At 72.3% G+C, this 57,671-nt stretch carries 47 protein-coding genes and 1 pseudogene (2 of these 48 only partly in view); 28 read left to right on the top strand and 20 right to left on the bottom strand.

Annotated features, from left to right (window positions below):
• Window positions 1-1,379, top strand: the 3' end of a protein-coding gene (locus ACGF5U_RS11195; protein WP_392716107.1) for an FG-GAP-like repeat-containing protein. It extends 1,825 nt beyond the left edge of the window; the window shows 1,379 of its 3,204 coding nt (coding positions 1,826-3,204); the start codon falls outside the window, past its left edge; the stop codon is at window positions 1,377-1,379.
• A 496-nt stretch (window positions 1,380-1,875) separates the two neighbouring features.
• Entirely contained in the window at window positions 1,876-3,018 is a 1,143-nt protein-coding gene (locus ACGF5U_RS11190; RefSeq protein WP_392716104.1) for an isopenicillin N synthase family dioxygenase, read from the top strand.
• 53 nt (window positions 3,019-3,071) lie between these two features.
• On the opposite strand, the gene ACGF5U_RS11185 is transcribed toward ACGF5U_RS11190, so the two are convergent.
• The 5 genes from ACGF5U_RS11185 to ACGF5U_RS11165 form a co-directional block, all read right to left on the bottom strand.
• On the bottom strand, window positions 3,072-3,473 hold the full coding sequence (locus ACGF5U_RS11185) for a DUF1992 domain-containing protein (RefSeq protein WP_392716102.1): 402 nt from the start codon (window positions 3,471-3,473) through the stop codon (window positions 3,072-3,074).
• A 16-nt stretch (window positions 3,474-3,489) separates the two neighbouring features.
• Entirely contained in the window at window positions 3,490-4,632 is a 1,143-nt protein-coding gene (locus ACGF5U_RS11180) for a lipase family protein (RefSeq protein ID WP_392716100.1), read from the bottom strand.
• Between the two features lie 82 nt (window positions 4,633-4,714).
• Window positions 4,715-5,743, bottom strand: coding sequence for an AraC family transcriptional regulator (locus tag ACGF5U_RS11175; RefSeq protein ID WP_392716098.1), 1,029 nt, complete (start codon window positions 5,741-5,743; stop codon window positions 4,715-4,717).
• 218 nt (window positions 5,744-5,961) lie between these two features.
• Window positions 5,962-6,858, bottom strand: coding sequence for a LysR family transcriptional regulator (locus tag ACGF5U_RS11170; protein WP_392716096.1), 897 nt, complete (start codon window positions 6,856-6,858; stop codon window positions 5,962-5,964).
• Between the two features lie 353 nt (window positions 6,859-7,211).
• Window positions 7,212-7,415, bottom strand: a complete 204-nt coding sequence (locus tag ACGF5U_RS11165; RefSeq protein ID WP_003967102.1) for a cold-shock protein — start codon at window positions 7,413-7,415, stop codon at window positions 7,212-7,214.
• Between the two features lie 296 nt (window positions 7,416-7,711).
• Between ACGF5U_RS11165 and ACGF5U_RS11160 the strand changes: the two genes are divergently transcribed.
• Entirely contained in the window at window positions 7,712-8,572 is an 861-nt protein-coding gene (locus ACGF5U_RS11160; RefSeq protein ID WP_392716094.1) for a menaquinone biosynthetic enzyme MqnA/MqnD family protein, read from the top strand.
• 33 nt (window positions 8,573-8,605) lie between these two features.
• Here the strand turns inward: ACGF5U_RS11160 and ACGF5U_RS11155 are convergent, their stop codons facing one another.
• A complete protein-coding gene (locus tag ACGF5U_RS11155; protein WP_392716092.1) occupies window positions 8,606-9,664 on the bottom strand; it encodes an alpha/beta hydrolase in 1,059 nt (352 codons plus the stop codon).
• Window positions 9,665-9,978: 314 nt separating this feature from the next.
• Between ACGF5U_RS11155 and ACGF5U_RS11150 the strand changes: the two genes are divergently transcribed.
• The 5 genes from ACGF5U_RS11150 to ACGF5U_RS11130 all read left to right on the top strand — a co-directional run bounded on the left by ACGF5U_RS11150 (window position 9,979) and on the right by ACGF5U_RS11130 (window position 17,031).
• Complete coding sequence (locus ACGF5U_RS11150) at window positions 9,979-11,844, top strand: serine/threonine-protein kinase (protein WP_392716090.1); 1,866 nt, start codon at window positions 9,979-9,981, stop codon at window positions 11,842-11,844.
• 61 nt (window positions 11,845-11,905) lie between these two features.
• Window positions 11,906-13,120 carry a cyclic dehypoxanthinyl futalosine synthase gene (mqnC, locus tag ACGF5U_RS11145; RefSeq protein WP_392716088.1) on the top strand — a complete coding sequence of 405 codons (1,215 nt, stop codon included), beginning with the start codon at window positions 11,906-11,908 and terminating at the stop codon, window positions 13,118-13,120.
• A 7-nt stretch (window positions 13,121-13,127) separates the two neighbouring features.
• A complete protein-coding gene (locus tag ACGF5U_RS11140; protein ID WP_392716086.1) occupies window positions 13,128-13,730 on the top strand; it encodes a hypothetical protein in 603 nt (200 codons plus the stop codon).
• 120 nt (window positions 13,731-13,850) lie between these two features.
• Entirely contained in the window at window positions 13,851-14,564 is a 714-nt protein-coding gene (locus ACGF5U_RS11135; protein WP_392716084.1) for a demethylmenaquinone methyltransferase, read from the top strand.
• A gap of 106 nt (window positions 14,565-14,670) precedes the next feature.
• Window positions 14,671-17,031 carry a zinc-ribbon domain-containing protein gene (locus ACGF5U_RS11130; protein WP_392716082.1) on the top strand — a complete coding sequence of 787 codons (2,361 nt, stop codon included), beginning with the start codon at window positions 14,671-14,673 and terminating at the stop codon, window positions 17,029-17,031.
• A gap of 81 nt (window positions 17,032-17,112) precedes the next feature.
• Here the strand turns inward: ACGF5U_RS11130 and ACGF5U_RS11125 are convergent, their stop codons facing one another.
• The gene (locus tag ACGF5U_RS11125) at window positions 17,113-17,658 is read right to left on the bottom strand and encodes a GNAT family N-acetyltransferase (protein ID WP_392716080.1); all 546 of its coding nucleotides are present in this window, start codon (window positions 17,656-17,658) and stop codon (window positions 17,113-17,115) included.
• A 97-nt stretch (window positions 17,659-17,755) separates the two neighbouring features.
• Between ACGF5U_RS11125 and ACGF5U_RS11120 the strand changes: the two genes are divergently transcribed.
• A complete protein-coding gene (locus ACGF5U_RS11120; protein ID WP_392716078.1) occupies window positions 17,756-19,039 on the top strand; it encodes a geranylgeranyl reductase family protein in 1,284 nt (427 codons plus the stop codon).
• Between the two features lie 148 nt (window positions 19,040-19,187).
• Here ACGF5U_RS11120 and ACGF5U_RS11115 read toward each other — a convergent pair whose 3' ends face one another.
• Window positions 19,188-20,012, bottom strand: a complete 825-nt coding sequence (locus tag ACGF5U_RS11115; RefSeq protein WP_392716077.1) for a C40 family peptidase — start codon at window positions 20,010-20,012, stop codon at window positions 19,188-19,190.
• A gap of 1,206 nt (window positions 20,013-21,218) precedes the next feature.
• On the opposite strand from ACGF5U_RS11115, the gene ACGF5U_RS11110 reads away from it, so the two are divergent.
• From ACGF5U_RS11110 to nuoN, 14 genes are read left to right on the top strand one after another with little or no spacing between them, the layout of a single operon-like run.
• Window positions 21,219-21,578: an NADH-quinone oxidoreductase subunit A gene (locus ACGF5U_RS11110; protein ID WP_392716075.1), complete on the top strand. Its 360-nt coding sequence runs from the start codon at window positions 21,219-21,221 to the stop codon at window positions 21,576-21,578.
• A gap of 18 nt (window positions 21,579-21,596) precedes the next feature.
• On the top strand, window positions 21,597-22,151 hold the full coding sequence (locus ACGF5U_RS11105; protein ID WP_007490930.1) for an NADH-quinone oxidoreductase subunit B family protein: 555 nt from the start codon (window positions 21,597-21,599) through the stop codon (window positions 22,149-22,151).
• Window positions 22,148-22,903 carry an NADH-quinone oxidoreductase subunit C gene (locus ACGF5U_RS11100; protein ID WP_392716072.1) on the top strand — a complete coding sequence of 252 codons (756 nt, stop codon included), beginning with the start codon at window positions 22,148-22,150 and terminating at the stop codon, window positions 22,901-22,903. The genes ACGF5U_RS11105 and ACGF5U_RS11100 overlap by 4 nt, the downstream gene beginning before the upstream one ends.
• Window positions 22,900-24,261 (top strand): NADH-quinone oxidoreductase subunit D, encoded by a 1,362-nt coding sequence (locus ACGF5U_RS11095; RefSeq protein WP_392716070.1) that lies wholly within the window; start codon window positions 22,900-22,902, stop codon window positions 24,259-24,261. Before ACGF5U_RS11100 ends, ACGF5U_RS11095 begins: the two co-directional genes overlap by 4 nt.
• Before the next feature lie 35 nt (window positions 24,262-24,296).
• The gene (gene nuoE / locus ACGF5U_RS11090) at window positions 24,297-25,136 is read left to right on the top strand and encodes an NADH-quinone oxidoreductase subunit NuoE (RefSeq protein WP_392716068.1); all 840 of its coding nucleotides are present in this window, start codon (window positions 24,297-24,299) and stop codon (window positions 25,134-25,136) included.
• The gene (gene nuoF, locus ACGF5U_RS11085) at window positions 25,136-26,485 is read left to right on the top strand and encodes an NADH-quinone oxidoreductase subunit NuoF (protein ID WP_392716066.1); all 1,350 of its coding nucleotides are present in this window, start codon (window positions 25,136-25,138) and stop codon (window positions 26,483-26,485) included. Before nuoE ends, nuoF begins: the two co-directional genes overlap by 1 nt.
• Window positions 26,482-29,031, top strand: a complete 2,550-nt coding sequence (locus ACGF5U_RS11080) for an NADH-quinone oxidoreductase subunit G (protein WP_392716064.1) — start codon at window positions 26,482-26,484, stop codon at window positions 29,029-29,031. Before nuoF ends, ACGF5U_RS11080 begins: the two co-directional genes overlap by 4 nt.
• 32 nt (window positions 29,032-29,063) lie before the next feature.
• Entirely contained in the window at window positions 29,064-30,392 is a 1,329-nt protein-coding gene (gene nuoH / locus ACGF5U_RS11075; RefSeq protein WP_392716259.1) for an NADH-quinone oxidoreductase subunit NuoH, read from the top strand.
• On the top strand, window positions 30,382-31,032 hold the full coding sequence (nuoI, locus tag ACGF5U_RS11070; protein ID WP_392716062.1) for an NADH-quinone oxidoreductase subunit NuoI: 651 nt from the start codon (window positions 30,382-30,384) through the stop codon (window positions 31,030-31,032). Before nuoH ends, nuoI begins: the two co-directional genes overlap by 11 nt.
• Window positions 31,029-31,850 (top strand): NADH-quinone oxidoreductase subunit J, encoded by an 822-nt coding sequence (locus ACGF5U_RS11065; RefSeq protein WP_392716060.1) that lies wholly within the window; start codon window positions 31,029-31,031, stop codon window positions 31,848-31,850. The genes nuoI and ACGF5U_RS11065 overlap by 4 nt, the downstream gene beginning before the upstream one ends.
• Entirely contained in the window at window positions 31,847-32,146 is a 300-nt protein-coding gene (nuoK, locus tag ACGF5U_RS11060; protein WP_392716058.1) for an NADH-quinone oxidoreductase subunit NuoK, read from the top strand. The genes ACGF5U_RS11065 and nuoK overlap by 4 nt, the downstream gene beginning before the upstream one ends.
• A 14-nt stretch (window positions 32,147-32,160) precedes the next feature.
• Window positions 32,161-34,101, top strand: a complete 1,941-nt coding sequence (gene nuoL / locus ACGF5U_RS11055; RefSeq protein ID WP_392716056.1) for an NADH-quinone oxidoreductase subunit L — start codon at window positions 32,161-32,163, stop codon at window positions 34,099-34,101.
• A gap of 5 nt (window positions 34,102-34,106) precedes the next feature.
• Window positions 34,107-35,678: an NADH-quinone oxidoreductase subunit M gene (locus ACGF5U_RS11050; protein WP_392716054.1), complete on the top strand. Its 1,572-nt coding sequence runs from the start codon at window positions 34,107-34,109 to the stop codon at window positions 35,676-35,678.
• Window positions 35,675-37,351, top strand: a complete 1,677-nt coding sequence (nuoN, locus tag ACGF5U_RS11045) for an NADH-quinone oxidoreductase subunit NuoN (protein WP_392716052.1) — start codon at window positions 35,675-35,677, stop codon at window positions 37,349-37,351. Before ACGF5U_RS11050 ends, nuoN begins: the two co-directional genes overlap by 4 nt.
• Before the next feature lie 114 nt (window positions 37,352-37,465).
• Here nuoN and ACGF5U_RS11040 read toward each other — a convergent pair whose 3' ends face one another.
• Both ACGF5U_RS11040 and ACGF5U_RS11035 read right to left on the bottom strand, forming a co-directional pair.
• A complete protein-coding gene (locus tag ACGF5U_RS11040; protein ID WP_392716050.1) occupies window positions 37,466-37,993 on the bottom strand; it encodes a hypothetical protein in 528 nt (175 codons plus the stop codon).
• 96 nt (window positions 37,994-38,089) lie between these two features.
• Window positions 38,090-38,632 carry a hypothetical protein gene (locus tag ACGF5U_RS11035; protein ID WP_392716048.1) on the bottom strand — a complete coding sequence of 181 codons (543 nt, stop codon included), beginning with the start codon at window positions 38,630-38,632 and terminating at the stop codon, window positions 38,090-38,092.
• A gap of 232 nt (window positions 38,633-38,864) precedes the next feature.
• Here ACGF5U_RS11035 and ACGF5U_RS11030 point away from each other — a divergent pair, with 232 nt between their 5' ends.
• Window positions 38,865-39,893: an AraC family transcriptional regulator gene (locus tag ACGF5U_RS11030; protein ID WP_392716046.1), complete on the top strand. Its 1,029-nt coding sequence runs from the start codon at window positions 38,865-38,867 to the stop codon at window positions 39,891-39,893.
• A 46-nt stretch (window positions 39,894-39,939) separates the two neighbouring features.
• Window positions 39,940-40,770, top strand: coding sequence for a carbohydrate-binding protein (locus ACGF5U_RS11025; protein ID WP_392716044.1), 831 nt, complete (start codon window positions 39,940-39,942; stop codon window positions 40,768-40,770).
• Between the two features lie 203 nt (window positions 40,771-40,973).
• Here the strand turns inward: ACGF5U_RS11025 and fahA are convergent, their stop codons facing one another.
• On the bottom strand, window positions 40,974-42,209 hold the full coding sequence (gene fahA, locus ACGF5U_RS11020; protein ID WP_392716042.1) for a fumarylacetoacetase: 1,236 nt from the start codon (window positions 42,207-42,209) through the stop codon (window positions 40,974-40,976).
• 38 nt (window positions 42,210-42,247) lie between these two features.
• A complete protein-coding gene (locus tag ACGF5U_RS11015) occupies window positions 42,248-44,599 on the bottom strand; it encodes a CocE/NonD family hydrolase (RefSeq protein WP_392716040.1) in 2,352 nt (783 codons plus the stop codon).
• 229 nt (window positions 44,600-44,828) lie between these two features.
• On the opposite strand from ACGF5U_RS11015, the gene ACGF5U_RS11010 reads away from it, so the two are divergent.
• Window positions 44,829-45,839 carry a polyprenyl synthetase family protein gene (locus tag ACGF5U_RS11010; protein WP_392716038.1) on the top strand — a complete coding sequence of 337 codons (1,011 nt, stop codon included), beginning with the start codon at window positions 44,829-44,831 and terminating at the stop codon, window positions 45,837-45,839.
• Window positions 45,840-45,992: 153 nt separating this feature from the next.
• On the top strand, window positions 45,993-47,312 hold the full coding sequence (locus ACGF5U_RS11005; RefSeq protein ID WP_392716036.1) for an outer membrane lipoprotein carrier protein LolA: 1,320 nt from the start codon (window positions 45,993-45,995) through the stop codon (window positions 47,310-47,312).
• Between the two features lie 151 nt (window positions 47,313-47,463).
• Here the strand turns inward: ACGF5U_RS11005 and ACGF5U_RS11000 are convergent, their stop codons facing one another.
• The 3 genes and pseudogenes from ACGF5U_RS11000 to ACGF5U_RS10990 all read right to left on the bottom strand — a co-directional run.
• Window positions 47,464-48,804 carry a M28 family metallopeptidase gene (locus tag ACGF5U_RS11000; RefSeq protein ID WP_392716034.1) on the bottom strand — a complete coding sequence of 447 codons (1,341 nt, stop codon included), beginning with the start codon at window positions 48,802-48,804 and terminating at the stop codon, window positions 47,464-47,466.
• A gap of 264 nt (window positions 48,805-49,068) precedes the next feature.
• Window positions 49,069-50,019: an EamA family transporter RarD gene (rarD, locus tag ACGF5U_RS10995; protein ID WP_392716031.1), complete on the bottom strand. Its 951-nt coding sequence runs from the start codon at window positions 50,017-50,019 to the stop codon at window positions 49,069-49,071.
• 293 nt (window positions 50,020-50,312) lie between these two features.
• Window positions 50,313-50,564 (bottom strand): annotated as a pseudogene (locus tag ACGF5U_RS10990) (KR domain-containing protein); the annotation flags it as partial.
• On the opposite strand from ACGF5U_RS10990, the gene ACGF5U_RS10985 reads away from it, so the two are divergent.
• Entirely contained in the window at window positions 50,490-50,729 is a 240-nt protein-coding gene (locus ACGF5U_RS10985) for a hypothetical protein (RefSeq protein WP_392716029.1), read from the top strand. The pseudogene ACGF5U_RS10990 and the gene ACGF5U_RS10985 sit on opposite strands and share 75 nt — an antisense overlap.
• A gap of 43 nt (window positions 50,730-50,772) precedes the next feature.
• Here ACGF5U_RS10985 and ACGF5U_RS10980 read toward each other — a convergent pair whose 3' ends face one another.
• From ACGF5U_RS10980 to ACGF5U_RS10960, 5 genes are all read right to left on the bottom strand, one after another.
• Complete coding sequence (locus ACGF5U_RS10980) at window positions 50,773-51,846, bottom strand: 2-oxoacid:ferredoxin oxidoreductase subunit beta (protein ID WP_392716257.1); 1,074 nt, start codon at window positions 51,844-51,846, stop codon at window positions 50,773-50,775.
• A gap of 31 nt (window positions 51,847-51,877) precedes the next feature.
• Complete coding sequence (locus ACGF5U_RS10975) at window positions 51,878-53,842, bottom strand: 2-oxoacid:acceptor oxidoreductase subunit alpha (RefSeq protein WP_392716027.1); 1,965 nt, start codon at window positions 53,840-53,842, stop codon at window positions 51,878-51,880.
• A 362-nt stretch (window positions 53,843-54,204) separates the two neighbouring features.
• On the bottom strand, window positions 54,205-54,876 hold the full coding sequence (locus ACGF5U_RS10970) for a LuxR C-terminal-related transcriptional regulator (protein ID WP_392716025.1): 672 nt from the start codon (window positions 54,874-54,876) through the stop codon (window positions 54,205-54,207).
• A gap of 168 nt (window positions 54,877-55,044) precedes the next feature.
• Complete coding sequence (locus ACGF5U_RS10965; RefSeq protein ID WP_392716023.1) at window positions 55,045-56,367, bottom strand: sensor histidine kinase; 1,323 nt, start codon at window positions 56,365-56,367, stop codon at window positions 55,045-55,047.
• A 364-nt stretch (window positions 56,368-56,731) separates the two neighbouring features.
• On the bottom strand, window positions 56,732-57,671 hold the 3' portion of the coding sequence (locus tag ACGF5U_RS10960) for a sensor histidine kinase (protein WP_392716021.1). It continues 275 nt past the right edge of the window; 940 of the gene's 1,215 nt are visible here — the last part of the coding sequence; its start codon lies off the right edge, out of view; it ends in the stop codon at window positions 56,732-56,734.

Genomic DNA, 57,671 nt, shown 5'->3' with positions numbered 1-57,671 from the left:
CCGGCCGTACGGTGACCGCTCCCACCGGCGGCAACACGCTGCTGGGCGACGGCTACCTCGTCCAGGGCGGCGAGCAGAGCGGCCTGACCCTGTACGACCTGCACGCCGGTCTCCCGGCCAGCGGCGCGCACACCGACCTGCCGCGCGCGGACCTCGTCAGCGCGGCGCAGCTCGGCCGGCACACGCGGGCGCGGACGGCCTGGACCGTCGACCGCTTCGGCGGGCACGTCGCCTACGTCGGCGACGACAACCTGGTCCGTGTCGTGCCCACCGGGGTACCCGCGTCCGACCTGTCGGTGATCGACAGCAGGCCCGCCGCGGCCACGCTCGACCTCGGCACCGAAGGGGCCTCCTGGCACGGCACCTGGTGGCTGTCCAAGCCGGCCGCGTCCTGGCGTATCGCGGTCCAGCGCGCCGACTCGGGTGTCACGGTCCGCACACTCCAGGGCGGCGAGGCACGCGGTGTCCTCACGGCGTCGTGGGACGGGAAGGACGCGCACGGCGACCCGGTCCTTGACGGCTCGTACCGCCTCGTCCTGACGGCCAAGGCCGCCGACGGCCGGGGCCCGGACCTCGTCGTGCCGTCGCCGGTGCGGGTGACCGGCGGTTCCGTGGCCCGCCGCGACCACAACGCGGACGGGCGCTCCGACCTGCTGACGCTGAACCCGTCCGGTGTGCTGGCGATCCGGTACGGCACCGGCGCGGGCGGGTTCTCCGGTTTCGTGACCGGCTCCGGCTGGTCCACCTCCACCGTGTTCGTCCCGTTCGGGGACACGGACGGCGACCGGTGCAACGACGTCCTGGTGCGGATGCCCTCCGGCGAACTCCGCTCGTACCGCCCCGGCTGCGGCGGGCCGCTGACGCCGACGTCGCCGTACCGGTCGCTGGGCACGGTGTACGGGCAGTTCGACGTGCTCACCTCGCCCGGTGACCTGACCGGTGACGGCCGCGCCGACCTGCTGGCCCGCCAGGCGTCCACCGGCGACATGTACCTGTACGCGGACAACGGCGCGGGCGCGCTGAAGACCGTCGGCCGCGTCGCCGCCAACTGGAAGTCGTACCGTGCCGTCTTCGGCGCCGGCGACCTCGACGGCGACGGCCACGGTGATGTCCTCGCCGTGGACGGCGCCAACTCCCTGTGGCGGTACGACGGCACGGCGACGGGCACGCTGAAGCCGCGCGTCCTCGTCTTCGGCAACAACTGGGGCAACGGCCGCAACACCTTCGTCGGCGTCGGCGACGTCACCGGCGACGGCAGGGCGGACCTGATCTCCCGCCACACGGCCGGCTACCTCTACCGCAACGACGGCCGCGGCAACGGATCCTTCGGACCCACGGCCCAGATCGGCACGGGCTGGCAGAACTACCGGCTCTTCTGACGGGAGGGGCGGGGCGCGGGGCGCGGGGGCGGTACGCCGCGCTCGTCTGACGCGGAGGCGAGACCGCGGTTCCGGCGGCCGGGCACCAGGTGCCCGGCCGCCGTCGCGTCGTCCCGCCCGTCGTCCCGCGTCGTCCCGCCCGTCGTCCCGCGCGTCAGCGCGGCGCCCGGTCGCGGCGGGCCGGGGCGCCGGCTTTCGGACGCCGTACGGGAGGCGTACCGCTGTGGCGAGGATCTCCGCGCGTCCGGCGCGTCGGCGCGTTACGCTCAACGGGTGACTCTTCTCGTGATGCGCCGACACGTGGACTACGTGCGCGTCACGACCATGAGCTGTCTGTGCCAGGGCTGAACCTCCTTTCCCCGCTCCTCCCTCGGTCCTGTCGCGGACGCTCGCCCTCCGGCACACTCCCGCCGGCGGCTTTCCGTACGCCGCGATCCCGCCACCTCCGGGAAACAGGGCCTCGTCACACACGAAACGGAAGGCCACCATGCCGGCCATGTCTGCCATGCCTGTCCTGCCCGACGGACCTGTCGCCACCGCCCGCTCGCTGCCCGTCATCGACCTGTCCGCGGCGGACGACCCGGACCCCGGGACCCGGGACGCGTTCCACCGCGACCTGCACGCGGCGGCCCGCGACGTCGGGTTCCTCCATCTCACCGGCCATGGCGTCAGCCCTGCGGAGATCGCCCGCATCATGGAGCTGACCAGGGCGTTCTTCGCCCTGCCCGAGGCCGACAGGGTGGCCTTGAGCAACCTGAACTCGCCGCACTTCCGCGGCTACACCCGCGTCGGCCACGAGCTCACCGCCGGCCGGTCCGACTGGCGGGACCAGCTGGACGTCGGCGCCGAACGGCCGGCCGTCGCCGTGGGCCCAAACGACCCGGCGTACCTCTGGCTGGAGGGGCCCAACCAGTGGCCCGACGCGCTGCCGGAGCTCCGTACCGCCGTGCTGGCCTGGCAGGACCGGCTGGCGGCGGTGGCCCACCGGCTGCTGCGCGAGCTGCTCACCGCGCTGGGCGCGCCGGCCGACTTCTTCGACGGGGCCTTCGCCGACCGCCCCCACCTGCACACCAAGCTGATCCGCTACCCCGGCTCGGCCCCGTCGGGCGCGGACCAGGGCGTCGGCGCGCACAAGGACTACGGCTTCCTCACGCTGCTCCTCCAGGACGAGGTGGGCGGCCTGCAGGTCCGGTACGGCGACGGCTATCTGGATGTGCCGCCGCTGCCCGGCGCCTTCGTCGTCAACCTGGGCGAGCTGCTGGAGATCGCCACCGCCGGGTACCTGTCGGCGACGGACCACCGGGTCGTCAGCCCGCCCGGGGCGGTGGAGCGGTTCTCCGTGCCGTTCTTCTACAACCCCCGGCTGGACGCGGTCATCGAGACGGTTCCGGGCGCCTACCTGGAGCACGCCCCCGGTATCGCCGAGGACCGCGCCAACCCGCTGCACGCGGAGTACGGGCGCAACGAACTCAAGGGCTGGGTGCGCGCCCATCCCGAGGTTGCCCGGCGCCACCACCCGCGCCTCGTCGCCCCGGCGGGTCCCACGACCCGTCACACGACCGGTCCCCACCCCCGTCACACGACCGGTCCCCACCCCGGTCACACGACCGGTCACACGACGCCGCCCGACCGGGCCTGACCCGACCGGGCCTGACCCGACCGGGCGGCGGATTCGGCGGCCCGTACCCGGCGTCAGCCGGAACGCGCCGCCCGCCAGTCGCGGACCAGCTCCTCCACGTCGAACAGGGAGAGGTTGAGCGGCGGGCCCGGCGGCGGCCGGCGGATCGCTTCGGCGATCTTCTCGTTGATGTCGGCGACGAGACGGCGGACCCGCGCCTCGGTCGCCGCCTCGCCGATCGCCTTCAGCGCGTCCTCGGCCTCCTTGCGGAGGGCGAGGGCGGGCGGCAGGGCGGACAGGCCCTCGCGGTGCATCTTGCCCTTGACCCACCACAGTTCGTCGTACGGGGCGGTGTCGTCGGGCAGCGGCTTGCCGAGACCCGACAGACGGTCGAAGTCACCGCGCTCCGTCGCCTCGCGGATCTGCCTGTCCACCCATGACTCGAAGTCGACTCCCGGCGGTTTCCGTTCGGTCATGCCTCCGATCGTACGGTCAGCAGCCGCTGTTCGTCGGTGCGCCGGCGAAGCGGTCCGCCAGCCAGTCGGCCGCCCTCGGGGCCTCGCTGATCACCCCGGACACATGCTCGCCGACCGTGATCGTCCGCCAGGTGACGTCGCCGCCCCGCGCGCACCACCGCGACCGGAGCCCGGTCCCCTGGGCGTACGGGATCAGCTCGTCGGCGAGCGCGTGGTACAGGTACACCGGCCGGGCGGGCGCCGCGGCGCCGAGGTCGGACTCGTGGAGGCGGCGCTGCCACTCGGCCGTGTCCAGCGGGTTCCGTACGGTCATGTCGGAGATCCGCTTGAACGACCCGACCGTCGAGTCGAGGGCCACGCAGTTCTCGCGGAGGAAGGAGACGAGCGCCCTGCCCGACGTGTTGAGGTACGAGTCGAGCCTCAGCTCCGGGTACGCCGCGTCCTGCCCGGCCGCCGCCATGAAGAGCAGCCCCGAGCCGTACGAGCCGTCGTGGACCGGGGCCAGCTTCGCGAGTTCGGCCGGGACCCCGCCGGTCGCCGTGCCCTTCACCGCCAGCTCCGGGGCGTACGAGGAGTGCAGTTCGGCCGCCCAGCCCGCCGCCTGGCCGCCCTGCGAGTAGCCCATGACCCCGATCGGGCTCCGTTCGGAGAGCCCCGTGTCCGGCAGGCGCAGCGCCGCGCGGGCGGCGTCGAGCATGGCGTGACCGGCGGACCGCCCGGCCGTGTAGGTGTGCTCGCCGGCGGTGCCGAGGCCCTCGTAGTCGGTGACGACGACGGCCCAGCCGCGCCGGAGGAGCTGCAGGATCAGGTTGGCCTCCATGGTGGTGCCGTCCGGGAACCCGGCGCTGGGGGCGCAGCGATCGCCCAGGCCGACCGTGCCGACGGCGTACGTGATCAACGGGCGTGGCCTGGTGGCGCCGTCGCGCGGGACGACGACGGTGCCGGAGACGACGTTCGGCTCGCCGGTCGCCGATGTCGACCGGTAGTGGATCTTCCAGGCACGGGTGTCCGTCGGCACTCCGGGGAGGGTGCGGAAGGAGGAGGGTTCCGTGGTCAGCAGGTCGCCCGGCCGGCCGGTACCGGCCCCGGCCGACGGCGGGGCGATCGCCGTCAGGGCGAGTGCGGCGAGGCAGGCGAGCAGTCGGGTCCGTACGCGCATGGCGGCTCCTGTGGTCGCGGGGGTGAGCGGGGTGTGGGGCGACCGTAGTGACGGGCGGGTACGGGAGAGCTGACCGGAACGCTCAACTTTCCTGGCCCCGGTACGCACCCGGGGTCGTCCCCGTCCACCGCCGGAACGCCCGGTGGAACGAGGCGTCCTCCGCGAAGCCCAGCCGCGCCGCCAGCACCGCGATCGGCTCACGTCCCGCCACGAGACCCGCGATGGCGGCGTCCCGCAGGACCGCGTCCCGCAGCCGACGGTACGAGGTGCCCTCCCGCTGGAGCCGGCGGCGCAGCGTCGCCGGGCTGACCGCCAGCCGCGCGGCCACCTCGTCCGGCGCGGGCAGCCGGGGGGAGTACCGCAGCGCCCGCGCGAGCGCGCCGTGCACCTGCTCGGCCACGGTCGTGCCGTACGCCCGCCGGCTCAGCAGCTCGAACGGTGAACGGCGCAGCATGCGGGCCAGGTCGTCCTCGTCCCGGACGAGCGGGGCCGTCAGCCAGTGGGCGGCGAACACGGCCTCTGTCGCGGGGGCGGCGAACCGCACCGGGCAGCCGAAGAGGGGCCCGTACTCGTCGCGGTGCGGGGGCGGCGGATAGGTGAAGGCGGCGGCGAGCAGCGGGATGCGGCGCCCGACGAGCCAGCTGCACAGCCGGTGCCAGATGGTGAGGACGCACTCGGTGAGGAACCGGTCGTCGTCGACCCGGTCCAGCGGGCCGCGCACGGTGAACACCGCGTCGCCGGAGCCCGCCGTGCCGGAGGCGCCGTGCTCCAGCGCCAGGTCGGGGCCGCCGGGGAACAGCCGGTAGAACGCGGTGCCGCGTTCGATGGCGGCGCCCAGGTCACGGCAGCCGAGTGCCGCGTGGCACATCATCGCGAACGTGCCCGGCCTGCTGGGTGCCGGGGCGAGACCGAGGAACTCGTCGCCCGTCGCCCGGTACAGCGCCCGGAACAGCGACGCGAACTGCGCCTCGGTGACCCGGGCCCGGTCGTCGCCGAGCAGCAGCGGCGGGATGCCCGCCGTCTGGAGCAGCGGCACGGGATCGAGGCCGTGCCGCCGCGCGCCCCGCAGCAGGGCGCGCGCGTGGTGCACGGTGATGGTCCGCTCGGCCATGGCCGGGACCGTAGCGGCCGGGGCGGGCGGACGCAGCGGGCGCGACGTCCTGCCCGAGGCGCGGCTTGGGGGAGGGGCGGGGAACCCCAGGAGGACCTGGGGCCGCTCCCCGGCGAGCGGCCGGGACGGTCCGGCGGGACGCGTCGCCGGTGCTCGTGGCGGGTCCGCCGGCGGGACGCTTGCGGTGCTCGTGGCGGGGCGGCGCCTGCTGATCGACGTCAGGCGGCGGGCGGCACGCAGTGCTGGGCGACGGTGTCCGCGAACGCCCTGGCCAGCGGCGGCAGCGCGGCCCAGCGGCGGACCGCCCAGCCCACCGCCAGCGGCGGCAGCGCCGGTATCGGGACGAGCCGGAGATCGGGGTGGCCGGGGCCGCTCCAGCCGGGCAGGGCGGGGACGATCGCGTGGCCGAGGCCCAGCTCGGCGAGCAGGACCGCCGTGTCCCAGCAGCCGACACCGGCCTCCGGGCCGACGGGGACGCCGAGCTCCGCGAGCGCGGCGTCCAGCCGGGCGCGGGACGCGGACCGCTCGGGCAGCCGGATGTGCCGTATGGCGGCCAGGTCCTCCGGCTCCAGCCGCTCCCGCCGTGCGAGCGGGTCGTCGGCGTGGACGGCGAGGACCCAGGGCAGCTCGATCACCGGCCGCTGCTCGATGCCCCGTACGGGGGTGCCGATGGTGACCCAGGCCAGGTCGAGGTCGCTCGCGGACAGCGCGTCGAAGCAGGCGCGGCTGGACGTCAGCGTGCGGAACTCCAGGTTCGCCCCGGGGTGCCGGCGGCGGAACGCGACCACTGCTCCGGCCATGAGGTTCCGTACGGCCGTCGCGCCGGTCGTGACCCGGACGGTGCCGTTCTCGCCGCGCGCCATCTCGCCGAGGTGGCGCAGGGCGAGGTCGAGGCCGCCGATGCCCTCGGCCGCCGCGGCCTGGAGCAGCCGGCCGGCCCGGGTGGGTACGACGCCGCGTGGATGGCGTTCCAGCAGGAGGACGCCGGTCTCCCGTTCCAGCCGTTTCACGTGCTGGCTCACCGCCGACTGGGTGCACGACAGGTCCCGGGCGACGGCGCTGAGGCTGCCCGCCCGGCACACGGCCACGAAGACACGCAGATCATCGAGGGTCACGGGGCCAAACTAAACGATCAAGCTGAAAAAAGGCCCTCGAACGGGTGAATCCTTGAAAGGGCGGGCCTGCGGCCGGTGTTCCGGCCGTGTTCCGCGAGCGGGTTCGGGCCGTGTTCCGGCGGTGTTCCGGCCGCCTTCCGGCCGGGGGAGAAGTCCCGTACCGGAATAACGCTGCGGCGCCTTCGAAGAATCGGTGGAAGCCGCGTCGCAGGATCATCCGAAAGGCCGGAAGCGGGTAACGCCACCGAAAGAAAAGGGCGGGGCGGCAAAGGCAGGGGCCCTGTTCCGTACGGGCGTACGGGACAGGGCCCCTTGGTACTGCTAAGTCGTGCGCGATCGCCGACCCAGGCTCATCAGGCCGGGGTGACGTTCTCCGCCTGCGGGCCCTTCGGACCCTGGGTGACGTCGAAGTTCACGACCTGGTTCTCCTCGAGGGAGCGGAACCCGGACGCGTTGATCGCGGAGTAGTGGACGAAGACATCCGGGCCGCCGCCGTCCTGGGCGATGAAGCCGAAGCCCTTTTCAGCGTTGAACCACTTGACGGTTCCGGTAGCCATAAGCCCTCCTTGGGCCAAAGGGTTGCCCTGCTCCAGAACCTGCAAACAAGTCTGAAAACTACAAAAGCCTGCGGGGTTACATGCTCCGCAGGCTCTGTACTGCAAGGGAAACCAAACTGCAACTTGCGTCGAGCCTAGCACGCAGGATGTGCGCAGCGGTAGAGGGAAAGATCACGTCACCCAGACGTCACCCGGATGTTTGACAAGAGGCGCCCGGGGCCAAGGCCGGACCCGAAAGGCCCCGGTCGCGGACCCCGGCGGCGTCCAGTCGGTGAGACGGGGTCTAGCCTCACGATGTGGACACATCTCGGCAGACCCGGCCGCGCGTCGGACACATCCAGTTCCTGAACTGTCTCCCGCTCTACTGGGGGCTGGCCCGCACCGGGACGCTCCTCGACCTCGAGCTCACCAAGGACACCCCGGAGAAGCTCAGCGAGCGGCTGGTGCGCGGCGACCTCGACATGGGCCCCATCACCCTCGTCGAGTACCTGCGCCACGCCGACCGGCTCGTCGCCTTCCCGGATCTCGCGGTCGGCTGCGACGGGCCCGTCATGTCCTGCGTGATCGTGTCGCAGCGCCCGCTGGAGCGGCTGGACGGCGCCCGGGTCGCGCTCGGCTCCACCTCCCGCACCTCCGTACGGCTCGCCCAGCTGCTGCTGGCCGAGCGGTACGGGGTGACGCCCGACTACTACACCTGCCCGCCCGACCTGGGCGTGATGATGCAGGAGGCGGACGCCGCCGTACTGATCGGGGACGCCGCGCTGCGCGCCTCGCTGCACGACGCGCCGCGCCTCGGCCTTGAGGTCCACGACCTGGGGCTGATGTGGAAGGAGTGGACGGGCCTGCCGTTCGTCTTCGCCGTCTGGGCCGTGCGCGAGGAGTACCTGGCGCGGGAGCCGGAGATGGTGCGCCAGGTGCACGAGGCGTTCCTCGCCTCCCGCGACCTGTCGCTGGAGGAGGTCACCAAGGTGGCCGAACAGGCCGCCCGCTGGGAGTCGTTCGACGCGGCCCTGCTGGAACGGTACTTCACGACCCTGGACTTCCGGTTCGGCGCCGAGCAGCTCGCGGGCGTGCGGGAGTTCGCCCGCCGCACCGGGCCGACGACCGGCTTTCCGGCCGACGTACGGGTCGAACTGCTCGGCGCCGCCGCCTCGTAGCGGGCCGTACCGCGGCGTACGGCCCGCGGGACCCTAGGAGGAGGGTATGGGGGCCTGCATGTGCCGGCTGATCCACTGGATCGAGCCGTCCCCCATGCCCTTCACATACGTCTTGGCGTTGTGCTCGCCGTCCTGGATGACCTCCAGCCGTGTCTTGACCGGGCCCTTGCCGTAGTTCTTGATGAACGACCTGAGGTTCTGCAGACCGGACTCCCTGGTGCCGATCTGGAACGCCAGGTAGACGTCCTTGTCCGGGCCGCCGGGCTGTGCGGACAGCGCCTGCGCCAGCTTCTCCGGGTTGTTGGCGGCCTTCTCCGCCTCGTGTCCCGCCCACAGCGGCGAGTCCGGCACGGTGTCGGGACCGGACGCGATGACCGCCTTGAACTTGTCCGGGTGCTTCAGTACGGACTTCAGCCCGACGAACGCGCCGGACGACGAACCCATGAACGCCCAGCCGTCGCGGGATGCGAACGTGCGGAAGTTCGCCCGGACGAAGTCGGGGACGTCCTCCGTCATCCAGGTGCCCATCTTCTGCCGTCCGGGGATGTCACTGCCGTCGTAGTAGTACTTGTCATCGGGGTTGAGGACCGGCATGACGACGATGAACGGAAGGCTCTTGCCCTCCTTGGACCACTTGCTGATGCTGCTCTGCAGCTTCAGGTCGGTGCCCATCCAGTAGTTCTTCGGGTAGCCGTTGCCGCCGGGCAGCGCGATGAGCACGGGGAAGCCGCTGTCGGCGTACTTCGGTTCGAAGTACTGCGGCGGGGCCCACACCCACACGTCGCCGGTGAAGCCCGACTTCTTGCCCGCCAGCGTCGTCACGCCGATCTTCGTGCCGTCGTCGACGGTGTTCTGGGTGGTGAACTCGGCCTTCGGGCCGGTCGGCATGAGCGTCTTCGCCGCCGCCTCGCCCGCCTGGCCGCCCTTGCCGTCGCCCTTGCCCGCGTCCGGCGTCCCGCCGCCACCCGACGCGGCGGTGGCGGCCGAGCCGCGCGGGGTGTCGAAGGAGACCGGCTCTCCCGCACAGCCCGTGGCCAGAGCCACGGAACCGAGGGCGAGGGCGGCGACGAGTGCCTTGAGCGGATGTTTCATGGGAGCACTCCGGAATGTTCGGGGACTGTGTGCGAGGCGGGCGGGGGTGTGGTGAATTACGGCCTGATAGATGGCGTAATGCGCCGCCGGGTTGGCCCCTTCGCGCCGCGGATTCCCGGTGATCCGTTCCACGCCGCCCTCTACGCTGCTGTCCGGGACGGCTACGACGGGCACGACGGCTACGACGGGCACGACGGGCACGACGGCACGACGGGCGCGACAGCTACGACGGGGACGGCGACGGCCGGTACGGGGAGGACCCGGACGGGTACGCCCGGCACGGGGACGAACGCGGAAATCGGGGGCACGAGCGCATGCAGCCGCTGGAAGAGGGCGAACCGAGGGCCATCGGCCCGTACCGGCTGATCGGCAGGCTCGGCGCGGGCGGCATGGGCCGCGTCTACCTCGCCCGCAGCGAGGGCGGCCGCACCGTCGCCGTCAAGGTCGTCCACCCGCACTTCGCGCTGGACGAGGAGTTCCGGGCGCGGTTCCGCCGCGAGGTGGCGTCGGCGCGGCGGGTCGGCGGCCAGTGGACCGCGCCCGTACTCGACGCCGACCCGGAGGCGGCCGTGCCGTGGGTGGCCACCGGATACGTGGCCGGGCCCCCGCTCGCCCGCGCGGTCGCCGAGCACGGACCGCTGCCCGAGCACGCGGTACGGGCGCTCGGCGCCGGACTCGCGGAGGCGCTGGCCGCCGTGCACGCCCTCGGGCTCGTCCACCGGGACGTGAAGCCGTCGAACGTGCTGCTCACGCTCGACGGGCCCCGGCTCATCGACTTCGGCATCGCCCGTGCCACGGACGGCACCGCGTCGCTCACCTCCACCGGCGTCTCGGTCGGCTCGCCCGGCTACATGGCGCCCGAGCAGGTACTCGGCAGGGCCGGACAGGCCGTGACGGGCGCGGCGGACGTCTTCTCGCTCGGCGCGGTCCTGGCGTACGCGGCGACCCGCGAGGCCCCGTTCTCGGGCGACTCGTCGGCCTCGCTCCTCTACAAGGTCGTGCACGAGGAGCCGGAACTGGGCGGCACGCTCGCCGGTGAGCTGCGCGACCTCGTCGCCGCGTGCCTGGCCAAGGACCCCGGCGCCCGCCCCGAGCCGGGCGAACTGGCCCGCGCGCTGGCCCCCGGCGGCGCGGCGGCGCTCATGGCGGGCGGCTGGCTGCCGGGCGCCCTGGTGGCGGAGGTGAGCCGGGACGCGGTACGGCTCCTGGACCTGGAGCCGGCCCAGGACCCGCCGGGGGGCCCGGCGGCCTCGGGCCCGGTGCCGTTCAGCAGCCCGGCGGTCACCGTCGGCCAGGCCCCGGCGCCCCGGGGGTTCGGCCCGCCGGCCCCGCCGCCACCGCCGACCGCCACGCCGGCCCCGGCCCCGCCGCCCGGCCCGCCCCCCGCCGGGACCCAGGACCAGCCGCCGTCACACGAGTCACACCCCTCACATGCGCCGCACACGCCGTACCCGGCCCACCCGTCCGGCGCCGCCCACCTGCCGACCATGGACGCGGTCCCCCCGCCGCGTACGCCGCCCGCCACGGTCTCGGTGAGCGCGACCAGCGAACCGGCGGGGCCCGGCGGAGGCCGCAAGGTGAGCTGCACCGTCGTCCTCGCCGTCGCGGGCGCTCTCGCGGCGGTCACCGTGGGCGGTGCCCTGCTGTTCAAGCTGATGCCCCGCTCGGGGGACGAGGGCGACGCCGGCGAGAACGTGGCGAAGCCGCCGACGGCCAGTGCGAGTGCGAGTGCCAGCGCGAGTGCGAGCGCCGGGGCCACCGGCGGCCCGCAGCCCGGCACCGGTGCGTCCTCCCCGGCCGACGCCGCCCCCGTCTCCTCCGTGCCGGAGGAGTTCACCGGCACCTGGAAGGGCCCGTACAAACTGAACTTCGCGGGCAGCGAGATCGCCGCGGGCACCTTCACCGTCGTCATCAAGGGCGGCGGAACGGGCGAACGGATCGGCACGGTCAACCAGTTCGACGCCTTCGGCAACTTCACCTGCGAGGACGACCTCACCCTCACCAGGGCGACCGGGGACACCCTGGTCGTCGAGGGCGAGTCGAGCGGCAAGCCCGGCAGCCGGTGCACCAGCGGCGTCCACACCGTCACGCTGCGCCTCAAGGGCGGCGACCGGCTCGAGTACACCTCCGACGAGCCCAGGGCGGGCGACCCGCACGCCGTCCTGGACCGCCGGCGGTAGCCGCCGGGGCCCTGGCGTAGGCTGGTCCGGTCCGTCCACAACCTGCCGAAAGGTGCACCCGGTGAGCGAGAAGGCCGACCTCAAGTCGATTGATGTCACAGCCGTACTCGACCGTGCCGCCGAGGGTGGGCGGATCACCCCGGAGGAAGCGCTCCACCTCTACAGGTCCGCGCCGCTGCACGCCCTCGGGGCGGCCGCGGACGCCGTGCGGCGGCGCCGCTACGCCGGTACGGAGCACATCGCGACGTACATCATCGAGCGCAACATCAACTACACGAACGTGTGCGTCACCGCGTGCAAGTTCTGCGCCTTCTACGCCCCGCCCAAGGACACCGCCAAGGGCTGGACCCGCGACCTCGACGACATCCTCCGCCGCTGCGCCGAGACCGTGGAGCTCGGCGGCACGCAGATCATGTTCCAGGGCGGCCACCACCCGGACTACGGCGTCGAGTACTACGAGAAGCACTTCGCCGCCATCAAGAAGGACTTCCCGCAGCTCGTCATCCACTCCCTCGGCGCGTCCGAGGTCGAGCACATGGCGCGGATCTCCGGCGTCTCCGTGGAGGAGGCCGTCACCCGCATCCACGCCGCCGGCCTCGACTCGTTCGCGGGCGCGGGGGCCGAGCTGCTGCCCGCGCGGCCGCGCAAGGCGATCGCCCCGCTGAAGGAGTCCGGCGAGCGGTGGCTGGAGATCATGGAGATCGCGCACGGCCTGGGCGTCGAGTCGACGTCCACCATGCTGATGGGCACCGGCGAGACCAACGCCGAGCGGATCGAGCACCTGCGCATGATCCGTGACGTACAGGACCGGACGGGCGGCTTCCGCGCGTTCATCCCGTACACGTACCAGCCCGAGAACAACCATCTGAAGGGCCGCACGCAGGCGACGATCTTCGAGTACCTGCGGATGATCGCCATCGCCCGGCTGTTCCTCGACAACGTCCCCCACATCCAGGGCTCCTGGCTCACCACGGGCAAGGAGATCGGCCAGCTGTCGCTGCACTACGGCGCCGACGACCTCGGCTCGATCATGCTGGAGGAGAACGTCGTCTCATCGGCCGGCGCCAAGCACCGCTCCAACCGGCTGGAGATCATCGACCTGATCCGCAAGGCGGGCCGGGTCCCCGCGCAGCGCACGACGACGTACGAGCACATCGTCGTCCACGACGACCCGGCGAACGACCCGGTCGACGAGCGCGTCGCCTCCCACATCTCGTCCACGGCGATCGCGGGGGGCACGGCGCACCCCGAGCTGAAGCTGCTCGCCGCCAACTGACGCCGCCGTGCCGACGATCCACGCCGACGGCGGTGGCCGGGCCGTCGCCGTCGACGGCGCGCTGATCGTCGCCGTCGGCGCGGACGAGGAACTGATCGCCGCGCACCCGGCGGCGCGGGTACGCCGGTGGCCCGGTCTCCTCACCCGGGCGCTGCTCAACCCCTACGGCCCCGAACTCCTGGAGCGGGCCTACCACCCGGACCCCCGCGAGGCCGACCAGCTCGGCACGGAACCGGTCGTCGGCCCGGCGCTGGAGGCCCTGGCCCCGGACGAGGCCCGCTGGGGCGCGAGTGCCCGGCGCGGGCTCCAGCGGATGCTGGCGCACGGCACGGTCGCGGTGGCCGGTGAGCTGACCCGGGCGTCCGTCCTCGACGCGGTGCGCCGCTCGGGGCTGATCCTGGCGGGGCGTGCCGCGCCCCCCGGGGGCACGCCGTCCCTGGACCCGTACGAGAGCGGCGGCCCCGTGGTGCGGACCCACGAGCTACGGGTCGGTGGACATGCCCGGTTCGCCGTCTTCGACGTACGGGACGAGGCCGAGCTCGCCGAGAAGGGCGCCGGCACGTGCGTGGCGACCGTCATCGACGGCCGGCTGCTGTACCGGGCCCGCTGACCCGCTGGTGTACCGGGCCCGCTGACCGGCGTGCGGGGGTGTGCCACCGCCCGGCCCGCGGGCCGCGCCTGCGAGAATGGCCGGGTACGCCCGTACCCGATCTTGCGAGGCAGGACGCCAGTGAACCGCGCAGCGCCGACGACCCGCGCACACCTGGACAAGCAGCCGCATGAAGTCGCCTCGATGTTCGACGGTGTCGCGGCGAACTACGACCTCACCAACGACGTCCTGTCGCTCTTCCAGGACCGGCGCTGGCGCAAGGAGGTCGCCAAGGCCGTCGACGCGCGGCCGGGACAGAAGGTCCTGGACCTGGCGGCGGGCACCGGCACCTCCTCGCTGCCGTTCGCGAACGCCGGCGCGTACGTCGTGCCGTGCGACTTCTCGCTCGGCATGCTGCGCGAGGGCAAGAAGCGCAACCCGTGGCTGCCGCTGACGGCGGGCGACGCGATGAGGCTGCCGTTCCGCGACGACTCCTTCGACGCGGTCACCATCTCCTTCGGCCTGCGCAACGTCCAGGACACGGAGGCGGCGCTGCGCGAGCTGTACCGGGTGACCAGGCCGGGCGGGCGCGTCGTCATCTGCGAGTTCTCGCACCCGACCTGGGCGCCGTTCCGGACCGTGTACGAGGAGTACCTGATGCGGGCGCTGCCACCGGTCGCGCGGGCCGTGTCGTCCAACCCCGACGCGTACGTCTACCTCGCCGAGTCCATCCAGAGCTGGCCCGACCAGCCGGCCCTGGCCGCCAAGCTCCAGCGGGCAGGCTGGTCGGCGGTGGCGTGGCGGAACCTCACCGGCGGCATCGTGGCACTGCACCGCGGCACCAAGAAGCCCTGAACGCGCCCTGAGGCCACGGCGGTTGGCGCGACCCGGGTGCCGAACGGCAGGATGAGGGGCTGATCTCCCCGGCCCGTACCGTCATCCACCGGCATCCGGAGCGCCCATGACGCCGTCGTCCTGCCCGCACTGCGGAACCCCGTCGCCCGACGAGGCACGCTTCTGCATGAGCTGCGGACGGGAGCGGGCCGCCCCGTCAGGGCCGCCGCCGGTGCCCGCCGTACCACCGGCTCCCGGGTACGCGCCCGGACCCTTACGGCCCTCACCCGTAGGGGCGTTCGCCGGGCGCGCGTTCCGCGGCGACTGGGCGGCGGCCGCGCGGGCGGCAGCCTGGCCCGTCGTGCTGCTGCTCGGCCTCGCGGTCGCGCTCGCGGTCCCCTCGTACGGGCAGGAGCAGGACGGCGGGGGCGGCGAAGGGACCGTCGTCGGCTGGAGCGACCGGCTCCGTATCGCCCTGGCCCTGCTGCTCCAGGCGTTCGGTGGCGGCTTCGAGCTGACGGCGACGGCGACCGGCTCACCGTTCGGCGGGAAGTACGGCAGCGGCTACGAAGACGGTTCCGGGTCCGGGTTCGGGCCCGGGTACGGCTCAGGAACCGGCTCGGGGTTCGGCGACGGCGGGCGGGAGGTGCTCGCCCGGGGCGCCGCCGAACTGGGCCTCGTCCCGCTGACGGTGACCGTCCTGTGGATCGGCGCTCTCTGCCTGGGTGCGCGGATCCTGCGCGCCCGGGGCGCGGGCGTGGACGCGGCGGTACGGGTGTCGCTGGTGGCAGCCGCCGCGGTGCTGGTGCTCGGCCTGTTCGCCCGGCCCGAGGTGGCGGGCGTCGAGGTGACGTCGTCGGCCGTGCTCGCCGCGCTGGTGGCGCTGGCCCTGTCGCTCGCGGTCACCGCCCCGATCCTCCTGCGCGACGACCTCGCGCGGTGGCCGGCCGCGCACCCGGCGGCGTGGACCGCCGTCCGCGCACTGGGCACGGCCGTGCGGGCGCTGGGCGTCCTGGTCGCGGTGGGCGCGCTCGTCGGGTTCGGCGCGTACGCGGCCACCGACGGCGTGGACCGGGACTCCCTGCTCCTGGCCCTGCCGATCCTGCCGAACATCGGGATCGCGGTCCTCGGGCTGAGCTGGGGCGTACCGGTGACGTACGACATCCAGGGCCGGTTCGGGCTGTTCGGCTCGGGCGCGGAACACGGCGGTGTCGGCCTCCCCGAGATCGGCGATGAGCTGGGCGCCTGGCCGGTGGCCGGGCTCGTGGCACTCGGGGTGGCGGGTGCCCTGACGCTGGGCCTGTGGGCGGCGCGCCGGTCGCCGGGCGACCGGTGGGCGCAGGCGCTGACGGGTGGGTTCTTCCTGGCGCTGTACCTGACGCTGACCGGGGCGAGCGGGGTCTCGGCCCGGGTCGCCGGATCCGTCGAGGGCCTCGGGGGTGACGGCGGCTTCGAAGTCGCGCCCAGGGCCGCGGACGCGCTGCTGTTCGGGCTGCTGTGGGTGACGGCGGCGATCTGCGCGGGCTGGTGGCTGCTGGGGCGGCGGGCGGCCCGCGCGCCGAAGCCGTCGCCCGACGGCCCGGTGCCGCCGCGTGCGATGGCGCCGCCGTGGGATGCGGTGCCGACGGGTGCCATGGTGCCGTCGGATGCGGTGCTTCCGGATGCGGTGCCGTCGGGTGCCATGTCCCGGCCGGGCGCGGTGCCGCCGACGGCGCCCGGACGACGGCGGGCGCTGCTCTGGGTCGTGGCCGCCCTCGTGGCGTTCGTGGTCGGGGGCGGGACGACAGCCGGAGTGCTGGTGCTGACCGAGCGCCGGTCCTCCGAGCCCGGCATCGCCCTCCTGCCGGACCCGGACGGGAACCAGAGCCCGAACCCCGATGCGGACCCGACCGCTTCCCCGTTCGCCCCGGACACCGCCGCGCCGCCGACCACCGCCCCGAGCCGCGCCGGTGATCCGGCCCCCGGCCCGGCCACGAGCGCCGGCACCACGCCCGCGCCCACCGCAGGCCCCGGCGGGGGCCAGGGGGCCGATCCGGCCGTCCCCCCGGGGTTCCGGCTGGTCGCCGACACGGCGGGATTCGCGTTCGCCGTGCCGACCCTCTGGGACCGGGTATCGGAGCGGCAGGGCCAGATCACCTACGCCGGGTCCACGGGCATGGCCCACCTGCTCGTCGGTGTCGTCCACGACGCCCCGTACACGTCCCTGGACAACCTGCGCTCGCTGGAGGCGAACTCCCGCAGGAACAACGCGGACTACCGGCGGCTGCGCCTGGAGGCCAACACGTTCCAGGGCCGCCCGGGGGCGATCTGGGAGTACACGTACAAGGACAAGGCGGGGGAGACGGTCCACGCCGTCGACCAGGCGTACATCGCGGAGGACGGCACCGAGTACGCCGTCTACTACACCGACCGGGAGCGGAACTGGTCCGTCACGTCGGAGACGTTCGACGTCGCCCTCGCCACCTGGACGCTCCACGACGTGGACTGACCGGACGGACCGGACGGACCGGACGGACGTGGACTGACCGGGCTGACGTGGACCGACGTGGACCGACGTGGACCGACGTGGTCAGAGCTCCAGACCGAAGCGGTACCCGCGCTCCTCCTCCCGGCCCGGCAGGGACAGGGTCTCCTGGAGCTCCATGCCGAGCCGCCGGGTCACCGCCACCGACCGCTCGTTGCGCGTGTTGACCATGGCGACGACCCGCGAGACGCCCGCCGCCCGAACCCGCTCCAGCGTGACGCGGGCGGCGGCCGTCGCGTACCCCCTGCCCCAGGCCCGGCGCGCCAGCCGCCAGCCGATCTCGATCTCCCCGGCCGGTCCCCACGCGTGCGGCCACGGCTGCGCGCCCGTGAACCCGGCGACCTCGCCGTCCTCGTCCAGCAGCGTCCAGAGACAGAAGCCGCGCTCGGCGTCGTGCCGGCGCTGACGAGCGGTGAACTCCTGGTACACCGACAGCTCGGCGGGGCGTCCGCCGTGGAACTCCATCACCTCGGCGTCGTCGAAGACCCGGTGCCAGGCGTACGCGTCCTCGTCGGTCGGCACCCGCAGCGTGAAGGCGGGAGGGGACGCGGGCCGCCCGACGGGCTGGACGGCATGGAGCAGCTCGGTCATCGAGGGTGGCCCTTCGGGTCGGAGAACAACCGGTCCCCATAGACTGCCCATGTCCAGTGCCTTCGGCACGCGATTTCGAGCCTCGGGAGAATCCGTCGTGACCGAGCCCCTCTCCGAACACACCGCAGATGTGATCGTCGTCGGGGCTGGCCCGGCCGGCTCAACGACGGCGTACTACCTCGCCAAGGCCGGGCTCGACGTGCTCCTCCTGGAGAAGACCGCGTTCCCGCGCGAGAAGGTCTGCGGTGACGGGCTGACCCCCCGGGCCACCAAGCAGCTCGTCGCCATGGGCATCGACATCTCCGAAGAGGCGGGCTGGCTGCGGAACAAGGGCCTGCGGATCATCGGCGGCGGCGTACGTCTCCAGCTCGACTGGCCGGAGCTGGCCAGCTACCCGGACTACGGACTGGTCCGCAAGCGCGACGACTTCGACGAGCAGCTCGCCCGGCAGGCCCAGAAGGCGGGGGCGCGGCTGTACGAGCGGTGCAACGTCGGCGGCCCGGTCGTGGACGACCGCACCGGCCGGATCGTGGGTGTCGAGGCCAAGCTCGGCGAGGAGAAGACCCCGGTCACGTTCCGCGCCCCGCTGGTCGTCGCGGCCGACGGCAACTCCAGCCGGCTGTCCCTCGGGATGGGGCTGCACCGGCGCGAGGACCGGCCGATGGGCGTCGCCGTCCGCACGTACTTCACCTCGCCCCGCCATGACGACGACTACCTGGAGTCGTGGCTCGAGCTGTGGGACCGCCGGGGCTCCGAGGACCGGCTCCTGCCCGGTTACGGCTGGATCTTCGGCATGGGCGACGGCACATCCAACGTCGGCCTCGGCATCCTCAACTCGTCGTCCGCGTTCCGAGAGCTGGACTGGCGCGAGGTGCTGAAGGCCTGGTGCGCTTCGATGCCGGAGGACTGGGGCTACACCCCGGAGAACATGACGACGCCGATCCGCGGCGCCGCGCTGCCGATGGCGTTCAACCGGCAGCCGCACTACACGCGCGGGCTGCTGCTGGTCGGTGACGCGGGCGGTCTGGTCAACCCGTTCAACGGCGAGGGCATCGCGTACGCCATGGAGTCCGGGCAGCTCGCGGCGGACGTCATCGTCCAGGCGCACGCCCGCGCGACCCCCGCGCAGCGCGAGCTGGCGCTGCGCAACTACCCGAAGATCCTCAAGGACACCTACGGCGGCTACTACACGCTGGGCCGTGCCTTCGTGAAGCTGATCGGCAACCCGAAGGTCATGAAGATCGCGACGCAGCGCGGTCTGACCCACCCGGTCCTGATGAAGTTCACGCTGAAGATGCTCGCCAACCTCACCGACCCGACGGGCGGCGACGCGATGGACCGCATCATCAACGGACTGTCGAAGGTGGCCCCGAAGGCCTGACGCGCGGCCGAGGTCCGCCGCCCGCCCGAGGTCGCACGCGGCCTTCCGGCCCGCCCGGTACGGCGAAGGCCGCCCGGTACGGCGAAGGGCCGTCGCTCCACCCCCGAGCGGGGGAGCGACGGCCCTTCGTGTCGTGTGGGGTCCCGGGTCAGAGGATCCGGACCGCGCCGGACGGGCGGTCCCAGTCCAGGGAGCGCTCGACGACACCGGTGCTGGGGTTCTGCGCGCCGACGTAGTTGCCGCCGCCCACGTAGATGGCCACGTGGTACGAGCCGCTGCGGCTGCCCCAGTAGAGGATGTCGCCCGGCTGGAGGCTGTCCAGGGAGACGGAGGTGCCCATGCTCGACTGGGAGCCGGAGACGCGGGGCAGGTCGATGCCGGCCTGGCGGTAGGCCGCCTGGACGAGGCCGGAGCAGTCCCAGGAGTTGGGGCCGGTGCCGCCCATCACGTACGCGTCGCCGATCTGGGCGCGGGCGAAGGCGACGATGGCGGCGGCGGAGCCCGTCGCCTGCGACGAGTAGGACGAGCCGCTGTCGGCGGAGGTACCGGCGGAGGCGGAGAGCGTCGTGCGCTCGCTGGTGCGGGAGGCGCGCTCGCGGGCCTCGGCCCGCGCCTTCTCCTCGGCCTCGCGCTTGGCCTCTGCCTCGGCCTTGCGGTCCGCCTCGGCGCGGGCCTTCTTGGCCTCCTTGGCCGCCTTGACGGCGGCCGCTTCCTCCTGGGCGCGCAGTTCCTCGACCAGGGCGACCTGCTGGGTCGACTCGGCGGAGGCGGCGACCGCGGTGGACAGCGTCCCGGACAGGTCCGCGTTGAGCGTGGGCATCTCGATGGTCTCGGTCACCGGCTCGGCCTGAGCCGGCGCGGCGGCCACCGCGATGGTGCTGAGGACGCCACCGGCAACTCCGGCGCGCAGCGCGAGCTTGGAGCCGCTGCGGCGGGGCTTCCGGTGGCTGGGTATGTGAGCGGTGTGGGACATGAGTACAACCGCTATCAGGGCCTCCCGGTTCCCTTCAAGAAACGTGTGTTCCGCCACAGTTACGCCCGGAGCGGCTGAATCCGCTTCCGTCCGGCCTTTATTGACGCCGTAACGGACATTTCAGGCTGTCGTGATCAGGCCTACGATCATGGGTTTTCAGTGAAACGCCCGAATTGCCGCTCGCCTACCATCGGTTCACGCGGATGGCCAAGCCCGCTTTCCCGGGCGTCCGGGGCGAGTGGCGCAGGTCACAAAATGACAACCGCGGGATCACTGATGGGGATCGTGAACGCGCGCACGGACATCCGTCACGTCTTCCGCGCGCACCGCGCTCGCGCCTCCGGCGCGCCACCCCCGCCGACGCCGACGCGCCTCCGACCCACCGGCCCCCGTCCCGCCGACGCGCCTCCGACCCACCGCCCCCCGTCCCGCCGACGCGTCTGCGGCGCACCGGCCCCCGCCGACGCCGACGCGTCTCCGGCCCCCGCCGACGCCGACGTGTCTGCGACGTACTGCTCCCGTCCCGCCGACGCCCCTCCGACCCACCGGCCCCCGCCGACGCCGACGCGTGTGCGACGTACTGCTCCCGTCCCGCCGACGCGCCTCCGACCCACCGGCCCCCGTCCCGCCGACGCGCCTCCGACCCACCGCCCCCCGTCCCGCCGACGCGCGTCCTCGCGCAGCTCCCCTCCCGCCGACGCGTCTCCTCATGCCGCCCGTGTCGCCGACGTGCCACCCCCCTGCCGCCCCGTGCGTCGATGTGCCGCCCCCTGCCCCTCCCCTCGTGCGGCTTGCGCGGCCCGCGCGTCCCCGCGCGTCCACTCGCGTCCGGCGAGGACCCCCGCTTGGGTGGGGTGAGTCCCACTATCACCCGTCGGTGTCCATCGCGAATTTGTCCCAGTAGACCCTTGCTTGATAGAGCGCACCCCCTCCCATCAGGGAAGACGGCGCCTGATGTCACATCTCGTCGCCACTCGGCTACTTGCTGTACGAAGATCACCGTTCATCCGAATTCATGATCGTTCGCCGGGTGGTGGAGATCACAAAGTCCTTGCGGTACCCCGTGTCGCAGATCACAGATCGACAGGCATAGGATGCGTTCCAGTCGGGCTTGTGAACTGCCTCACATGTACGGGATCTTCGAGGCGGCGAGATGAATGCCCGGTGCGGTCCAACGGTCAAGGACGACTGGAAGGAGCGAGGAGCGTGAATGCCTACACGCCCATCCTCGTGCTCGGCGCCCTCGGGGCAGCGTTTGCGATCTTCTCCGTGGTCATGGCCACGCTTATCGGCCCAAAGAGGTACAACAGGGCGAAGCTTGAGGCGTACGAGTGCGGTATCGAACCGACGCCCACCCCAGCCGGTGGCGGCCGCTTTCCGATCAAGTACTACCTGACGGCGATGCTCTTCATCGTCTTCGACATCGAGATCGTCTTCCTCTATCCCTGGGCGGTCAGTTTCGACGCCCTGGGGATTTTCGGGCTCGTGGAGATGCTGCTCTTCGTGCTCACCGTCTTCGTCGCCTACGCGTACGTCTGGCGGCGCGGCGGCCTGGAATGGGACTGAGGGGCTGAGGGGCACCACATGGGACTTGAAGAGAAGCTGCCGAGCGGTTTTCTGCTGACGACCGTCGAACAGGCCGCGGGCTGGGTGCGCAAGGCATCCGTCTTCCCGGCGACCTTCGGCCTCGCCTGCTGCGCCATCGAGATGATGACGACCGGCGCCGGACGGTACGACCTCGCACGGTTCGGCATGGAGGTCTTCCGCGGCTCACCCCGCCAGGCCGATCTGATGATCGTGGCCGGCCGGGTGAGCCAGAAGATGGCCCCCGTCCTGCGCCAGGTCTACGACCAGATGCCCAACCCCAAGTGGGTGATCTCCATGGGGGTCTGCGCCTCGTCGGGCGGGATGTTCAACAACTACGCGATCGTGCAGGGCGTCGACCACGTCGTCCCCGTCGACATCTACCTGCCCGGCTGTCCGCCGCGCCCCGAGATGCTGCTCGACGCGATCCTCAAGCTCCACCAGAAGATCCAGGGCTCCAAACTCGGCGTCAACGCGGAGGAAGCGGCCCGCGAGGCGGAGGAGGCGGCGCTCAAGGCGCTCCCGACGATCGAGATGAAGGGGCTGCTGCGGTGACCGACCAGCCGAACCGGCCGAACCGGCCTGATCAGCCGAACCCGGAGAAGGACCTCAGCGCGCAGAACCTCCCCGGGCAGCGCGGTGACCACGGCGAGGAGATCCGCGTCCAGCGCGGCATGTTCGGCGCCGACAAGGGCGGCGACACCTCCGGCTACGGCGGACTCGTCCGCTCCATCCGGCTCCCCGGCGCCGCCGCCCGCCCCTACGGCGGCTACTTCGACGAGGTCGCCGACGAGCTCGAAGGCGCGCTGGAGGAACAGGGGCTCGTCCCCGAGAACGCCATCGAGAAGACGGTCGTGGACCGCGGCGAACTCACCTTCCACATCGCGCGCGAACACCTCGTACGGGTCGCCAGGACCCTGCGCGACGACCCGGCCCTCCGGTTCGAGCTGTGCACGGGCGTCAGCGGCGTCCACTACCCCGGTGACAAGGGCCGCGAGCTGCACGCCGTGTACCACCTGCGGTCGCTCACACACGGACGGTGCCTGCGGCTGGAGGTCGCCGCCCCGGACAGCGATCCGCACGTCCCTTCGCTCGTCGCGGTCTACCCGACCAACGACTGGCACGAGCGGGAGACGTACGACTTCTTCGGCCTGATCTTCGACGGCCACCCCGCCCTCACCCGGATCATGATGCCGGACGACTGGCAGGGCTTCCCGCAGCGCAAGGACTACCCCCTCGGCGGCATCGCCGTCGAGTACAAGGGCGCCCAGATCCCGGCTCCGGACCAGCGGAGGTCGTACTCGTGACCACCCCACACGCCACGCCCCACGCCACCCAGGCCGCGCCGGCCCCGGAGGCGGACGCCCGCGAGACCACCGAGGGCCCCGTCTACACCGTCACCGGCGGCGACTGGGACGAGGTAGTCCAGTCCGCGGCCAAGGTGGACGACGAGCGGATCGTCGTCAACATGGGCCCGCAGCACCCGTCGACGCACGGCGTGCTCCGCCTCATCCTGGAGATCGACGGCGAGACCGTCACCGAGGCCCGCTGCGGCATCGGCTACCTCCACACCGGCATCGAGAAGAACCTCGAATACCGGACCTGGACGCAGGGCACCACCTTCGTCACGCGCATGGACTACCTGACGTCGTTCTTCAACGAGACGGCGTACTGCCTCGGCGTGGAGAAACTGCTCGGCATCGAGGACCAGATCCCCGACCGGGCCTCCGTCATCCGCGTCATGCTGATGGAGCTGAACCGACTCTCCTCCCACCTGGTGGCCATCGCCACCGGCGGCATGGAGCTCGGCGCCACCACGATCATGATCTACGGGTTCCGGGACCGCGAACTCATCCTCGACCTGTACGAGCTGATCACCGGCCTGCGCATGAACCACGCGTTCATCCGGCCCGGCGGCCTCGCCCAGGACCTGCCGCCCGGCGCGGTCGACCAGGTCCGCGAGTTCATCAGGACCATGCGGAAGAACCTGCCGGAGTACGACAAGCTCGCCACCGGCAACCCGATCTTCAAGGCCCGTATGCAGGGCATCGGCCACCTCGACCTGGCCGGCTGCATGGCGCTCGGCGCCACCGGGCCGATCCTGCGCTCCGCGGGCCTCCCGCACGACCTGCGCAAGACCGACCCGTACTGCGGCTACGAGAACTACGAGTTCGACGTCCCGACCGCCGACACGTGCGACTCCTACGGCCGATTCCTCATCAGGCTGGAGGAGATGCGCCAGTCGCTGCGGATCGTCGAGCAGTGCCTCGACCGGCTCGCCCCCGGCCCCGTGATGGTCGCCGACAAGAAGATCGCCTGGCCCGCCCAGCTCGCGCTCGGCCCCGACGGGCTCGGCAACTCCCTCGACCACATCAAGAAGATCATGGGCACCTCCATGGAGGCCCTGATCCACCACTTCAAGCTGGTGACCGAGGGCTTCCGGGTTCCCCCCGGACAGACGTACACCGCCGTCGAGTCCCCCAAGGGCGAACTCGGCGTCCATGTCGTCTCCGACGGCGGCACCCGCCCCTACCGGGTCCATTTCCGCGACCCGTCCTTCACCAATCTCCAGGCCATGGCGGCGATGTGCGAAGGCGGCCAGGTCGCCGACGTCATCGTCGCCGTCGCGTCCATCGACCCCGTGATGGGAGGCGTCGACCGGTGACAGCCAATCCCGCCGACCGAGAGGTGAGCCTGGGGATGCCCCCGCTCCCCGCCCCGGACTTCCCCGCCGATGTGCGGGCCCGGCTCGAAACGGACGCCAAGGAGGTCATCGCCCGCTACCCCGACTCCCGGTCCGCGCTGCTGCCGCTGCTGCACCTCGTCCAGTCCGAGGAAGGCCACGTCAGCCGTACCGGCATGCGGTTCTGCGCGGAGATGCTCGACCTGACCACCGCCGAGGTCACCGCCGTCGCCACCTTCTACACCATGTACCGGCGCAAGCCCTCCGGCGACTACCAGGTCGGGGTCTGCACCAACACCCTGTGCGCGGTGATGGGCGGCGACGCCATCTTCGACGAACTCAAGCAGCACCTCGGCGTCGGCAACGACGAGACCACCGACGACGGCAAGGTCACCCTCGAACACATCGAGTGCAACGCCGCCTGCGACTTCGCGCCCGTCGTGATGGTCAACTGGGAGTTCTTCGACAACCAGACCCCCGACAGCGCGAAGCGGCTCGTGGACGACCTCCGCGCCGGCCGCACCGTAGAACCCACCCGCGGCGCCCCCCTCTGCTCGTTCAAGGAGACGTCCCGCATCCTGGCCGGGTTCCCCGACCCCCGGCCGGGCGCCGTCGAGGCGACCGGCGGAGCGGGCCCGGCCTCCCTGATCGGTCTCCGGCTCGCCAAGGGCGAGGCGCTCCCGCCCCGCGTCGTCCACCCGCGCGGCGAGACGACCGAGGCCGGCCCCCGCGAGAAGGCCCCGCACGACGGGCCGACGCCCGGCTCGGGCCACCTCAGCAGCCATGACGCACCACAGCAGACCTCGGCGTCCGACCCGTCCCACCCGGCGGGCCCGGTCAGCGAGGAGGGGGAGTGATGACCTTGGCACCCGAAATCGGAGAGACCAGCCCCGAGAAGCTGCTCTCCCCGGTCCTGTCCGCCTTCTGGGACCAGCCCGACTCCTGGACGCTGGAGACCTACCGCCGGCACGACGGCTACGAGGGCCTCCGCAAAGCCCTCGCCATGTCACCCGACGACGTCATCGCGTACGTCAAGGAGTCCGGACTGCGCGGCCGGGGCGGCGCGGGCTTCCCCACCGGAATGAAGTGGCAGTTCATCCCGCAGGGCGACGGCAAGCCGCACTACCTCGTGGTCAACGCCGACGAGTCGGAGCCCGGCACCTGCAAGGACATCCCGCTCCTCTTCGCCAACCCGCACTCCCTCATCGAGGGCATCGTCATCGCCTGCTACGCCATCAGGTCGTCGCACGCCTTCATCTATCTGCGCGGCGAGGTCGTCCCCGTACTGCGCAGGCTGCACGAGGCCGTACGCGAGGCGTACGCGGCGGGCTTCCTCGGCGAGAACATCCTCGGCAGCGGACTCGACCTCGAACTCACCGTGCACGCGGGCGCGGGCGCGTACATCTGCGGTGAGGAGACCGCACTGCTCGACTCGCTCGAAGGCCGCCGCGGCCAGCCCCGGCTGCGTCCCCCCTTCCCCGCGGTCGCCGGTCTCTACGCGTGCCCCACCGTGGTGAACAACGTCGAGTCCATCGCCTCGGTTCCCGCGATCCTGCACCGCGGCAAGGACTGGTTCCGTTCGATGGGCAGCGAGAAGTCCCCCGGCTTCACGCTGTACTCGCTCAGCGGCCACGTCGCCGCCCCCGGCCAGTACGAGGCCCCGCTCGGAGTCACCCTGCGCCAGCTCCTCGACATGAGCGGCGGCATGCGCCCCGGCCACCGGCTGAAGTTCTGGACACCCGGCGGCTCGTCCACCCCGATGTTCACCGACGAGCACCTCGACGTCCCCCTCGACTACGAGGGCGTCGGCGCGGCCGGCTCCATGCTCGGCACCAAGGCCCTCCAGTGCTTCGACGAGACGACCTGCGTCGTCCGCGCCGTCACCCGGTGGACCGAGTTCTACGCCCACGAGTCCTGCGGCAAGTGCACCCCCTGCCGCGAGGGCACCTACTGGCTCGTCCAGCTGCTCCGCGACATCGAGGCCGGCAAGGGCGCCCTCGCCGACCTCGACAAGCTGAACGACATCGCCGACAACATCAACGGCAAGTCGTTCTGCGCACTCGGCGACGGAGCCGCGTCCCCGATCTTCTCGTCGCTGAAGTACTTCCGCGACGAGTACGAGCAGCACATCACCGGCAAGGGCTGCCCCTTCGACCCGGCCAGGTCGACCGCCTGGGCGGACAACCACCTGGAGGTGAACGCATGACCACCACCACGAGCGCTCCCTCCGGGGGCGGCGAGGCGGCGGTACCGCCCGAGGACCTGGTCACCCTGACCATCGACGGCATCGAGATCTCCGTCCCCAAGGGCACCCTGGTCATCCGCGCCTCCGAACAGCTCGGCATCGAGATCCCCCGGTTCTGCGACCACCCGCTCCTCGACCCGGCCGGCGCCTGCCGCCAGTGCATCGTCGAGGTCGAGGGCCAGCGCAAGCCGATGGCCTCCTGCACGATCACCTGTACGGACGGCATGGTCGTCCGTACTCAACTCACCTCCGAAGTCGCCGAGAAGGCCCAGGTCGGGGTGATGGAGCTGCTGCTCATCAACCATCCGCTGGACTGCCCCGTCTGCGACAAGGGCGGCGAGTGCCCGCTCCAGAACCAGGCCGTCTCGCACGGGCAGGCCGACTCCCGCTTCGACGGCAGGAAGCGGACGTACGAGAAGCCGGTACCGATCTCCACCCAGGTGCTCCTCGACCGTGAGCGGTGCGTGCTGTGCGCACGCTGCACCCGCTTCTCCAACCAGGTCGCCGGCGACCCGATGATCGAGCTGATCGAGCGGGGCGCCCTCCAGCAGGTCGGCACCGGCGAGGGCGACCCCTTCCAGTCGTACTTCTCCGGCAACACCATCCAGATCTGCCCGGTCGGCGCGCTGACGTCGGCGGCGTACCGGTTCCGCTCCCGCCCCTTCGACCTGGTCTCCAGCCCGTCCGTGTGCGAGCACTGCGCGGGCGGCTGCGCCACCCGCACCGACCACCGGCGCGGCAAGGTCATGCGGCGGCTCGCCGCCAACGACCCGGAGGTCAACGAGGACTGGATGTGCGACAAGGGACGCTTCGCGTTCCGGTACGCGCAGCAGCGCGACCGGCTCACCACGCCCCTGGTGCGCGGCGCCGACGGCACCCTGGAGCCCGCGTCCTGGCCCGAGGCGCTGGAGGCGGCCGCGCGCGGCCTGGTCCGCGGCCGCACCGGCGTCCTGACCGGCGGCAGGCTCACCGTCGAGGACTCGTACGCGTACGCCAAGTTCGCGCGGGTCGCCCTCGACACCAACGACATCGACTTCCGCGCCCGCGTCCACAGCAGCGAGGAGGCCGACTTCCTGGCCGCCCGGGTTGCCGGCCGGGGCCGCGACCTCGGGGGAGGCGCCGGGGTCACCTACACCACCCTGGAGCAGGCCCCGGCGGTGCTGCTCGCCGGGATCGAGTCCGAGGAGGAGGCGCCCGGCGTCTTCCTGCGGCTGCGCAAGGCGTGGCGCAAGCGCGGCCAGCGCACGTTCGGTCTCGCGCCCTACGCCACGCGGGGCCTGGAGAAGGCGGGCGGCACGCTGCTGCCGGCCGCCCCCGGCACCGAGACCGAGTGGCTGGACGCCCTCGCGTCGGGGACCGGCCTGGACGCACCCGGTGCGGCGGCCGCCGAGGCCCTGCGGGCCGACGGCTCCGTCATCGTGGTCGGCGAGCGGCTCGCGGGCGTGCCCGGCGCGCTGACCGCCGCCGTGCGCGCGGCCACCGCGACCGGCGCCCGGCTGGTGTGGATCCCGCGCCGCGCGGGCGAGCGCGGCGCCGTCGAGGCGGGCGCCGTCCCGTCGCTGCTGCCCGGCGGCCGGCCCGCCACCGACCCGCGCGCCCGTGAGGAGACGGCGACGGCGTGGGGCGTCCGCGAGCTGCCGCACCGCTACGGCCGGGACACCGGCCAGATCGTGGAGGCCGCGGCCACCGGCGAACTGGCCGCCCTGGTGGTCGCGGGCGTCGACGTCACCGACCTGCCGGACCCGGCACGCGCGCGTGAGGCCCTCGAAACGGCCTTCGTCGTGTCACTCGAACTGCGACCCGGCGAGGTCACCGACCGGGCGGACGTCGTCTTCCCGGTCGCGGCCGTCGCCGAGAAGCCCGGCACCTTCCTCAACTGGGAGGGCAGGGCCCGGATGTTCGACGCGGCGCTCAAGCCGGAGCACATGACCCGGCCGCTCGCGCCGACGGACGCGCGCGTCCTGCACATGCTGGCCGACGCCCTCGACGTGCACTTCGCCCTGCCGGACCTCAAGTCCGTGCGGCGCGAGATGGACCGGCTCGGCACCTGGGACGGGGAGCGGGCGGCCGACCCGGCCGAGACCGCCCGGCCGCTGCCCCGCGCGGGTGAGGGCGAGGCGGTACTCGCCGGCCACCGGATGCTGCTGGACCTGGGGCGCCTCCAGGAGGGCGACGAGGCCCTGGCGGGCACCCGCCACGCCGCGGTCGCCCGGCTGTCGGCGGCCACGGCCGCGGAGACGGGCGTCAAGGACGGCGACGTCCTGGAGGTGAGCGGCCCGTCCGGTTCGGTGCGGCTGCCGCTCCAGGTGACCGCCATGCGGGACCGGGTCGTCTGGCTGCCGCTCAACTCCACCGGCGGGGGGCTGCTGTCGGACCTGGGCACCGTCCCGGGCCGGCTGGTGCGGATCGCCCCGGCGCCGGCCTCGCGGGAGGACGCGGGCTCCGCGTACGCGGGGGACTCCCCGTACTCCACGGACTCATCGGACTCATCGGAGGTGCGAGCGTGAACCCGGCCCTCCTCGCGGCCGAGGACCTGTCCATGTTCGGCCGCGACCCCTGGTGGCTCGTGGCGGTCAAGGCGGTCTTCTGTTTCGCCTTCCTCATGGTCACCGTGCTGTTCTCGATCGTCTGGGAACGCAAGGTCGTGGCGTGGATGCAGCTGCGCATCGGCCCCAACCGGCACGGCCCGTGGGGCCTCCTCCAGTCCCTCGCGGACGGCGTCAAGCTGATGCTGAAGGAGGACGTCATCGTCAAGCGGGCGGACAAGGTCGTCTACGTCCTCGCCCCGATCCTCGCCGCGATCCCCGCCTTCATGGCCGTCGCCGTGATCCCGTTCGGACCGGCCGGCAACGAGGTCTCGATCTTCGGTACGCGGACGACGATGCAGCTCACCGACCTCCCGGTGGCGATGCTCTACATCCTGGCGATCGGTTCGCTCGGTGTGTACGGCTTCGTCCTCGGCGGCTGGTCCTCCGGCTCCACCTATCCGCTGCTCGGCGGCATCCGGGCCTCCGCCCAGGTCATCTCGTACGAGATCGCCATGGGTGTCGCCTTCGCCTCGGTGTTCCTGTACTCCGGGTCCATGTCGACCTCGGCCATCGTCGGGGCGCAACAGGACCGCTGGTACGTGCTGCTGCTACCGGTGTCGTTCCTCATCTACATGGTGACGATGATCGGCGAGTCGAGCCGGGCGCCGTTCGACATGCCGGAGTCCGAGGGCGACCTCGTCGGCGGCTTCAACACCGAGTACAGCTCCATCAAGTTCGCGATGTTCATGCTGGCCGAGTACATCCACATGATCACGGTGTCGATGATCGCGGTGACGCTCTTCCTGGGCGGCTGGCGGGCCCCGTACCCGATCTCCGCTTTCTGGGAGGGCGCCAACCACGGCTGGTGGCCGCTGCTGTGGTTCGTCGTCAAGCTGCAGGCCCTGGTCTTCTTCTTCATCTGGCTGCGCGGCACGCTGCCCCGCGTCCGCTACGACCAGCTGATGAAGCTCGGCTGGAAGGTCCTCATCCCGATCTCGGTCGTCTGGCTGATGCTGGTCGCCACCGTGCGGGCCCTGCGGAACGAGAACGTCGGCTTCCAGAACATCGTCCTGTACGTCGCGGGCGCGGTCATCGGGGTGCTGCTGATCTCCTTCGTCGTCGATGTCTTCCGCGACCGGAAGGCCAAGGAGGCCGCCGAGGCCGAGGCGGGGGAGCCCGCCGCGTTCGATCCGATGGCCGGTGGATTCCCGGTGCCGCCGCTGCCCGGGCAGACCCTTCCGCCGGTGCCCCGTCGGCGGCCGCGCTCCGAGCGCGACCTGATTGTCAGTGGCGGCCCCGACACTGGGAGTGACGGAAAGGAGACGGACGGTGTCCACTGAGTCATCCCGGGGGGACACCCCCCGGACCCCCTTCCAGAACCCGGTGGCCGGCTTCGGCGTGACCTTCAAGGCCATGTTCAAGAAGCGGCTGACCGAGCAGTACCCCGAACAGCAGAAGACGACGGCGCCCCGTTTCCACGGCAGGCACCAGCTCAACCGGCATCCGGACGGGCTGGAGAAGTGCGTGGGCTGCGAACTGTGCGCCTGGGCCTGCCCGGCCGACGCCATCTACGTCGAGGGCGCCGACAACACCGACGAGGAGCGCTACTCGCCGGGCGAGCGGTACGGCCGCGTCTACCAGATCAACTACGCCCGCTGCATCCTGTGCGGACTGTGCATCGAGGCGTGCCCGACGCGAGCGCTGACGATGACCAACGAGTTCGAACTCGCCGACAGCTCACGCGAGAACCTGATCTACACCAAGGAGCAGCTCCTCGCGGGTCTGGACGAGGACATGGTCGACACTCCCCACGCGATCTTCCCCGGGATGACCGAGCAGGACTACTACCGGGGGCTGGTCACCGAGGCCGCGCCCGGCACGGTCCGGCAGGTGGCCGTCAGCAAGGGGGAGGGCCCGCAGGAGGCCGCGTCGGACTTCGGCGAGACCGAGCCCGCGTCGAAGAAGGTGATCGGGGCATGAGCGCGATCGCCGCCGCCTACACCACGTCCACCGGTGAGGCCGTCCAGTTCTGGGTCCTCGGCCCCATCGCCCTCATCGGCGCGCTGGCCACCGTCCTGATGAAGAAGGCCGTGCACAGCGCGCTGTGCCTGGCCGCCACCATGGTCATCCTCGCGATCTTCTACCTCGCCAACGGCGCCTATTTCCTCGGCATCGTGCAGATCGTCGTCTACACCGGCGCGATCATGATGCTGTTCCTCTTCGTCGTGATGCTGGTCGGAGTCTCCGCCGCCGACTCGTTGAAGGAGACCATCAAGGGGCAGCGCTGGCTGGCCGCGCTCTGCGGCCTCGGCTTCGGCACCCTGCTGGTCTCCGGGCTCGGCCGGGCCTCGCTCGACACCTTCAACGGTCTCGGCGAGGCGAACGCCGGCGGCAACGTGGAGGGCCTGGCCGCCCTCATCTTCACCAAGTACGTGTTCGCCTTCGAGATCACCAGCGCGCTGCTGATCACCGCGGCGGTCGGCGCGATGGTGCTGACGCACCGGGAGCGCACCCGGCCGGCGCCGACCCAGCGGGAGCTGGCCGAACAGCGGGTACGGGAGGGCAGGCAGCTGCCGCCGCTCCCGGCGCCCGGCGTGTACGCGCGGCACAACGCCGTGGACATCCCCGGTCTGCTGCCGGACGGCACCCCGTCCGAGCTCACCGTCAACCGGACGCTGCGGGCGCGGGGCCAGATCCGCGATGTGTCCGCGCAGGCCATCGAGGACCTGCGGGCGCTGGAGCAGCGCGCGGAGGAGCGGCTCGGCCGGGACCGTGAGGATGAGGAGGCGTCCCAGTGAATCCCGTCAACTACCTCTACCTCGCCGCGCTGCTGTTCACGGTCGGCGCGGCCGGGGTGCTGATCCGGCGGAACGCGATCGTGGTGTTCATGTGCGTCGAGCTGATGCTCAACGCCTGCAACCTCACGCTGGTCGCCTTCTCCCGGATGCACGGCAACCTCGACGGCCAGATCATCGCCTTCTTCACGATGGTCGTCGCCGCCGCGGAGGTCGTGGTCGGTCTCGCGATCATCGTGTCGCTGTTCCGTTCCCGCCACTCGGCCTCGGTCGACGACGCCAGCCTGATGAAGCTCTGAGGGGTCGCTGAATCGTGGAGAAAATGATCGCGCTGCTCGTCGCGGCGCCTCTGCTGGGAGCGGCCGTCCTGTTGTGCGGCGGCCGGCGGCTGGACAGGGCCGGGCACTGGCTCGGCACGCTGCTGGCGGCCGCCTCCTTCGCCGTCGGTGCGGCGCTCTTCATCGACATGCTCGGCCGGGAGGCCGACGACCGGGCCATGCACCAGCGGCTGTTCAGCTGGGTCCCGGTCGAGGGCTTCCAGGCGGACGTGGCCTTCCAGCTCGACCAGCTGTCGATGACGTTCGTCCTGCTGATCACCGGGGTCGGCACGCTCATCCATGTGTACTCGATCGGGTACATGGAGCACGACGAGCGGCGGCGCCGCTTCTTCGGCTATCTGAACCTGTTCCTCGCGGCGATGCTGCTCCTCGTCGTCGCCGACAACTACCTGCTGCTGTACTTCGGCTGGGAGGGCGTCGGTCTCGCCTCGTACCTGCTGATCGGGTTCTGGCAGCACAAGCCCACGGCGGCCACGGCCGCCAAGAAGGCGTTCCTGGTCAACCGGGTCGGTGACATCGGCCTGTCCGTGGCGATCATGCTGATGTTCACCACCTTCGGCACCTTCGCCTTCGGGCCGGTGCTGGGCTCCGCCGGTGAGACGTCCGAGGGCATGCTGACGGCCATCGGGCTGATGCTGCTGCTCGCCGCGTGCGGCAAGTCGGCGCAGGTGCCGCTGCAGTCCTGGCTCGGGGACGCGATGGAGGGCCCGACCCCGGTGTCGGCGCTGATCCACGCGGCGACGATGGTGACCGCCGGCGTCTACCTCATCACCAGGTCCGGGGCGATCTTCAACGCGGCACCGGACGCCCAGCTCGCGGTCGTGGTGGTCGGCGCGGTCACGCTCCTCTTCGGTGCGATCGTCGGTTGCGCCAAGGACGACATCAAGAAGGCGCTGGCCGGCTCGACGATGTCGCAGATCGGCTACATGATCCTCGCCGCCGGGCTCGGTCCGATCGGCTACGCCTTCGCGATCATGCACCTGGTGACGCACGGCTTCTTCAAGGCCGGTCTGTTCCTCGGCGCCGGTTCGGTCATGCACGGCATGAACGACGAGGTCGACATGCGCAAGTACGGCGGCCTGCGGAAGTACATGCCCGTCACGTTCGTGACGTTCGGTCTCGGCTACCTCGCGATCATCGGATTCCCGGGGCTCTCCGGCTTCTGGTCCAAGGACAAGATCATCGAGGCGGCGTTCGCGAAGGGCGGCACCGAGGGCTGGATCCTCGGCGCGGTCACCCTGCTCGGCGCCGGTATCACCGCGTACTACATGACCCGCGTGATGATCATGACGTTCTTCGGCGAGAAGCGCTGGCAGCCCGCCCCCGACCCGGACACGGCGCCCGGCGTCGAGCCCGGCGTCGAGGCCGAGCCCGGCGCGATGCCGCACCCGCACGAGTCGCCGAAGTCCATGACCGTCCCGATGATCCTGCTGGCCTTCGGATCGGTCTTCGCCGGCGGCCTGTTCTCCCTGAACAGCGCCTTCGTGAACTGGCTGAAGCCGGTCACCGCGTTCGAGCACGGGCACCCGCCGCTGAGCGCCGCCGCGATCACCACGTCGACGGTCGTCGTCCTGCTGATCGGTGTCGGCATCGCGTACGCGCAGTACGGCCGCAAGCCCGTGCCCGTGGTCGCCCCGCGCGGCTCGCTCCTCACCCGGGCGGCCCGCCGCGACCTCCTCCAGGACGACTTCAACCATGTGGTCCTGGTCCGCGGCGGCGAACACCTCACCCGCTCGCTGGTGTACGTCGACCACACCCTGGTCGACGGGGTGGTCAACGGCACCGCCGCCTCCATGGGCGGACTGTCCGGCCGGCTGCGCACCCTGCAGAACGGCTTCGCCCGCTCCTATGCGGTCTCGATGTTCGGAGGTGCGGCCGTGCTGATCGCCGCGACCCTGCTGATGAGGGCGGTGTGACCGCGATGTCCTTTCCCCTTCTGACGGTGACGGCGGCGCTTCCGGCGGTCGGTGCGATCGTCACCGCCGCCGTGCCCGCCGCGCGGCGCACCGCCGCGAAATGGCTGGCGCTGCTGGTCTCGCTCGGCACGCTCGCCCTCGCGGCGACCGTACTGGTCCGCTTCGACCCGGGCGGCGCCCGCTACCAGCTCACCGAATCGCACGCCTGGATCAAGGACTTCGGCGTGCGGTACGAGCTGGGCGTGGACGGCATCGGGGTCGCCCTGATCGCGCTGACCGCGCTGCTGATCCCGTTCGTCATCCTCGCCGGCTGGCACGACGCCGACCCCCTGGAGAACCGGTCGAAGCGGTGGCGGCCCACCCAGGGCTTCTTCGCCCTGATCCTGATGGTCGAGGCGATGGTGATCCTCTCCTTCGAGGCCACCGACGTCTTCCTCTTCTACATCCTCTTCGAAGCCATGCTCATCCCGATGTACTTCCTCATCGGCGGCTTCGGGGACCGCGCCCACGCGGGCAGCGACGAGAACGCCGCCGCCCAGCGGTCGTACGCGGCGGTCAAGTTCCTCCTCTACAACCTCGTCGGCGGCCTGATCATGCTGGCCGCCGTGGTCGGTCTGTACGTGGTCGCGGGCAACTTCTCGCTGACGGAGATCGCCGCCGCGCGGGCGGACGGATCGCTGGAGATGGCGACGAACACCGAGCGCCTGCTGTTCCTCGGCTTCTTCTTCGCCTTCGCCGTGAAGGCGCCGCTGTGGCCGCTGCACACCTGGCTGCCCAACGCCATGGGGGAGGCGACCGCGCCGGTCGCCGTGCTCATCACCGCCGTGGTGGACAAGGTCGGCACGTTCGCGATGCTCCGGTTCTGCCTCGGCCTGTTCCCCGAGGCCAGCAAGTGGGCGACGCCCGCCATCATCGTGCTGGCGCTGATCAGCATCGTGTACGGGGCGCTCCTGGCGGTCGGGCAGCGCGACATCAAGCGCCTGATCGCGTACGCGTCGATCTCCCACTTCGGCTTCATCATCCTGGGCATCTTCGCGATGACCAGCCAGGGCCAGAGCGGCGCGACGCTCTACATGGTCAACCACGGGATCTCGACGGCCGCGTTGATGCTGGTCGCCGGGTTCCTGATCTCGCGGCGCGGTTCACGGCTCATCGCCGACTACGGCGGGGTGCAGAAGGTCGCGCCGGTGCTCGCCGGCACCTTCCTGGTCGGCGGTCTCGCCACCCTGTCGCTGCCCGGTCTCGCGCCGTTCGTCAGCGAGTTCCTGGTACTGGTCGGCACGTTCGCCCGCTACCCCGTGGCGGGTGTCGTCGCCACCACCGGCATCGTGCTCGCCGCGCTCTACACGCTGGTCCTGTACCAGCGGACCATGACGGGCCCGGTGAAGGAGGAGGTGCGGGCCATGCCCGACCTGAAGCTCCGTGAACTGGCGGTGGTGGCGCCGCTGATCGCGCTGCTCCTCTTCCTCGGCGTCTACCCGAAGCCGCTGACCGACATCGTCAACCCGGCTGTGCGGCACACCATGTCCGACGTACAGCAGCAGGACCCCCGGCCCGAGGTGGAGGCGGCCAAGTGAGCGCAACAGCTGTCCACGCTGACCAAGCCGTCCAGGGCTTCCCCAGCCTGTGGGCGACGGCCGCCGAGCCACTCGGCAAGATCCCGGCCCCGACCATCGAGTACGCCCAGCTGGCACCCGTCCTGATCGTGGCGGGCGCGGCCATCGTCGGCATCCTGGTGGAGGCCCTCGTGCCGCGCCGGGGCCGCTACCACGTCCAGGTGTTCCTGACCGTGGTGGCGCTCGCCGCCGCCTTCGCGGCCGTGGTCGGTCTCGCGGCCTCGGGCCACGGCACCACCAAGGCGCGGATCGCGGCGATGGGTGCCATCGCGGTCGACGGACCCGCCCTGTTCCTCCAGGGCACCATTCTGCTGGCGTCGGTCGTCGCGGTGTTCACCTTCGCCGAGCGGCGCCTCGACCCGGCGCACCACGGCCACCGGGTGGACTCGTTCGCCGCGGAGGCGGCGACCGTGCCCGGCAGCGACCACGAGAAGGCCGCCGTCAAGGCCGGGTTCACCACCACCGAGGTGTTCCCGCTGGCCCTGTTCGCGGTGGCGGGCATGCTCGTCTTCCCGGCCGCCAACGACCTGCTGACGCTGTTCATCGCGCTGGAGGTCTTCTCCCTGCCGCTGTACCTGCTCTGCGCCGTCGCCCGCCGCAAGCGGCTGATGTCGCAGGAGGCCGCGGTGAAGTACTTCCTGCTCGGTGCCTTCTCGTCGGCGTTCCTGCTGTTCGGCATCGCCCTGATGTACGGGTACGCGGGCTCCGTGTCGTACGCGCGCATCGCCGATGTGGTGGACGGCGCGGTCACCACCATCGACCCGGCGCTCGCCTCGACCATGGGCAACGACGTCCTGCTGCTCATCGGGTTCGCGATGGTGCTGATGGGCCTGTTGTTCAAGGTCGGCGCGGTCCCGTTCCACATGTGGACTCCGGACGTCTATCAGGGCGCCCCCACCCCGGTGACCGGGTTCATGGCGGCGGCGACGAAGGTGGCCGCGTTCGGCGCCCTGCTGCGGCTGCTCTACGTGGTGCTGCCCGGGCTGCGCTGGGACTGGCGGCCCGTCATGTGGGCCGTCGCCATCGTCACGATGCTGGCCGGTGCGATCGTGGCGATCACACAGACCGACATCAAGCGGCTCCTCGCGTACTCGTCGATCGCCCACGCCGGGTTCCTGCTGGCCGGTGTCATCGCGGCCACGCCGGCCGGCATCTCGTCCGTCCTGTTCTACCTGGCGGCGTACTCGTTCGTCACGATCGGGGCGTTCGCGGTGGTCACGCTGGTGCGGGACGCGGGCGGCGAGGCGACGCACCTGTCGAAGTGGGCGGGGCTGGGGCGGCGTTCCCCGCTGGTCGCCGCCGTCTTCGCGGTGTTCCTGCTGGCGTTCGCCGGCATCCCGCTGACGTCCGGCTTCTCCGGCAAGTTCGCGGTGTTCAAGGCGGCCGCCGAGGGCGGCGCCGGCGCGCTGGTCGTGGTGGGTGTCATCGCGTCGGCGATCGCCGCGTTCTTCTACATCCGGGTCATCGTGCTGATGTTCTTCAGCGAGCCGAAGCCGGAGGGCCCGACGGTCGCCGTGCCGTCGCCGCTGACGATCACGACCATCGGGGTCGGTATCGCCGTCACGCTGGTCCTCGGCGTCGCGCCGCAGTACTTCCTGGATCTGGCGGGGCAGGCGAGCGTCTTCGTCCGGTAGGCCAGGGCCGCCCCTGGGCGGGTACGGCGCGGATTCGGCGGGGTGCGGTGCGCACCCCGCCGAACGCGTTCCACGGGACTGCCGGGGTGTCCGGCGAGATCCGTCGGAGACTTCCTAGGCCTTCGGGCAGTGGACGTTGGGGTTCCAGGTGGCGAACAGGCCGCTCGGGTTGTCCTTGAACAGCCAGACGTGCAGGTCGTAGTGGATCGGCATGCCGGGCTCATGGCCTTCCATCGGGCCCTCCATCGGCACCCCGAAGATGAACGGCCGGTCCTCGTCCGTCGTCAGGTCCTGGTCCTTGTCCGGTACCAGGTACTCCACGCCCGTCAGGTGTCTCTTGCCGTGCTTGTCCTCCTTGTAGAGGAGGGCGGCCGGCTTGGCCGGGTCGACGGAGCCGATGTGGGCCTCCTTGACGTAGTGGTAGCCCATGCCGCCCGCACCGTCGGGCGACTCGGCACACTCGTCGGAGCGGACGTAGCCGTCCGCGATGGCCTTCTCCTCCGAGCGGTACTTCACCGTCGCGTCGTAGGCCTTCTTCAGCTGGTCGTGGTCGCCGGTGGCGGCGGAGGCCGGGGCGGCGGTGAGGGTCAGTGCCGCGGCGGCGGTCAGGCCGACGGCCGATATCAGATGCTTCCGGTTCATGCGGTGCTCCTTGGTGGTGGGGGGAAGGGCTTCGGCGCTCCCGGGAGGCGGGTGCCTCCCGGGGCGCGTTCCGGGAGGATGGTCCGTCGTGGGCGGTCAGTCCGTCTCGGGACAGCGCACGTCCGGGTTCCACTCCGTGAACAGCCCGTTCGGGTTGTGCTTGTACAGCCAGACGTGCAGGTCGTAGTGGACCGCCACGCCCTCCTCGACACCGGGGGTCGGGCCCAGGAAGGGCTGGCCGAACATCGTGGGACGGTCGTCGTCCGTCTCGACCTTCTGGTCGGCGTCCTCCACGAACCACTCCACGCCGAGCAGCCGCAGCGAGCCGTCCTCGGCCTTCTCGTAGAAGAGCGCCGCGGGCTTGGCCGGGTCGGTGGAGTTGTTCCGGGCCGTGTTGACGTAGTGGTAGCCCATCCCGCCCTCGGCGCGGGAGATGCAGCCCCGCATGGGCTCGTAGCCGTCCTCCACGGCCCGCTCGACGGAGCGGTACCTGTGTGTCGCCTCGTACGTCGTGGCCAGGTCGGCCAGCGCCTTGGGTTCGTCTTCGGCGGCGGCCGAGGCGGGCACGGGACCGGCTATCAGGCTCAGCGTGGTGAGTGTGGCGACGCCGAGGGCGGACATTAGCCCTTTCGGGTGCATGGTGCGCTCCTTGGAAGGCGGGGAAGGGGTCCGGGGCGCCCCGAAGGCGCCGGATGGGTGTCGGGCGAGTTCCCCCCTGCCTCGCCCCCTCTGCAGCATGTGACGCCACGGTCACCGCCGCATGTCGGGACGTCCATCGGACGGAATCCGCCCGGTTCCCGCGACGGGCGGCGCGTGGCATCGTGACCGTACTGCGACTGGTCTGGACCTGTCTCGGAGGAGGAGCGGAGCGATGCGCGGGACGACCGTGTCACCCGGAGCGACGTCACCCGGAGCGACCGGGGAGCCGTGGGCGGCCGACGTGGTGCCGATGCACCGCCTGGAGGTGCCGATGCCCAACGCGCTGCCGTTCGCGATCGGCACGTTCGACACGATCGGCCCGATGTCCCGGGCGGCCTTCCCGCACCGGCACACCTTCTACGAGATCGTGCACGTCACCGGCGGGCGCGGCGCCCATGTGGTCGACCTCGGCCGCGTGGAGCTGCGCCCGCCGCATCTGGGGGTCATCGCTCCCGGCCAGGTCCACCACTGGGAGGGGGCCACCGGGCTCACGGGATCCGTGGTGCTGTTCACGGAGGACTTCCTGCTGGACCACCCCGACGACCGGGACCTCCTGCGGTGGTTGAGCGAGCGGCCCTGGCCCCGTCTGGACGGCCCCGCCGACGCGGCGGTGGCCCGGCTGGTCGCCGACCTCCACGAGGAGTACGCGCGCGGGGCGGACGGCTTCGCGTCGGTGCTGCGGGCGCTGCTGCACGTCCTGGTCGTACGGGCCGCCAGGCTGCCGTGTCCGGCGGACCCCGCCGTCGCCGCAGGCCAGGGCGACGGGGCCGCCGGGGCTGCCGGGGCCGTCAGGGCCGCCGGTCATGCCCGGCCCGCCCGGTCGGACCGGGCCGGCTGGGTCGCCGGGGAGTTCGGCCGCCTCATCGGCTGCGGCGAACCCGCGCTGTGGTCCGTCCGCGCCTGTGCCGACCACATCGGTGTCACCCCCGGCTACCTCGCCGAGGCCGTCAAGGCGGCGACCGGCCGCACCCCGGGGCAACTGGTCCGCGAGGCGCGCACCCAGGAGGCGAAGCGGCTGCTCGCCAAGACCGCTCTGACGGTACGGCAGGTGGCGCTGCGGACCGGCTTCACCGACCCCGCGTACTTCTGCCGCTTCTTCCGCCGCGAGACCGGCGTGAGCCCCGGCGACTTCCGGCGCGGCGGCGATATTCACCATGACCACCGGATCGAGTCCATCGCCCGCGCCGGAGGCGCCGCGTAGGTTCGTCGGCGTTCCCCTGACCCCCCTCCCTCACCGAGGAGCAGGCATGGACGACGCACACGACCACGACCCCCGTCACCCGAGCCGCAAGACCGTGCTGCGGGCCGCGCTCGCCGCCGGAGTCGCCGCGCCCGCCGTGCTCATGGGCGTACCGGCGCTGGCCCGTGCCGTCGGCGGCAGCGGCGGCGCACTGGAGCCCACGCCGGCCTGCGACGACGGCGACGACCCGACCCCGCCGCAGATGGAGGGCCCCTACTTCAAGCCGAACTCGCCGCGCCGTACGTCCCTGCTGGAGCCGAACACGCCGGGTGTCCGGCTCACCGTCACCGGCTATGTCCTCGGGCTCGCGTGCCGACCCGTCACGGGGGCGCTGCTGGACTTCTGGCAGGCGGACGTCAACGGGGCGTACGACAACAGGGGTTTCCGGTTCCGGGGCCACCAGTTCACCGACGACCGGGGCGCTTTCACGCTGACGACGATCGTGCCGGGCCTCTACCCGGGCCGCACCCGCCATCTGCACGTCAAGGTGCAGGCCCCCGGCCGGCCGGTGCTGACGACGCAGCTGTACTTCCCCGGCGAGCCCCGCAACGCCACGGACGCCCTGTTCGACCCGCGTCTGCTGATGACCGTGCGGGACACCGGCGGCGCCAGGGAGGCGTCGTTCGACTTCGTCCTGAACGTGCCGCAGTCGCCCGGGCCCGGCCCCACCCCGAGCCCGACGACACCACCGCCCGGCGGCACCTGGGCCGTGGGCACGGTCTACGCCCCGGGCGCCCGGGTCACCTACGGCGGAGGCGGCTACGTCTGCCTCCAGGGGCACACCGCGCAGCCGGGCTGGGAGCCCCCGAACGTGCCCGCGCTGTGGCGGGCGGGGTGACGGGCACCGTACGCGCCACCGTATGACCACCTCCCCGCGCGGCTGAGCCGTGGGGGCCGCGCGGCCCGGCACCCTGTGAGCCCAGGGTGCCGGGCCATCCCACGCGCCGGTCCTGCGCGCCGGGAGCGGGCGCGGGCGGCGATCCGGCCGGTCAGTCCGCCGGAGTGATCCGGCCGGTCACCTCACCGGAGCGATACGGCCGGTCAGTTCGCCGGAGCGATACGGCCCGTGACCTCGCCGAGCCCGACCTTCGTGCCGTCCGGGCCCGGCGCCCACGCCGTCAGCGTGACCTCGTCGCCGTCCTCCAGGAACGTCCGCTTCCCCGTGGTCAGTTCGAGCGTGTCGCGCCCGTTCCAGGTCAGCTCCAGCAGCGAGCCGCGCTGGTGCACCTCCGGCCCGCTGACCGTGCCGGAGCCGTACAGGTCGCCCGTCCTCAGCGACGCGCCGTTGACGGTCATGTGCGCCAGCTGCTGCGCCGCCGTCCAGTACATCGTCGAGAACGGCGGCTCGGCGACGACCTCGCCGTTGATCCGCACCGTGATCCGCAGGTCGAAGCCGCCCGGCTCCTCCTCCGCCGAGTCGTCCAGATAGGGCAGCAGCGGGAAGTCCCGCGCGGGCGGGGCCACCCGGGCCGTGTCCAGGGCCTCCAGCGGGGTCACCCACGCCGACACCGACGTGGCGAAGGACTTGCCGAGGAACGGACCCAGCGGCACGTACTCCCACGCCTGGATGTCACGGGCCGACCAGTCGTTGAGGAGCGTCAGCCCGAAGACGTGGTCGCGGAAGTCGCCGAGCGGCACCGGGCGGCCCATCTCCGACGGGGTACCGACCAGGAAGCCCACCTCCGCCTCGATGTCCAGCTTCACGGACGGGCCGAACACCGGCGCCGCGTCCGTGGGCGCCTTGCGCTGCCCCGACGGCCGCACCACGTCCGTGCCGGACACGACGACCGTGCCGGAGCGGCCGTGGTAGCCGATCGGGAGGTGCTTCCAGTTGGGCGTCAGCGGCTCGCCGTCCGGGCGGAAGATGTGCCCCACGTTGGTGGCGTGGTGCTCGCTCGCGTAGAAGTCGACGTAGTCGGCCACCTCGTACGGCAGGTGCGAGGTCACCGCGTCCAGCGGGTACAGCAGCGGTTCGATGTCGCCGCGGTGCACGGGCGACGTCACCCAGGCGGTGAGCGCCCTGCGCACATCGCGCCAGGCCGTGCGGCCCGCCGCGAGCAGCGGGTTCAGGGTGGGCTGCGCGAGCAGGCTCGCGTACGGCGAACCCAGCGCGTGCGCCGCCGCGCCCGCGTCGAGCACATGGTCGCCGATCCGCACGCCGAGCCGGCGGCGGCCGGGATCACCGGCGGTGGAGAACACCCCGTACGGGAGGTTGTGCGGGCCGAAGGGGTCGCCTTCGGCCAGGTCGAGCGGGCTCTGCTCGGACTGCTCGGGCATCGGTGCTTGCCTCGCTTTCCACGTGTGTGGGGGACACGTTACGACCGTGGAACGCGCTTCTCCCAGGTGCGGTGGAAGACGACCTCGTCACCGTCCTTGCAGACCACCTCGTCGGAGAGGAGGTAGTGCGTGGCGTCGCAGGCCGCCTCGGACCTGATCTCCACGGTGGCGCGCCACAGCCGGTCGGGGTCGGAACGGCGCAGCCGGAGCGTCCAGTCCGCGCGGGCGCGGGCGGACAGGGGCCCGGACGAGTCGTCGATCGTGTACGTCTCGCGGGCGTCCTGCACGCACTCCAGGCCGTCCGGGTGGACGCGGGCGCGCCCGTGCTCGCCGTAGCCCGGCTCGGCCTCCAGACGCCACGTGCCACGGGCGACGTCCCGCACGACCAGCCGCTCGGGGCGCGGCGGGTCCAGCGTCACCGGGACGCTCACCAGCAGCGGCGGCGCCTGCTCGGGCTCCTCGAACGCGACGGTGCCGTCGCGGGGGCCGGGTGCCCGGACCGGGAGCCGGAGCGTGCTGCGGGCGGGATCCAGGGTGAAGCCGCCCGGGTCGGGGCCCGGCCACAGCAGAGGCCAGTACGCGGAGGACACGGCGAGCCGGACGCGGTGGCCGGGCGCGAAGGTGTGCCCGGCGGCGGCCGGCTCCACGGTGTACGTACGGAACCCGGGGGCGCCGGGCGCCGGCATCCACCGCGCGCCGGCCCCACGGCCCAGCACGCCCCGCGTCACGAGCCGCGACGAGCCGTCCGGGGCGACGTCGCAGATCCGGACGGCCACGCGCGGGTGGGCGACGTCCGTCCGCAGGGAGAGGCGCACCAGCGGGCGGCCCAGGATCTCCAGGGGCGGGCCGTCCACCGGTACGGGCAGGTCGAAGCAGACCGAGCAGGCGTCGTCGGCGCGCTGGTCGGGCGGCAGATCGGCATCGTCCCCGGCCGGCACGAAAGCGCCCCCGTCCAGCCCGGTGTGCGGCGGCGAGTCCACGACGACGACCCCGCGGGGGTCGGCGGGTCCGGTGGGCCCGGTCGGTTCGGTGAGTTCGGTGAGTCCGGGGGCCCTGGGGGGTCTGGCGGCTCTGGAGGGTTCGGTGGGGCTTGTGGGTTCGGTAGGGCTTGCAGGGCCGGTGAGGCTTTCGGGGCTGGTCGGTCCGGTGAGTCCGGTGAGTCCGGTGAGTCCGGTGGGGCGTGCGGGTCCGGTCGGGCCGGTGAGTCCAGATGCTCCGGTGGGGCTTGCGGGTGCCTTCGTGCCCGTCGTGCCCGTCGGGCCGGTCGGGCCCGTGAGGGGCCGCGGGGGGTCGGACAGGGTGTGGGTCACCGGGGTGACGTGCGGGGACGGCCAGGCGTCGTCGGCGACCCAGCGGCGGCCCGTCCAGGAGCGGAGCAGCGGCTCCGCCATGACGCAGGCGCCGTCGGCGGGGGCATCGTTCGGGTGGTCCTTGAGGTGGTGGTCGAACCAGCGGAGCGTCTCCTGGAGGAACCCGATCGCGGGCCCGGGGGGCGCGCCCCGGTCCGGGTACTGGTGCGGCCACGGGCCGAGCACGCCGCGCACCCGGTCGCGCGGCAGCCGTTCCACCAGGCGGAGCACCGTGTCGCGGTACGGGTCGTGCCAGCCGCCGAAGGCCAGGACGGCCGCCCGGATCGTGGCGTACACCGGCCGGTCCCGGCCTTCGGCGGCGGAGCCCGGGGCGGTGAGCCAGGCGGGCAGGAGGGGTTCCAGGGCCTCCAGCCGGGCCGTCCACATCGCGCGCCAGGCATCGCCCACGTACGCGGGGTCCGGCGGGCGGGCCGCGTGGGCGAGCAGGGTCGCGGCCCGGGACAGCGCCCCGCCGCCGAAGCCGAAGCCGAAGCCGGGGCCGAAGCCGGGGCCGATGCCCGAGCCGTCGCCGGTGCCGGTGCCGGTGCCGGTGCCGGAGTCGTCGTCGGGGAAGCGGCCGTCGTACGGGCCGTCCGTGGCGCACACGGCGACGACCGCCGCCAGCGGCGGCGGGGCCAGCGACGCGATCCGCAGCGCCAGCGAGCCGCCCCGTCCGACGCCGATCATGCCGACGCGTCCACTGCACCACGGCTGCTCGGCCAGCCACGCCACCACCGCCGCGCCGTCGGTCAGCGCGGTGCCGCCGTGCCCGGTGTCGGGCACGCCCTCGCTGTTGCCGTGACCGCGCAGGTCGACCCGGACCGAGGCGTAGCCGTGGCCCGCGTACCAGGGGTGGCGCTGCGCGTCGCGCGGGGCGCTCCAGTCCGTCAGCCGGTGCGGCTGGTACTCGACGATCGCCGGGACGGGCCCGGGGGCCGTGACCGGGCGCCAGAGGCGCGCGTACAGCCGTGTCCCGTCGGGCAGCGGGACGCGGATGTCCCGGTGATCCGTCGCGTGGGGGAAGGACGTGCGGACGTGCATGGCGGGGCTCCGGACCGGACGATGGAGGGCACCCGGATCGGCGGGGACGACTCCGGAGAAACCGGGTGAACAAAAGCCGTGCTTCCGGCCTTATCTGCTGATCACGAACATACCGGCGGTGGCGGGAAGGCGCCCACGGGGATCGAAACGGGACCGGATACGCTGACTTGAGTGAATCCAGCGACACATCGACAATCCGTGTGATGGTCAGCAGACAGGAGATCCCCTCGTGACCGCAGTCGGGCCGTTCGGGCTGAGCGTGCGGGACCAGGCTCTCGAAGCCGATGTCCAGACCGGACTGGCGGCTGTCGAGGCCGGGCTCCTCGATGCCACCAAGAGCGACGTGCCGTTCATCACGGAGGCGGCCCAGCACCTGGTCCTGGCCGGTGGCAAGCGGTTCCGCCCGCTGCTCGTGATGCTCGCCGCGCAGTTCGGCGACCCGTACGCGCCGGGTGTCGTGCCCTCGGCCGTGGTCGTCGAGCTCACCCATCTGGCCACGCTCTACCACGACGACGTGATGGACGAGGCCGATGTGCGCCGCGGTGTGGACAGCGCCAACGCACGCTGGGGCAACTCGGTCGCCGTCCTGACGGGTGACTTCCTCTTCGCCCGCGCCTCACACATCCTGGCGGACCTCGGGCCCGAGGCCGTCCGCATCCAGGCCGAGGCGTTCGAGCGCCTGGTCACGGGCCAGATCCTGGAGACGGCCGGGCCGCGCGACGGGCGCGACCCGGTCGAGCACTACCTCGACGTCATCGGCGGCAAGACCGGCTCGCTGATCGCCGTGTCCGGGCGCTTCGGCGCGATGATGTCCGGCGCCGACGAGCGGGTCGTGGACACCCTGACCCAGTACGGCGAGCGGCTCGGCGTCGCGTTCCAGCTCGCCGACGACGTCCTGGACATCGCCTCCGACTCGCACGAGTCCGGCAAGACCCCCGGGACCGACCTGCGGGAGGGCATCCCCACCCTGCCGGTCCTGCACCTGCGGGCGCGGGCGGCGGCGCACGGCCGGGCCGAGGACCTGGCGCTGGTCGAGCTGCTGGACGGCGACCTGACGGACGACGAGCGGCACGCGGAGGCACTGCGGCGGCTGCGTCTGCACCCGGCGCTCGAGCAGGCCCGGCGCGACACCGTGCGGTACGCGCAGGAGGCCAGGGCGATGCTGGCCCCGCTGCCCGACTGCTACGCGAAGGCGGCGCTGGCGGAGCTGTGCGACCTGGTCGTGCACCGCGCCGGCTGACGCGCGGCGGCCCGCCCGCGAGCGTGCTCCCTCAGGGGTGACCCTGATGCCGGGTCATCCCAGAGCAGTACGCGAAGTTGATGCCGGGGACTGACGCTTCCGCCGCGCCGGTGCGGTCAGATGGTGTGACCACACCACGGAGGTAGGGCACACATGGCACCGAACGACAGCGCACAGACCACGCCGGCCCGGAAGAAGGCGGCGCGGTACGTGGTCCCGGTCGCGGTGGCGGGGGTGGCGGCGGCGACCATCGGCCTCGTCCCGGCGCTCGCGGCATCCGGGGACCCCGATCTGCCGAAGATCACAGCGCAGCAGCTCATCGAGAAGATCGCCGCGTCGGACGTGGAGCGGCTGTCCGGCACGGTGAAGGTCAGCACCGACCTCGGTCTGCCGTCGCTCGCGGGCCTCGGCGACCTGGCCGGCGGCTTCGCGGGCGCGGCAGGCGCGACCGGCGGGAGCGGCGCGGACGGCGGCGGGGCGACCGCGTCCCCGCAGGAGAAGCTGATGGAGCTGGCCACCGGGACGCACACGCTGCGGGTCGCCGCCGACGGCCCCGACCGGCAGCGGCTGTCCCTGGTGGACGGCGGCGACGAGTACACGCTCGTCCACAACGGCGCCGAGGCGTGGGTCTACGACAGCGCCGCGAAGGAGGCCCTCCACACGAAGGGCATCGACCACGGCGGCGACGCCGACGCGCGGGAGCTTCCCGCCACGCCCAAGGACCTCGCGGCCGAGGCGCTGGAGGCGGTGGACGACACGACGTCCGTGACGGTCGACGGCACGGCGCGGATCGCCGGGCGCGACGCCTACCAGCTGCTGATCAAGCCCCGGCAGAGCGGCTCCACCATCGGCTCGATCAAGGTCGCGGTGGACGCGGCGAACGGCGTCCCGCTGAAGTTCACGCTCACGCCGAGCGAGGGCGGCAAGGCGGCGATCGACGTGGGCTTCACCAAGATCGACTTCGCGAAGCCCGCGGCGTCCACGTTCGACTTCACGCCCCCGAAGGGCACGAAGGTGACGGAGGCGGACGAGGCGATGGCGCACGAGGGCGAGGCCGACCTGAAGGGCCTGGAGAAGGAGCTTGAGAAGGATCTGAAGAAGGACCTCAAGGACTTCGAAGACGCTGAGGGCGGGGAGGACTTCGGGGACTTCGGCGGCGGTCTGAACGTCATCGGAGAGGGCTGGACCACCATTGCCCAGCTCGGTGGCGGCGAGGCCGGTTCCGCCGAGGGCCCCGGCTCCGGCGACGCGGAGTCCGGGAAGAAGTCCGGCGCGGAGGCCGGCGAACTGCCGCCGGAGGCCGAGAAGTTCCTCGGAGCCCTGGGCGACAAGGTGACGGGCACGTTCGGCTCGGGCACGGTCTTCAAGACCCGCCTCGTCAACGCCCTGCTGACGGACGACGGCAGGGTCTACGTCGGCGCGGTGACGGAGAAGGCGCTGGTGGACGCCGCGAACAAGGCCGCCGCCAAGTAACCCACCGCACACCGCACAGCCCCCTCGGTCCGCCGAGGGGGCTGTGGCGCGTTCCGTTCCTGCCGGATCGCCGGATCGCCGGATCGCCGGGACGCTGGATCACCGAGGACGCCGGGACGCCGGATCGCCGGAACGTCAGCAGGTCAGCAGGTCAGAAGGTCAGCTTGAAGCTGTTGATGTAGCCGGTGTCGTAGCGGGCCACGTCCTGGACCCGGAGCTGCCAGGTGCCGTTGGCGGGCTCGCTCGACGCGTCGACGGTGTAGGTGGTCTGGACGTTGTCGGCCGAGTCGGACGAGCTGGAGTTCTTCAGCCGGTAGGCCGAGCCGTCCGGGGCGACGAGGTCGATGACCAGGTCGCCGCGCCAGGTGTGCACGATGTCCACGCCGACCTTCAGCGCGGCGGGGGCGTTGCCGGTGCGGCCGGTGACGGTCACCGACGAGGTGACGGCCGGGCCGGCGTCCGGGATGGCGACGTCGGCGGTGTTCTCGTACGTGTCACCGGTGGGCGGCTGGGTCGTCCCTGCGGACAGGGTCCACACGGCGTGCGCCAGGGCGTCGCTGTTCCGGTCGAGCGCGGTGTCGTTGATGTTGGACGTGGTGTCGCAGGAGGAGTGGTAGCAGCGGTCGAAGGCCTGACCGGCCGTACCGCCCCACTTCTGCGCCTGGGCGCTGGTCTTCGTACGGCTGGCGCCGGTGAACAGACCGCCGACGGGGATGCCGACGTTCTTGAACGACGCGTGGTCGGAGCGGCCGTCGCCCTCCGTCTCGATCTCCGTCGGGACGCCGATGCCGGCGAACCAGTCCTTGAGCGTCTTCTCGATGACGGGGTCGTCGTCGTAGACGAAGTAGCCGGGGTTCGGCGAGCCGATCATGTCGAAGTTGAGGTAGCCCGCGACCTTGGCCCGTTCGGCGGTGGGCAGGTTGGCGACGTAGTACTTGGATCCCACCAGGCCCAGTTCCTCGGCGCCCCACCAGGCGAACCGCAGGTGCTTCGCGGGCTGGAACCCGGCGCGCGAGACGGCGAGCGCGGTCTCCAGGACGGCGGCCGAACCGGAGCCGTTGTCGTTGATGCCCGCCCCGGAGGAGACGGAGTCCAGATGGGCGCCGGCCATGATCACCTGGTTCGGGTCGCCGCCGGGCCAGTCGGCGACGAGGTTGTAGCCGGTGGCGCCGCTGGTCGTGAACTGCTGGACGGTGGTGGTGAATCCGGCCGCGTCCAGCTTGGCCTTCACGTAGTCGACGGACGCCTTGTAGCCGGGGCGGCCGTGGGCGCGGTTGCCGCCGTTGGCGGAAGCGATCGACTGGAGCTGGTTGAGGTGGGCCTTGACGTTGGCCACGGGGATGTCGGGCGCGGCGACGGCCGAGGCGGGCGTGGCCGGGGCGGTGGCGGGCGCGGCGGTGGCGGCGGGGGCGGCGGTGGCGAGCAGCCCGGCGACGGCGAGCGCGGCGGCGGCGAGGGTGTGTCTGGGTATGCGGTGCGCGGAGAGTGTCATGTGGGGGCTCCGGATTCCGTACGGGGATGGGACGGAACGTGCGAGCGCCCCGTGGTCTCGGTGCCACGGGGCGTTGGAGCTACTGGTGCGCTGTGCGTGCTGAATGGTCAGCGAGAGTGTGACTCACCGTCAAGGGCGGAATCCGGTCACCCGTGTTCGATGACCGGACGCCCGTTCGCCGCCTGCCTCGTTGTGGTCATGTCATGCCGGATTCGGCGCGGCCGGGGCCGGAAGGAGACGTACGGAGAAACGTGAGCGCGCGGCTCAGGCGCGGTCGGCGGCCTCGGCTCCGGAGCCGCTCGCCACGGCCGCCGGAGCGGGAGGCGCGACCGCCGCGCTCCCGGTCCTCGCCTTCGCGTCGGCCGTCAGCCGGAGCGCCTCCGCCCGGGTCCTGTGCGACGTGCGCAGGGCGTCCCAGGTGAGGATCGTCAGCGCCAGCCACACCAGCGAGAAACCGGCCCACCGCTCCGGCGGCATGGCCTCGTGGAAGTACAGGACGCCCAGTGAGAACTGGAAGACCGGCGCCAGGTACTGGAGCAGGCCCAGCGTCGACAGCGGCACCCGGATCGCGGCCGCGCCGAAGCAGACCAGGGGCACGGCGGTGACCAGGCCCGTCGCGGCGAGCAGCGCCCCGTGGCCCGCGCCCGAGCCGCCGAACGTGGCCGTGCCCCGCGAGGCCAGCCACAGCAGGTACGCCAGCGCCGGCAGGAACTGGATCGCGGTCTCGGCGGCCAGCGACTCCAGACCGCCGATGTTGACCTTCTTCTTGACCAGGCCGTAGACGGCGAACGAGAACGCCAGCGTCAGCGAGATCCACGGCGGCCGCCCGTAGCCGACCGCCAGTACCACCACGGCGGCGGCGCCCGTGCCCACCGCCGCCCACTGCGCGGGCCGCAGCCGCTCCTTCAGCAGCAGGACGCCCATGGCGATGGTGACCAGCGGGTTGATGAAGTAGCCGAGGGACGCCTCCACCACCTGGCCGGTGTTCACGGCCCAGATGTAGAGGCCCCAGTTGACCGTGATCACGGTCGCGGCGACGGCTATCAGGCCCAGCTTGCGCGGCTCGCGCAGCAGCTCCCGCACCCAGCCCCAGCGGCGCAGTGCCAGCAGGGCGAGGGCCACGACCGCGAGCGACCAGACCATGCGGTGGGCGAGGATCTCGACCGCGCCCGACGGCTTCAGGAGCGGCCAGAAGAGCGGGACCAGGCCCCACATGCCGTAGGCCCCGATCCCGTACAGGAGCCCCGCACGGTGATCGCGTCGCTGGTCATCCGGCCGATCGCCCCGAAGGTCGCCGCCACCTCGTGCCGCCACCGGCCGCCTCCCGTTGTCCTGTCCGCGCCCCGCGCCCGCGCCCCGGGCCCCGCGTGCCTGTCCTGTCGAAGAAAGGTAGCGCCGCGCGGGCCGGGCTGTCATGCCCGTATTGCCATACGGTCATGACGGCCCTGACCTGCCATGACGCCGGGACGCGGCCACGGGGGTGCGGGGTGCGGGGTGCGGGGTGCGGGTCAGGCGGGCCGGAGCGCCCGCGCCACCGAGTCGGCGAGCGGAGTGGTCGGGCGGCCGATCAGCCGCGCCAGGTCGCCGGGCGTCGCGGCCAGCCGGCCGCGCGCGATCGCCCTGCCGACGTCCACCAGGATCGCCGCGAACGGCTCGGGCAGACCGGCGCCCGTGAGGATCTCCTGGTGCGTCTCGGCGGGGACGGCGGTGTACGTGACGGGCCTGCCGGACTGCCGGGCGACCTCCGCCGCGTACTCGGCGCGCCCGCCGTCCTGGCGGCGGAGACCACCGCGGTGTGCTGCGCGACCCGCCGCCCGATCTCGCTGCCGGAGATCAGCCAGGTCTGGTCGCTGGTGCGCTGGACGGAGCGGCGGTACGGGGCGGTAGAGGAGGCCCGCAGGGCGTACGGCGGGGCCCGGCCCTGAGGGGACTCAGGACCGGGCCCCGGTGACGCGTACCGGACCGGTGTCAGCCGACGACCGTCCAGGTGTCGTTGCCCGCGAGCAGGGCCGCGAGGTCGCCCTTGCCGTGCTGCTCGATCGCCGTGTCGAGCTGCTCGGCCATCCGCGTGTCGTACACCGGCCGCTCGACGCTGCGGAAGACCCCGATGGGGGTGTGGTGCAGCGTGTCCGGGTCGGCGAGTCGCGACAGGGCGAACGCCGTGGTCGGCGACGCCGAGTGCGCGTCGTGGACCAGCACCCGCGACTCGTTCTCCGGCGTCACGGCGACGACCTGGAGGTCACCGGTGGCCGGGTCGCGGACGACGCCCTTGGCACCCTCGGGGCCGAAGCGGATCGGCCGGCCGTGCTCCAGCCGGATCACCGCGTTCTCCGCCTGGTCCTTGTCCTTGAGGATCTCGAACGCGCCGTCGTTGAAGATGTTGCAGTTCTGGTAGATCTCCACCAGCGCCGTACCGGGATGGTCGGCGGCCTGTCGCAGCACCTCCGTCAGATGCTTGCGGTCCGAGTCGACCGTACGGGCCACGAACGACGCCTCCGCGCCGATCGCCAGCGACACCGGGTTGAACGGCGCGTCCAGCGAGCCCATCGGCGTCGACTTGGTGACCTTGCCGACCTCGGACGTCGGCGAGTACTGGCCCTTGGTCAGCCCGTAGATCCGGTTGTTGAACAGCAGGATCTTCAGGTTGACGTTGCGGCGCAGCGCGTGGATCAGATGGTTGCCGCCGATGGACAGGGCGTCGCCGTCACCGGTGACCACCCACACCGACAGATCGCGGCGCGAGGAGGCGAGACCGGTGGCGATGGCGGGCGCCCGGCCGTGGATGGAGTGCATCCCGTAGGTGTTCATGTAGTACGGGAAACGGGAGGAGCAGCCGATGCCGGAGACGAAGACGATGTTCTCCTTCGCCAGGCCCAGTTCGGGCATGAAGCCCTGGACGGCGGCGAGGACCGCGTAGTCACCGCAACCGGGGCACCAGCGCACTTCCTGATCGGACTTGAAGTCCTTCATGGACTGCTTGGCCTCGGCCTTCGGGACCAGCGACAGCGTCCCCCCGGAACCGGGGGCCCCCGGGGTACCCATCGCTCCGGTCACTCCGACCGCTCCGGTCGCCTCAGTCATGGATGGCCTCCTTGAGAGCCGTGGCGAGCTGCTCGGCCTTGAACGGCATGCCGTTCACCTGGTTGTGTCCCCGCACGTCGACCAGGTATCTCGCCCGGAGCAGCAGCGCGAGCTGGCCCAGGTTCATCTCCGGCACGACGACCTTCTCGTACCGCCCGAGCACCTCGCCGAGGTTCGCCGGGAACGGGTTGAGGTGACGCAGGTGCGCCTGCGCGATCGGCTCCCCGGCGGCGCGCAGTCTGCGCACGGCGGCGGTGATCGGCCCGTAGGTGGAGCCCCAGCCCAGCACGAGCGTCCGCGCGCCGTCGGGGTCGTCGACCGCCACGTCGGGGACCTCGATGCCGTCGACCTTGGCCTGGCGGGTGCGGACCATGAAGTCGTGGTTGGCCGGATCGTAGGAGATGTGGCCCGTGCCGTCCTGCTTCTCGATGCCGCCGATCCGGTGTTCGAGACCCGGTGTACCCGGAATGGCCCAGGGGCGGGCCAGCGTGCGCGGGTCGCGCTTGTACGGCCAGAACACCTCGGTGCCGTCGTCCAGCGTGTGGTTCGGCCCGGCCGCGAACCGCACCCGCAGGTCCGGCAGCTCGTCCAGGTCGGGGATCCGCCACGGCTCGGAACCGTTCGCGAGGTAGCCGTCGGACAGCAGGAACACCGGCGTGCGGTAGGTCAGCGCGATGCGGGCCGCCTCCAGCGCCGCGTCGAAGCAGTCCGCCGGCGTCGACGGTGCCACCACCGGCACCGGCGCCTCGCCGTTGCGCCCGTACATCGCCTGGAGCAGGTCGGCCTGCTCCGTCTTGGTCGGCAGGCCCGTGGAAGGACCGCCCCGCTGGATGTCCACGACCAGCAGCGGCAGCTCCAGCGACACTGCCAGACCGATCGTCTCCGATTTCAGCGCCACACCCGGCCCCGACGTCGTCGTCACGGCCAGGGACCCGCCGAACGCGGCGCCGAGGGCCGCGCCGATCCCGGCGATCTCGTCCTCCGCCTGGAACGTCCGCACGCCGAAGTTCTTGTGCCGGGACAGCTCGTGCAGGATGTCGGACGCCGGAGTGATCGGGTACGAACCGAGGTAGAGCGGCAGGTCGGCCTGGTGCGACGCGGCGATCAGCCCGTACGACAGGGCGAGGTTCCCGGAGATGTTGCGGTACGTGCCCGCCGGGAACGCCTGGGTCGCCGGGGCGACCTCGTACGAGACCGCGAAGTCCTCGGTGGTCTCGCCGAAGTTCCACCCCGCCCGGAAGGCCGCCACGTTCGCCTCGGCGATCTCCGGCTTCTTCGCGAACTTCCGCCGCAGGAACTTCTCGGTACCCTCCGTCGGCCGGTGGTACATCCACGACAGCAGCCCGAGCGCGAACATGTTCTTGCTCCGCTCGGCCTCCTTCCGGGACAGGCCGAAGTCCTTCAGCGCCTCCACGGTCAGCGTGGTCAGCGGGACGGGGTGGACGCGGTAGCCGTCCAGGGACCCGTCCTCCAGCGGCGAGGTGGCGTAGCCGACCTTCGCCATCGCCCGCTTCGCGAACTCGTCCGTGTTGACGATGATCTCGCTGCCGCGCGGCACGTCGCCGATGTTGGCCTTCAGCGCGGCCGGGTTCATCGCCACGAGCACGTTGGGCGCGTCGCCCGGGGTGAGGATGTCGTGGTCGGCGAAGTGCAGCTGGAACGAGGACACCCCGGGCAGCGTGCCCGCGGGGGCCCGGATCTCGGCCGGGAAGTTCGGCAGGGTCGACAGGTCGTTCCCGAACGACGCCGTCTCCGATGTGAACCGGTCACCCGTGAGCTGCATACCGTCGCCCGAGTCACCCGCGAAGCGGATGATCACCCGGTCCAGGCGACGGATCTCCTTCTCGTGCCCGCGCCGCTGCGCCGGGGCGCCGCGCCGCTCACCGACGGTCGGGTCTTCGGCCTCCTCGGCCGCGCCGCCGACCTGTCCGGCTGGGCTACTGACCTGGCTGGTCACTGAACTGGACCTCCCTCACAACAAGGGGTCTCCCCGCCGTCTACGGGGGAGCGCTCGGGAGACGGCCGGCCGACCGGCCGTCCCGAAACCCACCCTACGTCGGTAAGGAGGCCCTTCCTCGGACCGCTCACCTGTCGGACGTCTCTTTGAGACATTCTGAGGTCCCGTTTCATCCGCTCGTGTCCCCCTCGGATCGGTTCTCGGGATTTTCGGTTCTCGGGTGGTTCGGTTCTCGGTTCTCGGTTCTCGGGTGGTCCGGTGCCTGGTTCCCGGCTCTCGGGTGGTTCGGGACCTGGTTCCCGGTTCTCGGTCCGCTGCCCGGCTCGGGCGGCGGTTCCGCTCCGGGGGCCGGCTCGTGTGCCTCAGGTGTTCAGGTAGGTCAGCACCGCGAGTACCCGTCGATGATCGCCCTCACTCGGCGACAGCCCCAGCTTCAGGAAGATGTTGCTGACGTGCTTCTCCACCGCCCCGTCGCTGACCACCAGCTGCCGGGCGATCGCCGAGTTCGTCCGCCCCTCCGCCATCAGGCCCAGGACCTCGCGCTCGCGCGGCGTGAGCCCGGCCAGCACGTCCTGCTTCCGGCTGCGGCCCAGCAGCTGGGCCACCACCTCCGGGTCGAGGGCCGTACCGCCGCGCGCCACGCGCACCACCGCGTCCACGAACTCGCGGACGTCGGCGACCCGGTCCTTCAGCAGGTAGCCGACGCCCCGGCTGCTGCCCGCCAGCAGTTCGGTGGCGTACCGCTCCTCCACGTACTGCGACAGCACAAGGACCCCGAGCTCCGGGTGGTCCTTGCGCAGCCGGACCGCCGCCCGCACGCCCTCGTCGGTGTGGGTCGGGGGCATCCGTACGTCGGCGACGACCACATCCGGCAGGGCGCCGTCCGCCGCGAGCGCGTCCACCGTCTTGACCAGGGCCTCGCCGTCCCCGACGCCCGCGACGACCTCGTGCCCCCGGTCGGTCAGGAGACGCGTCAGACCCTCCCGCAGCAGTACGGAATCCTCGGCGATGACCACCCGAACCCTGTCCTCCACGGCCGTGCCGCCCCCCACACACCTACGTCGAAAGGACCGCGCGTCCACGCGGCTTGTCCCCACCAGCATCTCAGCATCCGGGTGCGGATGGGCCGACGCCGGGGAAGAGGAGGACGACCTTCCGCGCGTCGGCGGCGCGGCGCGTTCGGCCGCCCGCGCCGCCCGGCCTCAGCCGCGCCAGGGCAGCTCGGCGGTGACCGCCGTCGGGCCCCCGGCCGGTGACCGCACCGCGAGGACCCCGTCCACCGCGTCCAGCCGGTCCGCGAGCCCCGCGAGGCCCCGCCCCGCCGACACGTCCGCGCCGCCCCGGCCGTCGTCGGCCACCTGGAGCATCAGCCGGTCGCCCGCGCGCCACACGTCGACGGCCGCGTTCCGGGCCCCGGAGTGCCGGGAGACGTTCTGGAGCAGCTCGGACACCGTGAAGTAGGCGATGCCCTCGACGGCGTGCGCGGGCCGCTCGTCCAGGTCGACGGTCACCGTGACGGGGACGGTGCAGCGGGAGGCGATGGCGGAAAGGGCGGCGTCCAGGCCCCGGTCGGTGAGGACGGCCGGGTGGATGCCGCGTGCCAGGTCCCGCAGCTCCCGCAGCGCCGTCTTCACCTCGCCGTGCGCCTCGTCCACCATCGCGGCGGCCGCCTCGGGGTCGTGGGCGAGCTTCTCCTTGGCGAGGCCCAGGTCCATGGCGAGGGAGACCAGCCGGGCCTGCGCGCCGTCGTGCAGGTCGCGTTCGATCCGGCGCAGGTCGGCGGCGGCGGTGTCGACCACCACACCCCGGTCGGTCTCCAGCTCGACCACGCGGGTGGCCAGCCGGGACGGGCCCAGCAGCCCTGTCACCAGGAGCCGGTCGACACCGGCCAGCGCCCGGACGACCCACGGCGACACCAGCACGACCAGCAGGCCGACCACGCTGGTCACGGCCATCTCGAAGGGGGAGTCGAGGTGGTAGCCGTGCGTGCCGTCGCCGTACAGCTGGATGCCGTCCTGCCCGGCGTACATCGGGAAGACCCACTGCCACAGGGGATAGCTGAACAGGCCCCAGCCGACGCTCCAGAAGACCACGGCCACGGTGAACGCGAAGATCGCCCACGGCATGTGCACGAGCGCGTACAGGAAGTGCCGCCACGACACCCCGCTCTTCAGCATGGCGCCCATCCACCTCATGGGACCGCCGCCGGGTCCGGCGCGCACCGGCTCCGGCTCGCCGACGTCCGCCCCCAGCAGGGCACGTGCCCTGGCCCGCTCCACCACGCCGAAGCCGCGGCACAGGGCGAGACCGGCGGCGAGGACCGGGATGCCGAGGAACGTCACCAGCAGCCCGGCGCCGGCCGAGCCCATCGCGACGGCGCAGCCGAAGTAGAAGACGCTGAGCGGCAGTCCGAGCAGCAGATGGCCGAATTCGCGCCAGGTGCGCGCCTCCAGCGGAGCGCGCAGGGCGGCGGGGAGGCGCGGGGGACGCCCGGAAGAGGTGTCCGGTCCGTATGCGAGGGCCATGGGATCGTGTCCGTTTCTTCTCAAGACGCGCGGCTTCTTCTCAAGACGCGCGGCTCTGCCTGCCGGGTCTGCCTGCGGGGGCTGCCTGCCGGGTCTGCCTGGCCACCAGCCTGCTGCGGCGGCGGCCCCGGCACCATGAGGGCTGTCGCCGTTCCGGCCGGGGGTTGTCCCTACCCCGGACGGGCCTCCCGGCGCTCGGGAGGCCACACCGGCCGCAGCGCATACCACCGCGCCGCGCATACCACGGCGCCGCGCGTGCGGCCTCGGGCCGGGCGGGGCACACCTCGGCGCCGCGCGGCTCCCTCGTTCCCGGCCCCGCGAGGGTGCCGCCGGGCCGTCCGGGCATGTTTCCGTGCCGGACGGGCTATCTCCGTGCCGCCGGGGGCGGGGTCTCGCGGCCGCGCCAGGGCAGTTCCGCCGTGACCGCCGTCGGGCCGCCCACCGGGGACTCCAGGACGAACAGGCCGTCCACCGCACCCAGGCGTTCGGCGAGGCCCGCCATACCGGTGCCGCCGTCGAGGCGGGCGCCGCCCCGGCCGTCGTCGGTCACCTGGAGCATCAGCCGGTCGCCGGCCCGCCATACGTCGACGGTCGCGGTGCGGGCCCGCGCGTGCTTCGACACGTTCTGGAGCAGCTCGGAGACCGTGAAGTAGGCGATGCCCTCGATCGCCTCGGCCGGCCGCTCGTCCAGGTCGACGGTCACCGTGACGGGGACGGTGCAGCGGGAGGCGATGGCGGAAAGTGCGGCGTCCAGGCCCCGGTCGGTGAGGACGGCCGGGTGGATGCCGCGTGCCAGGTCCCGCAGCTCCTGCAGGGCGAGCTTCACCTCGCCGTGCGCCTCGTCCACCATCGCGGCGGCCGCCTGCGGGTCCTCGGTGAGCTTCTCCCTGGCGAGGCCGAGCCCCATGGCGAGGGCGACCAGGCGGGCCTGCGCCCCGTCGTGCAGGTCGCGTTCGATCCGGCGAAGATCGGCGGCGGCGGTGTCGATGACCACGCCCCGGTCGGACTCCAGTTCCGCGATCCGGCGCTCCAGTTCGTCGGACGGCCCGAGCAGACCGCGCACCATGGCCCGGTCGGCGTTGGTCAGTGCCCGGGTGACGAACGGCAGCACCGGCCAGAGCACGATCAGGCTCACCAGCGCCAGCGCGAAGGTCAGCACGCCCCACGGCAGCCGGATGAACTCGAACAGCACCGTCCGCCAGGCCACCGGGTCCTTCAGCCGCGTCCACAGCCGGGGCAGCAGCCCGTCACCCGGCCGGTGCGGCAACGGGCTCGGCTCCTCCACCACCACGCCGAGCAGCGCC

This window comes from Streptomyces sp. NPDC047886 (genome assembly GCF_043204435.1).
Taxonomy (GTDB): domain Bacteria; phylum Actinomycetota; class Actinomycetes; order Streptomycetales; family Streptomycetaceae; genus Streptomyces.
The sequence above is the reverse complement of the archived record's forward strand: the minus strand, read 5'-3'. Positions and strand labels throughout refer to the sequence as shown.

Bases quoted from the DNA above. Each gene is read 5' to 3' on its own strand.
- ACGF5U_RS11190 (WP_392716104.1), top strand. From the start codon at position 1,876: ATGTCTGCCATGCCTGTCCTGCCCGACGGACCTGTCGCCACCGCCCGC.
- ACGF5U_RS11185 (WP_392716102.1), bottom strand. From the start codon at position 3,473: ATGACCGAACGGAAACCGCCGGGAGTCGACTTCGAGTCATGGGTGGAC.
- ACGF5U_RS11180 (WP_392716100.1), bottom strand. From the start codon at position 4,632: ATGCGCGTACGGACCCGACTGCTCGCCTGCCTCGCCGCACTCGCCCTG.
- ACGF5U_RS11175 (WP_392716098.1), bottom strand. From the start codon at position 5,743: ATGGCCGAGCGGACCATCACCGTGCACCACGCGCGCGCCCTGCTGCGG.
- ACGF5U_RS11165 (WP_003967102.1), bottom strand. From the start codon at position 7,415: ATGGCTACCGGAACCGTCAAGTGGTTCAACGCTGAAAAGGGCTTCGGC.
- ACGF5U_RS11155 (WP_392716092.1), bottom strand. From the start codon at position 9,664: ATGAAACATCCGCTCAAGGCACTCGTCGCCGCCCTCGCCCTCGGTTCC.
- ACGF5U_RS11150 (WP_392716090.1), top strand. From the start codon at position 9,979: ATGCAGCCGCTGGAAGAGGGCGAACCGAGGGCCATCGGCCCGTACCGG.
- ACGF5U_RS11130 (WP_392716082.1), top strand. From the start codon at position 14,671: ATGACGCCGTCGTCCTGCCCGCACTGCGGAACCCCGTCGCCCGACGAG.
- ACGF5U_RS11125 (WP_392716080.1), bottom strand. From the start codon at position 17,658: ATGACCGAGCTGCTCCATGCCGTCCAGCCCGTCGGGCGGCCCGCGTCC.
- ACGF5U_RS11115 (WP_392716077.1), bottom strand. From the start codon at position 20,012: ATGTCCCACACCGCTCACATACCCAGCCACCGGAAGCCCCGCCGCAGC.
- ACGF5U_RS11105 (WP_007490930.1), top strand. From the start codon at position 21,597: ATGGGACTTGAAGAGAAGCTGCCGAGCGGTTTTCTGCTGACGACCGTC.
- nuoE (WP_392716068.1), top strand. From the start codon at position 24,297: ATGCCCCCGCTCCCCGCCCCGGACTTCCCCGCCGATGTGCGGGCCCGG.
- nuoF (WP_392716066.1), top strand. From the start codon at position 25,136: ATGACCTTGGCACCCGAAATCGGAGAGACCAGCCCCGAGAAGCTGCTC.
- ACGF5U_RS11080 (WP_392716064.1), top strand. From the start codon at position 26,482: ATGACCACCACCACGAGCGCTCCCTCCGGGGGCGGCGAGGCGGCGGTA.
- nuoH (WP_392716259.1), top strand. From the start codon at position 29,064: ATGTTCGGCCGCGACCCCTGGTGGCTCGTGGCGGTCAAGGCGGTCTTC.
- ACGF5U_RS11065 (WP_392716060.1), top strand. From the start codon at position 31,029: ATGAGCGCGATCGCCGCCGCCTACACCACGTCCACCGGTGAGGCCGTC.
- ACGF5U_RS11050 (WP_392716054.1), top strand. From the start codon at position 34,107: ATGTCCTTTCCCCTTCTGACGGTGACGGCGGCGCTTCCGGCGGTCGGT.
- ACGF5U_RS11040 (WP_392716050.1), bottom strand. From the start codon at position 37,993: ATGAACCGGAAGCATCTGATATCGGCCGTCGGCCTGACCGCCGCCGCG.
- ACGF5U_RS11035 (WP_392716048.1), bottom strand. From the start codon at position 38,632: ATGCACCCGAAAGGGCTAATGTCCGCCCTCGGCGTCGCCACACTCACC.
- ACGF5U_RS11030 (WP_392716046.1), top strand. From the start codon at position 38,865: ATGCGCGGGACGACCGTGTCACCCGGAGCGACGTCACCCGGAGCGACC.
- ACGF5U_RS11025 (WP_392716044.1), top strand. From the start codon at position 39,940: ATGGACGACGCACACGACCACGACCCCCGTCACCCGAGCCGCAAGACC.
- fahA (WP_392716042.1), bottom strand. From the start codon at position 42,209: ATGCCCGAGCAGTCCGAGCAGAGCCCGCTCGACCTGGCCGAAGGCGAC.
- ACGF5U_RS11015 (WP_392716040.1), bottom strand. From the start codon at position 44,599: ATGCACGTCCGCACGTCCTTCCCCCACGCGACGGATCACCGGGACATC.
- ACGF5U_RS11005 (WP_392716036.1), top strand. From the start codon at position 45,993: ATGGCACCGAACGACAGCGCACAGACCACGCCGGCCCGGAAGAAGGCG.
- ACGF5U_RS11000 (WP_392716034.1), bottom strand. From the start codon at position 48,804: ATGACACTCTCCGCGCACCGCATACCCAGACACACCCTCGCCGCCGCC.
- rarD (WP_392716031.1), bottom strand. From the start codon at position 50,019: ATGTGGGGCCTGGTCCCGCTCTTCTGGCCGCTCCTGAAGCCGTCGGGC.
- ACGF5U_RS10980 (WP_392716257.1), bottom strand. From the start codon at position 51,846: ATGGGTACCCCGGGGGCCCCCGGTTCCGGGGGGACGCTGTCGCTGGTC.
- ACGF5U_RS10965 (WP_392716023.1), bottom strand. From the start codon at position 56,367: ATGGCCCTCGCATACGGACCGGACACCTCTTCCGGGCGTCCCCCGCGC.